The organism is Allobosea sp. GW823-FHT02B03 (assembly GCF_058797755.1).
This window is the reverse complement of sequence record NZ_JBXAJY010000003.1, coordinates 283,207-338,841: the sequence shown is the minus strand read 5'-3', so window position 1 is coordinate 338,841 and position 55,635 is coordinate 283,207. Positions and strand designations below refer to the sequence as shown.

Here is a 55,635-nt window from a genome sequence, read left to right as displayed (position 1 = left end):
GGGCTCGTGCTGGCGGCGCCACTCGCGATCACGGCGTCGGTGACCTGGTGGTTCGTCAATCTGGTCGATGGCTGGGTAAAGCCGCTGGTTCCGGCGCAGTTCTGGCCGGACACCTATCTGCGCTTTCCGCTGCCCGGGTTCGGCGTGGTCTTCGCCCTGGTGGGGCTGACGCTGCTCGGCTTTTTCGCCGCCAATCTGGTGGGGCGCACGCTGATCGGCGCCGGTGAGGCGCTACTCAATCGGATGCCCGTGGTGCGTGGGCTCTACAAGGGCGTGAAGCAGGTCTTCGAGACGATCTTCTCCCAGTCCGGCACCTCGTTCCGCAAGGTCGGCATGGTCCAGTTCCCGCAGCCTGGCATGTGGTCGATCGTCTTCATCGCGCAGGAGGCCGCGCCCGAGATCGCCGGCAAGCTGCCGGACGGCGACGAGCAGATCGGCGTCTTCCTGCCCTGCACGCCGAACCCGACCACCGGCTTCTTCTTCTATCTGCCCCGGCGGGAGGTGGTCGAGGTTGCGATCTCGGTCGAGGAAGGCGCCAAGTTGATCATGTCCGCCGGAATGATCCAGCCCGGCGACGCCCTGGGACGCAACGGCGCGAACGGAAATGGGGCGCGGCTCAGCCCTTGAGGGCGAGCCAGATCTCGACGACGCCGTTGCCGGTCGCCCCGTTGAAGCGCTCGTCCATCCGCTCCAGGGTCGCTCCGAGGGCGGGCTCGCGTCCCGATTTCGGCAGCCATTCGCGCCAGATGAATTCAAACGCTTGTTTGATGCCGGTGATGTGGCCGTCGTATTCGAAGACCGCGTAGTGCTGCTCGGGAACGCGCAGCCGCTCGAACTCCTGCGGCAGGTCGCTGAAGCTCGAGACTTCGACGCCGGCGAGATAGTCGAAGGCGCCCTGGTCGTCGCAGCTATGGCTGACGCCATAGGCGGCATGCCCGATCTGCCCGGGGATATGGCCGAAATGCGGGACGACCTTCTGCCAGAGCAGCGGGATGCCCGCGGTATTGTCGACCGAGAAATGGCCGCCGAACCCGGCAAAAAGCAGGGGCTTGCCGGTGACGAAGCGCGGCTCGGCCAGGGTCGTCGGTGAGATGTCGTGCATGGAAAGCGGCTCCACGAGGGTGAGGGCGGATAGATCGCGCCGAGCCCGCAGATCCTCCGGCGTGACGCCGAATTGCTCGCGAAAGGCGCGGGTGAAGGCCTCGTGAGAGCCATAACCCCAGTCCAGTGCGACCTGCAGGATATCGGGCGCACCCTCGGCCAGCCGGCGTGCCGCCTCCGACAATCGCCGCTCGCGGACATACCGCATCACCGAGCGCCCGGTCGCGACGCCGAAGGCGCGACTGAGATGGAAGCGGGAGACGCCGCTCGCCTCGGCGATCTCGTCGAGCGAGAGCGGCGCGGTGAAGCGGCTTTCGATGCACCAGAGGGCTTTCTTGATCGGGTCCATGGCTCACTCACGAAACGCCGCCACGATGGCGCGGCGATGGCGCCGGCGCTTGATCGGGATTGCTGCCGAAACTCTGCGCCGGCCTCCAGGAGCCGGGCGGCAATAATTGCGTCTATCGTGTCGCCTTGACGGTATCCAGGAAGGCGCGCAGCGCCGGCGGCACGGCGCGGTGACCGGGGTAGTAGATCGCGATCCTTTCGGGAGCGGGTGTCCAGGCTGTCAGAATGCGGCGAAGATGCCCTGCGGCCAGCGCCGCCTCGGCGGCAGGGCTCGCGACATAGGCGATACCGAGGCCCTTGATGGCGGCCTCGACCATAAGCTCCTCGTCGTCGAGGGTGACAGGGCCGCTGGTCTCGATGGTCAGCGCCTGTCCGGCCCGCTCGAACTCCCAGCGATAGAGCTTGCCGCTGGGAACGCGGTGGCCGATGCAGCGATGGCGCTCCAGCTCGTCGGGCGTCCCGGGCTCGCCGAAGCGGTGGAGATAGGCCGGTGAAGCGACGCAGACGAAGCTGACGGGTCCATCGAATGGCACGGTGATCATGTCTTTCGGAATGGAGTCGACCAGCCGCACGCCGGCATCGAAGCCGGCAGCGACGATATCGATCAGCTTTCCCTCGACGACGAGGTCGACGACCACATCAGGGAAGCGCTCGGTCATCAGCGGGAGCACCTTGCGGACGAGCAGCGCGGCCCCAAGTCGCGGCGCGTTGATCCGGACGTTCCCCGCCACCTTGCCGCGGAAGCTGGCGATGCTGCCGAGGGCATCGTCCAAGGTGGCGAGGGCCGGCTGAAGGCGCGCGAGCAGTTCGAAGCCGGCCTCGGTCGGCGAGACACTGCGTGTGGTGCGGTTGAGCAAGCGCACGCCCATACGCTCCTCGAGGGAACGCATCGCATGGCTCAAGGTCGACGGCGCCATGCCGAGTTCATCGGCGGCATGGCGGAAACTGCGGCGTGTCGCGACGGCCACGAAGGCCGCGAGGTCGTTGAGGGAGGGGCGGACCATTGCTGGCGATTCTGCATCAGCTCGTGCCGATTTCAACGGATAATCCGAACAGCACTCGCGCCCTATCTCCGGTCTGCACGAACGACGCTGGGCGACCCCGCCGGCGTTTCAAGACCGAGAAAGGAGCCGACATGGCCAAGCGCGATGCCATTTTCCCCGCCGATCGACATGCCCTCTACGATGTCCATCAGTATTCGGCCGCCATCCGGCATGGCGACCTGCTCTTCGTCTCGGGACAGGTCGGCAGCCGCGAGGACGGTTCCCCTGAACCTGTGTTCGAGGACCAGGTCCGGCGCGCCTTCGCCAATCTGCGCGCCGTGCTCGCGGCGGCGGGTGCGAGTTTCGACGATGTGATCGACGTGATTTCCTTTCATACCGACCCGCAGGCGCAGTTCGACAGGATGATGGCCATCCGGGCCGAGGAAATCGGCGATCCACCCTATCCGACCTGGACCGCAGTCGGCGTGACCTGGCTCGCCGGGTTCGACTTCGAGCTCAAGGTGGTCGCCCGCATTCCACCCAAAGCTGCCGAAAGCGCGGCGGTCGCACACGGCTGAGCGCGGCCTCAGCCCGCGCGGAGCAACCTGATCGCGACGTCGCGCTCGAACAGATAGAGCAGGGTCCTGATCGCCTGGCCGCGCGGCGTCTCCAGATTGGGATCGCGCTCGATCAGCAGCCGGGCATCGTCGCGGGCGGCGGCGAGCAGGTCGCCATCGACCTCGGGGTGGGCGATGCGCCAGTCTGGCGAGCCCGACTGCTTGGTGCCGAGCACCTCGCCTTCGCCGCGCAGGCGAAGATCCTCCTCGGCGATGCGGAAGCCGTCCTCGGTCTCGCGCATGATCGTGAGCCTCGCTTCGGCCACCGGCCCGAGCGGGCCCTTGTAGAGCAGGAGGCAGGTCGAGGCAGCCGAGCCGCGCCCGATCCGGCCGCGGAGCTGATGGAGCTGGGCGAGGCCGAAGCGCTCGGCATGCTCGATCACCATGACCGAGGCGTTGGGCACGTCGACGCCGACCTCGATCACCGTGGTCGAGACCAGCAGGCGCGTTTCGCCGGCGACGAAGGCCGCCATCGCCGCATCCTTGTCGCGGCCCGGCATCTGGCCGTGCAGCAGGCCGACCTTGGCGCCGAACTCTTCCTGCAGCGCCTCGAAGCGCTGCTGCGCCGCCGCGACGTCGAGCGTGTCGGATTCCTGGACCAGCGGGCAGACCCAGTAGACCTGCGCGCCGGCCGCGATGGCGCGCCCGACTGCGCCGACGACCTCGTCATAGCGCTCGGAGGAAATCGCCTTGGTGGCGATCGGCTTTCGGCCCGCCGGCTTCTCCGAGAGGATCGAGACATCCATGTCGCCGAACCAGGTCAGGGCGAGCGTGCGCGGGATCGGAGTCGCCGTCATCACGAGGACGTCGACCGCTTCGCCCTTGGCACCGAGCAGCAGGCGCTGATGCACGCCGAAACGGTGCTGCTCGTCGACCACTGCGAGCGCGAGATCATGGAAATCGACGCCTTCCTGGAACAGAGCGTGCGTGCCGACGACGATGTCGATCTCGCCGCTGGCGAGCCCCACCAGGACCTGGCGGCGTCCCGCACCCTTTTCGCGGCCGGTCAGCAGCGCAAGCTTCAAACCGGCCTTCTCGGCGAGCGGCGCCAGGCGCTCGGCGTGCTGGCGAGCAAGGATTTCGGTCGGCGCCATCAGCACCGACTGCCGCTTCGCTTCTGCCGCCGCGGCCATCGCCATCAGCGCGACCACCGTTTTGCCGGAGCCGACATCGCCCTGCAGCAGGCGCAGCATCCGCTCCGGCTTCTCCATGTCGTCATGGATGTCGGCGACCGCCTTGCGCTGACCGTCGGTGAGCTTGAAGGGCAAGGCGGCTTCGATGGCCCGGCGCAAGGCACCGTCGCCCGTCGTGACGCGGCCGGCCATCTTCTTCTGCTGGCGCCGGACCAGGGCGAGCGCGATCTGGCTCGCCAGCAATTCGTCATAGCCGACGCGCCGGCGCGCGACCGTATCGCCCTCGACGGCCTTGAGGTCCGGCGGGTGGTGCAGCTCCTGCATGGCCGGCCGGAAGGCGGGGAATCCGGCCTTCGCCAGAAAGCCCTCATCCTGCCATTCCGGCAGATCGGGGCAGCGCTCGGTCGCACCGGCGACGATCCTTGCCATGATCCGCCCGCCGACGCCCTCGGTCAGGCGGTAGACCGGCTCGATCGAGGGCAGGTTTGCGGCGAGCTTGGGATCGAGCACCCGGTCGGGATGCACCATCTGGCGCATGCCGTCCCAAAGCTCGAGCTTGCCGGAGATCAGCCGATAGGCGCCGACCGGCAGGGTCTGGAGCAGATGGCGGACATCGGCATGGAAGAAGACCAGCGTCACGTCGCCGGTCTCGTCCTCGACGAGGATGCGATAGGGCGCCTTGGCCTTGGTCGGCGGGGGCGGGCGGTGCTCGCTCACCCGCGCGGCGAAGGTCGCGATCTCGCCGATCGGCGCTTCCGCGATGCTCTCGCTCGGGCGGCGGTCTACGGCGCCGCTCGGCAGGTGGAAGAGGAGGTCGATGACGCGGGCGTCGTGGGTCTCGTCGCCGAGGAACTTGTCGAGCAGCTTGCCGAGTTTCGGGCCGACGCCGGCAAGCGTCGTGGCGGGGGCAAACAGCGGATCGAGGATCGAGGGACGCAAAGGGGCCGCTCACAGCATGTCAGGAGTGCGAGGATCGCGGCGCGGGCACCGCTGACTTCGTCGGATTCCCTCGCTATATAGCCCGCGAAGGCTGGCTCGGCGACGGGCCGGTCCGTTCCGCATTCGCCAGCGTGAGGAAAACGATGAGTGGCTCGACCCGCAGCAGCGCCGATCTCGACCCGCGCCGGCGCAAGATCCTGTTTCGCGCCTGGCATCGTGGCATGCGCGAGACCGATTTGATCATGGGCCGCTTCGCCGATGCCGAGATCGGCGGGCTGAGCGAGGCCGAGCTCGACGAGTTCGAGCGCCTGATCGAAGTGCTCGACCGTGATCTGCTCAGCTGGATCACCGGCGAGGCTGAGGTTCCGGAGAACTATGACAGCGCGCTGTTCCGCCGGCTGAAGCAGTTCCACCAGCACGACAAGCCGATCCATGTCTAGCCTTCCGCCCAAGGCTGTCATCCCGGGCGCAGCGAAGCGAAGACCCGGGATCCATGCCTGAACCGATCCGGAATGGATCCCGGATCGGCGCCGCCTGCGGCGGCTTGTCCGGGATGACCCGGAGATTTTCATTCCGTTAGACTTGCCAAGATTGGCTACTGCATGAGCATTCCCCCGCCTGCCCAGATCGCCAAGCCGCAGCTCGAGCGCATCCTCGATGCGCTGCGCCGCGGCGACAAGCCGATGCTCTCCGCCGTGCCGGACGGTTTCGACGCCGTCGTGCTCGCCGACCTGACGCGCGCCCGCGCCAAGAAGGCGGAAGGGCCGGCGATGCTTGTCTTCGTCGCCCGCGACGGCCAGCGCCTGCAGGTGATCGAGAATGCGCTGCAGTTCGTCGCGCCCGATCTCGAGGTGATGAGCTTCCCGGCCTGGGACTGCCAGCCCTATGATCGTGTCTCGCCGGCGCCCTCGATCGTCGCGCATCGGATGACGACATTGTCGCGCCTCGCCCGGACCAAGTCGGGCGACCGGCCGCGGCTGCTGCTGACCACCGTCAATGCAGCGCTTCAGCGCGTGCCGGCCTTCGGCAAGGTAGCGTCCGAGAGCTTCTCGGCCGCGCCGGGCAACATGGTCGACACCGAGGAGCTGGCGCGCTGGCTCGACGTCAACGGCTACCTGCGCACATCGACCGTGCGCGAGACCGGCGAGTTCGCCGTGCGCGGCGGCATCGTCGACCTCTACCCGCCGGGCATGCCGGCGCCGATCCGGCTCGACTTCTTCGGCGATACCCTGGAATCGATCCGCACCTTCGATCCGGAGACGCAGCGCACCACCGGGCAATTGCGCGGGCTCGACCTCGTGCCGATGTCCGAGGCGCAGATGACGAGCGACTCGATCCGTCGCTTCCGCCAGTCCTATATCGCGACCTTCGGCACGCCCGGGCGCGACGACACACTCTACGAAGCGGTGAGCGAGGGCAGGCGCCCGGCGGGCCTCGAGCACTGGCTGCCGCTGCTGGCGGAGAAGCTCGACACGCTCTTCACCTATCTGCCCGATGTTCCGATCGTGCTCGACCATCACGCCGATGACGCGGTCGGCGAGCGTATCAGCCTGATCAAGGACTACTACGACGCCCGCAAGAGCGCGCTCGACCAGCCGTCGCCGGGCTCGATCCCCTACAAGCCGCTGCTGCCGGAGGCGCTCTATCTCTCGCCGAACGAGTGGCGCGGAATCATCGGCGAGGCCGGCGTCGCTTCGCTGACGCCGTTCCAGCTGCCCGAGAGCGAGGGCAAGCTCGTCGTCGATCTCGGCGGCAAGCAGGGCCGCAGCTTCGCCGCCGAACGCGCGGACAATTCCGGCAGCGTCTTTGACGCGGCCGTCGCCCATGTGAAGGCGCTGGAGGCCGACGGGCGGCGCGTCATCCTCGCCGGCTGGTCGGAGGGCTCGCGCGAGCGTCTCGCCCATGTCCTCGCCGATCACGGCCTGAAGTCCGTGCAGATGACAGGCTCGCTGCGCGCTGCCTTCGACCTGAAGCCCGGTACCACCGCGCTGGCGGTCTGGGGCTTCGAGACCGGCTTCGAGGCCGGCAAGCTCGCGGTCATCGGCGAGCAGGACATTCTCGGCGACCGGCTGGTGCGTCCGCGTCGCAAGGCCCGCCGTCCGCAGGATTTCATCAACGAGCTCTCCTCGCTGACGCCCGGCGACATCGTCGTCCATGTCGACCACGGCATCGGCCGCTTCGTCGGCCTGCAGACGATCACCGCGGCCGGTGCTCCGCATGACTGCCTCGAAATCCACTATGCCGGCGACGCCAAACTTTTCCTGCCGGCCGAGAATATCGAGCTCCTTTCGCGCTACGGCTCGGAGGACACCGAGGTCGTGCTCGACCGGCTCGGCGGTGGCGGCTGGCAGGCCCGCAAGGCCAAGCTGAAGCAGCGCATCCGCGAGATGGCGGGCAAGCTGATCCAGATCGCGGCCGCTCGCGCGCTCAAGGAAGCGCCACGCCTCGTCCCGCAAGACGGGCTCTATGACGAGTTCTGCGCCCGCTTCCCCTATGAGGAGACCGAGGACCAGCAGAATACCATCGACGCCGTGCTCGACGATCTCGCCGCCGGGCGGCCGATGGATCGGCTGGTCTGCGGCGATGTCGGCTTCGGCAAGACGGAGGTCGCGCTTCGGGCTGCCTTCACCGCCGCGCTCGCCGGCAAGCAGGTCGCGGTCGTGGTGCCGACGACGCTGCTCGCGCGCCAGCACTACCGAAATTTCGCCGAGCGCTTCGCCGGACTCCCGGTGAAGGTCGGTCAGGCCTCGCGCTTCGTCTCGGCGCCCGATCTCAAGGCGGTGAAGCAGGGCATCAGCGACGGGACCATGGACATCGCCGTGGGCACGCATGCGCTGCTCGGCAAGGGCGTCGACTTCAAGGATCTCGGCCTCGTCATCGTCGACGAAGAGCAGCATTTCGGCGTCGCCCATAAGGAGCGGCTGAAAGAGATGCGCGCCGAGGTTCATATGCTGACGCTGACCGCGACGCCGATCCCGCGCACGCTCCAGCTCGCCATGACCGGGGTGCGCGAGCTCTCGATCATTGCGACGCCGCCGGTCGACCGGCTGGCGGTGCGCACCTTCGTCACGCCTTTCGATCCGCTGATCGTGCGCGAGGCGCTGCTGCGCGAGCGCTATCGCGGCGGGCGCTCCTTCTATGTCGTGCCGCGCATCGAGGACATCGCCGACGTCAAGGACTTCCTCGACAAGCAGGTGCCCGAGTGCAAGGTCGGCATCGCCCATGGCCAGATGGCGGCGGGTACGCTGGAAGACGTGATGACGGCCTTCTACGAGGGCCAGTACGACATCCTGCTCTCGACCACGATCGTCGAATCCGGGCTCGACATCCCGACGGCCAACACGCTGATCGTCCACCGCGCCGACATGTTCGGCCTGGCGCAGCTCTATCAGCTGCGCGGGCGCGTCGGCCGCTCGAAGATCCGCGCCTATGCGCTGTTCACCGTGCCGGCCAACCGCAAGCTGACGGACCAGGCCGACCGACGCCTTAAAGTTCTGCAGTCGCTCGATACGCTGGGCGCCGGTTTCCAGCTCGCCAGCCACGACCTCGACATCCGCGGCGCCGGCAACCTGCTCGGCGACGAGCAGTCCGGCCATATCAAGGAGGTCGGCTACGAGCTCTACCAGCAAATGCTGGAGGAGGCGGTGGCGGCGCTCAAGGCCGGTGTCGAGATCGAGAGCGACGCGCACTGGTCGCCGTCGATCCAGATCGGCGCGCCGGTGATGATCCCGGAGCACTATATCGGCGATCTCACGCTGAGACTGACGCTCTACAAGCGCCTCTCAACCATGGACGAGGACGGCGAGCTGCAATCCTTCGGCGCCGAGCTCGTCGACCGCTTCGGCCCGCTGCCGGAAGAGGTGCAGCAGCTGCTCGAGATCGTCGCGATCAAGGCGCTGTGCAAGCGCGCCAATGTCGAGAAGGTGGAGGCTGGGCCGAAGGGCATCATCGTCGCCTTCCGCGACAACGAGTTCGCCAATCCGGAAGGGCTCGTCTCCTATGTCGCCAAGCAGGGCACCCTGGCCAAGGTCCGGCCGGACATGCGCGTCGTCTTCATCGACGATTTCGAGACGGCCGAGCAGCGCCTGAAGGGTACGCGCCGGTTGCTCACCGATCTCGCGCGCATCGCCGAGCGGAAGAAGGCGGCTTAAGGGCCGGCTGAGCGCATTCTCGGGTCAAGCCGAGAATGACGGCCTCCTGGCTCAACCCGGATTGCGCCGCCTGATCTCGACGCGCTCCGGCTCGTGCGCAATCACGTCGACGATGGCGAGATCCGGCCGGTCGAGCTGTGGCAGGCCCTCGTCCTCCCCGGCGCGCCGCACCACGACCAGGCTGGAGAGCGCCTTGTGTCCGCCGAGCCGCGAGCGTGCCAGTGCAGGCTCCATCGTGGCCGGCACCACCAGATGGACCATCCGCCCGCCTTCCAGGCAGGCGCGCAGATCGTCCAGCACGAAAAGGCCGAGCGGCAGCAATTCGACGCCGGTGAGCAGGGAGATACCAGGGCCGGTCGCGAGTGCGGCCAGGTCGGCGCCGACCAATGTGGTGATGACCCGCGACGAGGCGAGGGGCTTCAGCACGCGGGAGATCTCCAGCGCCTTGGCGAGGACCTCCTTCTCACCGATCGCGAACGGGCCGGCGAAACTCCTGCCGTCGACGACGCTGATCGCCGAACGAGCCACGACAGGCACGGCGGGCTGCGAGGCGCCGTGGCCGAGAAGCTGGTCGAGTGCGGCAACGCCATCGGGCACATCGGCGCCGAAGCCGCCGATGAAGCGCATGCCGAACGCCCGCGCCGCGACATCGCGCAGCAGCATGAGCGGCCTGAGGGCGCCGATGCGGGCGACGCCGATCGCCATCACCGCGCCGGAGCGCTCGATCATGCCGAGCAGCTCGGTCTCCCCGGCATGGGGAGGCAGCGGCAGCGGCGAGAGGCCGGCCCTCAGGCAGGCCAGGATAGAGATCAGCGCTTCAGGCCCGAGGGGGGCCAGGATGGCGACGCGCGCTCCGGGCTGCGGTCGCGCCAGCGTGAGCAGACCTGCGAGCCGGTCGACCCGACCGTCCAGCTCCGCGAAGCCGAAGGCCCCGGGGGCCGCTCCGCTCCAGTCGCGCCGCCCCGGCGGGTCGCGGAAGGCCGGTTCACGGCCGCGATTGGCGGCTAGGGCCTTGAGCAGACCGTCGAAATCCAGTCCCTCGACCAGCGCAGCGATGGAGATCTCGTCCTGCTCGGGCCGCATGCGCCGGTCTCAATTCGCCGGCGCTGGCGCGGAAGGCGCCCGGGCCAGGACCTCGTTGGAGAGGAAATAGGCCGGCCGGCGCTGTGGCAGCACCACCTCGCGCGAGCGCGCCATCCAGGTCTCGGGGAGATAATAGAGCGGCACGGCGTAGAAGCCGGAGAGCAGCAGGCGGTCGAGCGTGCGGACCGAGGCGACGAAATCCTCACGCGATTCGGCTGCAAGGAGTGTCTTCAGCGTCGCATCGACTGCCGGGGAGCGCACGCCGGCATAGTTCAGCGCGCCCTTACGGTCGGCATTGGTCGATTGCCAGCGCCCGACCTGTTCGTTGCCCGGTGAGGCCGAGGCCGCCCAGGTCCACTGGATCATGTCGAAATCGAAGGCGGACAGACGGCGCCAGTACTGGACGTCGTCGATCAGGCGGACCGAGACGGCGATGCCGAGCCGGGAGAGCGAGGCGGCATAGTTCAGGGCGAGACGCTCCTGCGGCCGGTTGGTCACGGTGATCTCGAAGGCGAAAGGCGTGCCGTCGCTGCCCTTGCGCAACTGGCCGTCGCGCAGCTCGTAGCCGGCCGCCTCGAGCAGGTCGAGCGCACGCCTCGCCTGCTCGCGGTCGCGCCCGGAGCCGTCCGTCGCCGAGGGGGTCCAGGTTCCGGCGAGGATGTCGTCGCGCACGGCGCCGGGGAAGGCCGCAAGCAGCGCCTTCTCCCGCTCATTGGCGGGCACGCCGAGCGCCGAGAGTTCGGAATCTGCGAAGAAGCTGCCGGCGCGCCGGTAGACCCCATAGAACAGGTTGCGATTGGCCCATTCGAAGTCGAAGAGCATCGCCAGTGCCTCGCGCACCCTGATATCGGCGAAGATTGGCCGGCGCGTGTTGAAGACGAAGCCGGTCATGCCCTTCGGCGCCTGGAAGCGCAGCGTATCGCGCACGATCCGGCCGTCGCGCACCGCCGGGACATCATAACCGGTCATCCAGCGCGTCGGGTCCGATTCGACCCGGACGTCATAAAGTCCTGCCTTGAAAGCCTCGAACAAGGCGTTGGAGTCGCGATAGAAATCGTATCGAATCTCGTCGGCGTTGAAGAGGCCGCGGGTCAGCGGATGATCCTCCGCCCAGAAGTCGTTGCGGCGCTTCAGCACCAGCATCTCGCCCGGCTTGACCTCCTCGACCCGGTAGGGACCGGAGCCGAGCGCCGGCTTGAAGCTGGTGTCGCCGAACTTTTCCGCATCTGTTGCGTGCTTGGCGAAGATCGGCATGGCGCCGATCACCAGCGGCAATTCGCGGTTGGAGCCGTCGCCGAGCTCGAAGACGACCGTGCTGGGCGAGGGCGCCTCGGCCTTGGTAATGCGAGCAAGACTGGAGCGGTGGAACGGCTTGCCCTTGGTCTTCAGCATCTCATAGGTGAAGATCACGTCGGCGGAGGTCACCGGCTGCCCGTCAGAGAAGCGGGCGCGCGGATCGATCTCGAAGACCAGACGGGTCCGTTCCGGGTTGAGTTCGACCCGGCTGGCGAGCAGGCCATAGGCGGTGAAGGGCTCGTCCGCGGAGCGGAACAGCAGGCTCTGCTGGACATAGCGTGGCACCGCATCGGGCGCGACGCCGAGCACCACCAGCGGGTTCAGGCTGTCGAAGGTGCCTTGCTGGCCGAAGATGATTCGCCCGCCCTTCGGGGCCGCCGGATCGGCATAGGGCAGATGCGTGAACCCCTTCGGCAGGGCCGGCTCGCCATGCATCGCGATGGCGTGGTCGCTACCCTGCGCGGCCGCCTGCGGCGCGCCCGCGAACAGGCCAAGGCATGCTGCACCCCCGAGCACGAGCCCGAGAACGCAACGCCGGCGTGCGGATGCGACAAGATTCCGAAGCATGAAAGGCCCTGATTCCCTGCCGGACCATACCATGCGGCCCAAGCCGGAGATGATAGCCAAAACACCGGGGTGCAAACTTACGTTTGGTCGCCTCTTTCGGGCTGGAAACCGAGGGAAGAACTCGCTAAACGCAAGCCGAGGCGTCATTCAAACGCCTTAATCGCGCCTGATGTGCTCATGCCAACCCCGGCTCCGGCACCATGCCGGTTGAGCTTTCGGTATTGCGCGCGGCCTCCATGTGCCGCTTAGCCAGTTTGCATGTTCGAGGAACTTCAGATGTCCGCTTCGTCTTGCCTGCCCCTGCACAAGGGCGCCACCGCGAAGAGCACGATCCGCGGCCTCGCGCTCGTACTGGGCGCGGCCGTCGCTCTCGCGCCTTTCTCCGCCATGTCCCAGGCGCAGCGTCCTGCCGCCAAGCCGGCGGCGCCGGCCCAGCAGCCGGCGCAGCAGCCCGCTCAGGGCCAGGGCGCCCAGAACGGCCCGACCGTCGTTCAGGTGAAGCCCGAGCCGTCGCAGACGAACTGGACGAAGGTCTGCGGCAAGGATCCGGCGGCCAACAAGGAAATCTGCTACACGACCCGCGACTTCGTCTCGGATCAGGGCCAGCCGGTGCTCGCCGTCGCCGTCTATGACGTCAAGGGCGACCCGAACAAGATCGTGCGCTTCCTGATGCCGCTCGGCCTGCTGCTGCAGCCCGGCATCCGCTTCGGCGTCGACACCGCCCAGCCGACCCCCGGCCGCTTCGCGATCTGCTTCCCGAACGGCTGCTTCGCCGAGGCGCAGATCAAGGACGACTTCATCAACCAGATGAAGAAGGGCACGAACCTGAACATCAGCGTCCAGAACCAGGGCGCGCGCGAGGTTTCCTTCTCGATCCCGCTGACCGACTTCGCCAAGGGCTTCGACGGCGCGCCGATCGATCCGAAGGTGCTCGAGGATCAGCAGAAGCAGCTCCAGGACGAGCTGGCCAAGCGCCAGGACGAGCTCCGCAAGCGCCTCGGCGGCAGCGGCGCCAGCGCGGCTCCGGGCACCCCCGGTGCGCCGGCGGCTCCGGGCACGATGCCCGCTCCGGGCGCGGCGCCGGCTCCTGCGCCGAAGCCCTGATCGAAAGCCAGACTTCGACAATCGACGCCGGACCGCAAGGTCCGGCGTTTTTTGTTGTTCTGAAGGACGGCGCCGGAACGGCTCAGCCGCGCTCGGCGCGCTCGGCCTGCTTGACCCGCTGCCAGAGCGCCTCGAGCTCGTAGAGAGACGCTTCGGCGGCTTTTCGGCCCTCATCGGCGAGCCTTGCCTCGATCCCGGCGAAGCGGCGCTCGAACTTGGCGCTGGCCGCGGCGAGGCAGGCCTCCGGATCGGCATCGACATGCCGGGCGAGATTGGCGACGACGAAGAGGAGGTCGCCGATTTCTTCGGCGATGGCAGCCTTGTCGCCGCCTTCGAGAGCCTCCTCGATCTCGCTCGTCTCCTCGCGGATCTTGTCGAGCACGAGCCTGGCATCCTTCCAGTCGAAGCCGACGGTCGACGCCCTGGCTTGCAGCTTCCAGGCGCGCGTCAGGGCGGGCAGGGCGGTCGGCACCCCCGCGAGTACGCCCTCCTCGGTGGATGGGGCCGGCAGCCCCGCCGCAAGATGCGCAGCCGCCTTGTCGGCCCGCTCCTGCGCCTTGATCTGGCCCCACAGCGCCTTGACCTCGGCCGGCGAGAGATCGCGCGCATCGCCGAAGACGTGCGGATGACGGCGGATCAGCTTGCTGGTGATCGCCTCTACGACGTCCGGAAAGGCGAAGGCGCCGGCTTCCTCGGCCATCCGCGCATGGAAAACCACCTGCAACAGAAGATCGCCCAGCTCGTCCTTGAGGTCGACGAGATCACCGCGGGCGATGGCGTCGGCGACCTCATAGGCCTCTTCGACGGTGTAGGGGGCGATGGAGGCGAAATCCTGCTCCAGATCCCAGGGGCAGCCGGTTCCGGGCGTGCGCAGAGCCGCCATGATCTCGATCAGGCGGGCGATGTCGCGATCGGGCTTCAACGCTGCAATTCTCCTTGGGGTGCGCTACCGTCCTCCCATGATTCAAGTGACCCCGTCCATTGCGATTGACGAAAGCCTGATCGAGGAGAGCTTCGTGCGTGCCTCGGGGCCGGGCGGACAGAACGTCAACAAGGTCTCGTCGGCGGTCCAGTTGCGCTTCAACGCTGCGGCGGCCGATCTGCCGGATCATCTGCGCGAGAAGCTGCCGCGGGTCGCCGGAAAGCGCATGACGCAGGACGGCACCATCATCGTGGTGGCGCAGCGCTTTCGCGACCAGCAGCGCAATCGGCAGGATGCGCTGGAGCGCCTGCTCGCGATCCTGCGCGAGGCGGCCGAGCGCCAGAAGGCCCGCCGGCCGACCAGGGCGACCTATGGCTCGCAGCAGCGAAGGCTCGCATCGAAGGCGAAGCGCAGCCGCGACAAGAGCCTGCGTTCAGGCAAGCCCGGGGATGACTGAGGCAGGGACCGGCGCGAGCCGGGCACGAAGCGCAGGGCAGGGCCGGGCGCCGCGACCGATCACGCCCGGCTACCTGCAGCGGGCGGCGATGCACTATCTCCAGCGCTATGCGGCGTCGTCGAGCCAGCTCCAGCGGGTGCTCGAGCGCAAGGTCGAGCGCAGCTGCCGCCATCATGGCGGTGAATCCAGCGAATTTTCCGGGATGGTCGCGGATGCGGTCGCGGCCTGCGTCAGGAGCGGCCTCGTCGATGACCGGCGCTTCGCCGAGGCGAGGGCGCTGAGCCTTCGGCGCAAGGGCCGCTCGGCGCGGGCCGTCTCGGCCGGCCTGGCGGCCAAGGGCGTGCCACGCGAGATCGCCGCGGCGGCCCTGCCCGACAGCGACGAGGATGAGCTTGCCGCGGCTCGCATCGCCGCAAGGCGCAAGCGGCTCGGGCCCTGGAGCAGGCCAGGGCAGGAGCAGGACCGCCAGAAGCAGCTTGCCGCACTGGCGCGCGCCGGGTTCAGCATGAAAATCGCCCGCGCCGTGATCGACGGCGCGGGCGAGATATAGAGCCGGAGCGGTCTCGTCTTGGAGGCGCTCAGTCCGGCTTGACGTTGGCGTCGGCGACGACCTTGCCCCAGCGTTCGACCTCGGACTTGACGAAGGCGCCGAAGGCCGCGCCGTAGAGATCCGGGGTTTCCGAGCCGTTCCGCTTCCAGGCGTCGCTGACCATCGGCGTCGCGAGCGCCTTCTTCACCTCGGCGGTCATCTTCTCGACGACCTCCGGCGGCGTGTTCTTGGGCGCCCACATCGCATACCAGGTCGAGACCTCGTAGCCGGGCAGGCCGGCCTCGGCCGCGGTCGGCACGTCGGGGAAGGCGGCGGTGCGCTTCGGCGCGGCGACGGCGAGCGCCTTGAGCTTGCCGCCGGAGATCTGTGCCGCCGAGGAGCCGAGCCCGTCGAAGGCGAGATCGACCTGGCCGGCGACCAGATCCTGCATCAGCGGGCCGGCGCCGCGATAGGGCACATGGGTGAAGTTGGCCTTGGACATCAGCTTGAACAGCTCACCGGCGAGGTGATGGGTCGTGCCGTTGCCGGCCGAGCCGTAGTTGAGCTTGTCCGGGTTCTTCCGGCCGTATTCGATCAACTCAGCCAGCGTCTTGGCCTCGACCTTGCCGGGATGGACGACCACGACCTGCGGCGGCTGCGCGATGATGCCGATCGGGATGAAGTCGGTCTGGATATTGTAGTCGAGCTTGGGATAGAGCGCCGGCGCGATCGCGTGATGGGCCGCGCCGATGAAGAAGGTGTAGCCGTCGCCCGCCGCCTTGGAGGCCGCCGAGGCGCCGACCGTGCCGCCGGCCCCGCCGCGATTGTCGATCAGGATGCGCTGGCCGAGCTGCTGCTCGAGTTGCGCCGCCAGCGGTCTGGCGAAGGCGTCCGTGCCGCCGCCAGCCGGGAAGGGCACGATGAAGGTGACCGGCTTCTGCGGCCAGGCCTGGGCCTGCACCGGCGCCGAGGGCGCGAACTGGACAAGGGCGGCGAGCGCGATGGCGCCGAGCCAACCGGATTTGAGCATTCTGATCCTCCCCATGAGAACGCGGAAGAGGCTCTTTCCGGCCTCGTACCCGCCTGCCGCCCGGCAATGGCGGCCGGACGTTCCCGAGGATTAGGACATCACTGCTGACGAATGGCAAGAGAGCGCCGTCGCGGTTCCGCGGCCGTCGGCCTCACGCAAAAATCGGCGGGTTTAGATCAACGGAGGCGGCTCATAGCAGGTGATCGGGGGAAGCTCGCCCTCATGGCGCACGATCTCGACGAGGCAGGAATGAGCGATCGTCGCCTGCCCGAGCCGCGAAGAGCCGCGGTCCTGCGTTAGCACGTTAGGATTTCCGTGCTTGTCGAGCGATCCGACGCGGCCTGGTTCCAGCGGATCGTACCAGGCGCCGGTCGCCATCTGCACCACGCCTGGCATCACGGCATCTGAGACGACGATGCCGGCGAGGCAGGCCCCGCGCTCGTTGAAGACGCGGACGATGTCGCCATCGCCTAGACCGCGCGCGCGGGCGTCCTCGGGATGGATGCGCAGCGGCTCGCGCCCATCGATCTTGGTCGAGCGGGACAGCGCGCCATTGTCGTACTGGCTGTGCAGCTTGCTCGCCGGCTGGTTGGAGATCAGGTGCAGCGGGAACCTTTCAGCGAGCGCTGCGCCGAGCCATTCGCGCGGCACGAGCCAGCTCGGATGGCCCGGGCAGTCATCGTAGCCAAAGCCGGCGATCCGCTCGGAGAAAAGCTCGATACGGCCGGACGGAGTCTTCAGCGGATGCGCCTGCGGATCGGCGGCGAACTCGGCGAGCAGCGGCGTCTGCTCCTGTGGCTCGGGCAGGGTGACGATGCCGGTCTTCCAGAAGCTCTCGAAATCCGGCAGCTCCATGCCGTATTCGGCGACGCGCTGGCGCGCCACCGTGTAGAAATGCCGGATCCAGCCCTCCTCGTCGCGGCCTTCGGTGAAGGTTTCGCGCGCGCCGAGCAGGCCGGCGAGATCCGCGAAGATCTCGTAATCACTGCGCGATTCACCGATCGGCTCGCTGATCGGGTGGCAGGCCGCGATCATCCGGTCGCGTGACGAGCTCGCAATGTCGTTGCGCTCCATCGCGGTGCTGGCCGGCAGCACGATGTCGGCGTGGCGGGCCGTCGCATTCCACCAGGATTCGTGGACGATCACCGTCTCCGGCCGGCGCCAGGCCGCGATCAGCCGGTTGATGTCCTGATGATGGTGGAACGGGTTGCCGCCGGCCCAATAGATCAGCCGGATGTCGGGGTAGTGCCGCTTCTCGCCGTTGAAGTCATAGGGCTCGCCCGGATGCAGCAGCGCATCGGCGATGCGCGCCACGGGGATCGAGTCGGAGATCGCATTGCTGCCTTGCGGCAGGGTCGGCCAGGAGAACGGGTAGACCGGATTGCCGACGCCATTGGCGGAGGCGTAGCCGAAGCCGAATCCGCCGCCGGGCAGGCCGATCTGGCCGATCATCGCGGCGAGCGCGATCGCCATCCAATAGGGCTGCTCGCCATGCTCGGCCCGCTGCAGCGACCACGACATCATGATCATGGTGCGCTGGCGTGCCATCTCGCGGGCCAGGGTGCGGATCGTCTCGGCCGGAACGCCGGAAATCGCCTGCGCCCAGTCCGGGGTCTTCGGCACGCCATCGATCGCGCCGGTGACATAGCCGGCAAAGCGATCAAAGCCGGTGGTGCAGCGTGCAAGGAACTCGCGGTCGTGCAGACCTTCCTCGATCAGCGTATGGGCCAGTGCGAGCATCAGCGCGACGTCGGTGTTGGGCCGCGGTGCGATCCATCTGGCATCGAGCTCCGCCATCGCGTCGTCGCGGATCGGGCTGATGCAGACGAAGGAAGCTCCCCGGTCGCGGCAGGCGGTCATGCCCTCTCGCAGCAGGTGCCGGCTGATGCCGCCGGAGCCGACCTGCGCGTTCTTGTGCGGGGTGCCGCCGAACATCACGATCAGCTCGGCATGGCCGGCGAGCTGGTCCCAGGTGGTATGCCCGGCGTCGAGGCCGCGCTTGTCGCCGAGCACATGCGGCAGGATCGCGTCAGCCGCGGCGAAGCTGTAGTTGGAGATCGAGCGGACATAGCCGCCGACCGCGTTCAGGAAGCGATGCACCTGGCTCTGCGCATGGTGGAAGCGCCCGGCGCTGGACCAGCCATAGGAGCCGCCGAAGATCGCGCCATTGCCGTGGCTCTCGCGCACCCGTGCGATCTCGCGCGCCACGAGGTCGAGCGCCTGCGGCCAGTCGATCTCGACGAAAGGTTCGCCGCCGCGCCCGGAGCCGCCGGCGGCCGCGCCCTTTTCGAGGAAGGAAGCGCGCACCGCCGGCCGCCTGATCCGGCAGCCGTCGTCGAGCGCTCCAATCATCGACAGGCCGAGCGGGGAGGGGTCGGGATCGTGCTCGTAGGGTTCGAGCGCGACGGCCGCCCCGTCCTTCATCCGCGCGCGGTACACGCCCCAATGCGTCGCGACGGTCGGCTCGTCGGGCGTGATCAACATGAGCTGTTCCGTTCCTGGTCAGGAAGCTGTGGCAGGCGCGCCGAGCTTGCCCGGATTCATGATCGCGTGCGGATCGAGCGCCAGCTTCAGTGACTGCATCACCTCGACGCCATTGCCGTGCTCGCGCTGCAGATATTTCAGCTTGCCGAGCCCGACACCATGTTCGCCGCTCGCCGTTCCCCCGGATTCCAGGGCGCGCATGACGACGTCCTCGGCCAGCCGCTTGGCTTCGGCGAGTTCCTCGGGAGCGTCGGGCATGACGAGGTAGGAGACGTGGAAGTTGCCGTCGCCGACATGTCCGTTGATCTTGAACTTCAGGAAGGAGGCGTCGCCATCGGCCCGTGCTGCGGTCATGTTGTCCGCCAGTGCCGAGATCGGCACGCAGGCGTCGGTCACGAACATCGCCGCTCCCGGGCGCATGGCGCGCGTCGCCGGGTTGGAATCGTGTCGGGCCTTCCAGAGGCGTTCGCGCTCCTCGCGCTGCGTCGCCCATTGAAAGCCGCGTCCGCCATTCTCAGCCGCGATGGCCTCGACGATCTCCGCCTGCTCGCGGATGCCGGCCTCCGTACCGTGGAATTCGAGAAACAGGGTCGGCGCGACCGTGAGGCTCATCTTGGAGTAATGGTTCGAGGCCGCGATCGCGATGTCGTCGAGGAACTCGATGCGGGCGATCGGCACGCCGCTCTGGATCGTGGCGATGCAGGTATCGACGGCGCCCTTCAGGCTGTCGAACGGGCAGACGGCCGCCGAGATGGCGGCCGGCATCGGGTGGAGCCGAAGCGTGATCTCGGTCAGCACGCCGAGAGTGCCCTCCGCGCCGACGAAGAGCTTGGTCAGGTCGTAGCCCATCGAGGATTTGCGTGCGCGGCTGCCGGTGCGCAGCAATTCGCCGTTCGGCAGCACCACCTCGAGCGCCAGCACGTTCTCGCGCATCGTGCCGTAGCGCACCGCATTGGTGCCGCTGGCGCGGGTCGAGGCCATGCCGCCGATCGAGGCATCGGCACCGGGATCGACAGGGAAAGTGAGCCCGGTCGCGCGCAGATGCTCGTTGAGAGCCTTGCGCGTCACGCCGGGCTCGACCACCACGTCGAAATCGCTCTCATGCACGGCGAGGACACGGTTCATCCGCGACAGGTCGAGACTGATGCCGCCGGCGGTGGCCAGGATCTGACCTTCCATCGAGCTGCCGACACCATAGGGGATGATCGGCACACGCGCCGCCGCGCAGGCGACGACGACGCGCTGAACCTCGGCGGTCGACTCGGCGAAAACCACCGCGTCCGGCAGCATGGTCGGCAGATAGGAAAGATCCTCGCCATGGTGCCGGCGGACCGCCTCGGCGGTCGAGATGCGCTCGCCGAAATGGGCGCGTAGGGTTTCGACGACGGCGGCCGTATCGCCATAGCTCATGATCGTAATCCATCTGTCTGCAGGCCCGCCCCCAGCATGCGCGTGGCAGCGGGGGCGGCGCCGGTCGGCAAGCCGCTCACTCGAGCGAGGCGTCGATCGGCACGCGGTAGCCGTTGACCAGGCGGTTGGTCTCGTTGGCCATGCCGACCACCGCCATCACCTCGCCGAACATCGCGTCGGTCATTCCGGCCTTGCGGGCGGCCGCGGTGTGGCTGGCGATGCAGTAGCCGCAGCCATTGCTGGTGCTGACCGCGAGATAGATCATTTCCTTGACCAGCGGGTCGAGCGCGCCCGGAGCCATGACCTCCTTCACGCTCTCCCAGGTCCGGCGCAGACCAACCGGATCATGCGCCAGGTACTTCCAGAAGTTGTTGACGTCCTTGAGGTTCCGCGAGGTCTTGATGTCGTCATAGACCGCGCGGACCGCCGGCGGCGCGTCGGCATACTCGATCGGCTTCAATCGGCTCATCTTGATGTCTCCGGTATGATCGTTCGGGGTTCGGCGAGAGCGCTGCGAACGCCGTCAGATGTTGAGCTCGATGCCCTTCTTGCGGAGCAGCTCGCTCAGGTTGAGCATGTCCCAGGTCGTCTTGCCCTGGAGCAGCTCGCGGCGGAAACGGGCCTCCTTCTCCTCGCGGGTCTTGGAGGCGACGGCGATGGCGGCGATCTCCGCCTTCGGCACGATGCAGACGCCGTCATCGTCGCCGATCACGAGGTCGCCGGGCTCGACCAGCATGCCGCCGGCGACGATCGGCTTGTTCAGCGCGCCGAGGGTTTCCTTGACCGAGCCCTTGATCGAGAGGGCGCGGGCGAAGACCGGGAAGCCGATCTCGGCGATGGTCGCGCCGTCGCGCACGCCGCCGTCGACGACGAGGCCGCCAATGCCTTTGCCCATGGCGCAGCTCGCCATCACGTCGCCGAACAGGCCCTGCTCAGTGAAGCCGGCCGAGGCGCAGACAATGACATCACCCGCTTTCGCCATCTTCAGCGCCGCGTGCAGGGTCAGGTTATCGCCGGGCGGGCAGACGCAGGTGAAGGCCGGCCCCAGCACCTTCATGCCGCGCCGGACGGGCTTGATGCTGGAATCGAGTGCGCCGCGGCGTTCCATGGCTTCGTGCGCCGTGGCCGAGGCGACCGAAGCATAGGCTTCGCGATAGTTGAATTCGGTCATGATCTTTATCCGATGAAGGAGGGTCAGCGGGTGACGTTTGCTACGCCCCAGACGTAGTTCTTCCGGGGGAATTCTTCCCAGTACTGGCGCATGTCCTTGTGCGGGAAATCCTTGTACGGCCGCTTGCGCATGCGCTCGACATCGATGTCGACGCCGAGGCCCGGCGCGGTCGGCAGGTCGATCCAGCCATCCTCGACCTTCAGCCCGGGCGAGCCGATCTCGTCGCAGGCTTCGTTGAGGTTGATGAAGCACTCGGCGATCAGGAAGTTCGGGATCACCGCCGAGAAGTGCACCGTCGCGGCGAGCCCGACGATGGTGCTGTTGTAGTTGTGCGGGCTGATCGCGATCGCATGCGGCTGCGCCATCGCGGCGATGTCGAGCATCTGCTGCAGGCCGCCGACGGCGCAGATGTCGGGGTTGAGGATATCGGCCGCGCGCTTCTCGAAGACCCGGGCGAAATCCTCCTTGGTGTAGAGGGTTTCGCCGGTCACGACGGGCGTCGAGATCGCGCGGCGGACTTCGGCGACGAGGTCGAGATTGTCGGAGAGGCAGGGCTCCTCATAGCAGAAGATGCCGTATTCCTCGAGCCGCTTGGCGACGCGGATGGAATGATGCGGCGCGACGCGGCGGTGCGCGTCGATCAAGAGGTCCATATCGGGGCCGAGCGCCTCGCGCATCGCCTTGACGTTGGCGACCGCATAGTCCTCTTCCTCGCGGGTGATGAAGGTGCGCCACGGCCCGGGGAACGGGTCCCATTTCAGCGCCGTGTAGCCCATCTCCTTGACCTGGAGTGCCCGCTTCACGGTCGACTCGATATCCGTGACGCCGTACCACCAGCCATTGGCGTAGACCCGGACCTTCTCGCGCGAGGCGCCGCCGAGCAGGTTGTAGAGCGGCTGCCCGGCCTTCTTGCCGACGATGTCCCACATCGCCAGCTCGATCGCGCTCCAGGCGCAGAAGAAATCGACCGAGGAACGCCGGATGGCGAAATCGTCGAACATCACTTGCGCGGTATGGCGGATGTTGTGCGGGCTGCGCCCGATCACATAGGGCGCCATGGCGCGGATATAGTCGTCGACGACCTTCTCCTTCTTCACGCCGACATAGGATTCGCCCCAGCCATAGAGCCCGTCATCGGTCTCGATGCGGCAGAACAGCAGATTCTTGCCGCTGCCCGGATGGAAGAAGAAGGTTTCGATACGTGCGATCTTCATCGCCAGCTCCGGAATTGGGCTCAGGGCCGCAGGATGGTCTGGCCGGTGGTGCGCCGGCTCTCGAGGGCCGATTGCGCGGCGGCGGCATCCTTCAGGGCGAAGACCTGGTCGATCTCCGCCGTGACCACGCCGCGGCGCATCGCCTCGAACAGGTTGCTCGACATCGCCTCGAGCCGGGCCCGGTCCTTGATGAAGGGGAAGATCGAGGGCCGCGACAGCGTCGCGCATTTCGGCGCGAGGCCGGCGATGGCGAAGGGCGGCACCGGGCCCGAGGCATTGCCGTAGCTGACGATGTGGCCGAATTCGCCGACCGCCGCGAGCGAGGCCTCGAACGTATCCTTGCCGACGCCGTCATAGACGCAATGGCAGCCGCGCCCGCCGGTCAGCTCCTGCACCCTGGTCGCGACATCCTCGCGGCTGGTGACGATGACATGGTCGGCGCCGGCAGCGCGGGCCTTGGCCGCCTTCTCGTCGCTGGAGGCAGCGCCGATCACGATGCAGCCGAGCGATTTCGCCCAGGCGGCGAGCAGCAGGCCGACACCGCCGGCGACGGCATGGATTAGCACGGCGTCGCCGGCCTTCGCCTGGGTCATGCGGAAGAGCAGCATCTCGGCCGTCATGCCCTTGAGCATCAGCGCTGCGGCCTGATCGTCGGAGATATCGTCCGGCAGCTTGACGAGCGCCGCCGCGTTCATGACGCGCCGCTCGACATAGGCGCCGGGAGCACCGGTGACATAGGCCACGCGGTCGCCGACGCCGAGGCCGGTGACACCGGGACCGACAGCCTCGACCACGCCCGCGGCTTCCATGCCGGGCGTGCAGGGCATCGTGCCCATCTTATAGAGCCCGGTGCGCACATAGATGTCGATGAAGTTCAGCCCGATCGCCGTGTGGCGCAGCAGGACCTCGCTCTGGCCTGGCTTGCCCGGGTCGATGTCGACCCATTCAAGCACGTCCGGTCCGCCGTTCTGCTGCAGGATGATTGCCCCGCTCATGTCCTATCCTTCACTCCAGTCGTCTTGAGCCGGGCTGCCGGCTGCCGGCAGCCCCGAAGATCGCGTGATGTCAGACGGGCGAGGCCTGGCCCTTGCGGGTTAGCAGTTCGCCGAGCTTGTAGACGTCCCAGGGCGTCTCGCCGGAAGCGAAGCGCTGCTTTGCAGCGGCTTCCTTGTCAGCCCGCACCTTGCAGGCTGCGAGCACGGCATCGACCGTCTCGAACGGCACGACGACCAGCCCGTCGGCGTCGCCGATGATCACGTCGCCGGGGCGCACCAGCACGCCGCCGAGGACGATCGGCTCGTTCAGCGAGCCCAGCGTCTCCTTGATCGTGCCCTTGATGCAGATGCCGCCGGCGAAGACTGGAAAGCCGACCTCGCAGATCGTCGCGGAGTCGCGCACGCCGCCATCGGTGACGAGGCCGGCGAGCTTGGCGCCGACCGCGCAGCTCGACATCACGTCGCCGAACATCCCCTGTTCGGTGCAGCCATGCGCGTCGCAGACCAGGACGTCGCCCGGCTTCGCCATCTTGAGCGCGGCATGCAGCGTGAGGTTGTCATTGGGCGGGCATTCGCAGGTGAAGGCCGTGCCGGCGACCGTCATCGCCTCGTCGACCGGCTTGATGCCGGAGGCGAAGGCGCCGCGGCGGCCTTGCGCCTCGAAGACGGTGGCGGAGCCATAGGCGAGCAGGGCCTGGCAGGTCTCGGGCGAAATGCGCGGGGGCAGGGGGGCTGTGGACATGGCGGCTCTCGTCAAAAACGTCAGGATCTGGCGGGGGACGGCGTGGCAGCGAGGGCCGCGTCGAGAATGGTGAGCGCGCCATCGAGCGAGGGCGGCTGATTGCCACCGCTGCCTTCGACGACGCCGCTGGCGGCGCTGCGCTCCATCAATTTGACGATGGCGTCGGTCATCAGCGGGGCGAGGCCGGTCTCGGCGACGGCAGCGCGCGACATCCGCATCTCGTCGGCGCGGCGGCCGGCATGCGGAACATGCGAGCGCACCAGCATCGCGGCCGTATCGAGGGCCGGCCGGGCATCGAGGAAGGCGCAGAAGCTCTGCAGCACCTCTGCCTCGACGCCCATGCGCCGCGCCGCGATCAGGGCCTCGACGTAGAGCGCCTCCAGCCCCTTGGCGAGGACGCTGCGGACGATCTTGATGCCGGCGGCCGCACCGAAGCGCTCGCCGACCGGCGAGATGTCCATGCCATAGGGCGCAAAGCGTTCGACGAATTGGTCCACCTCGGGTCCGGCCGCGACGATCGGCACGCGATGCCGCGAGGTCGGGGCGGAGCCGAGGATTGCGGCATCGACGAAGCGACGCCCGGCGGCGGCGACATAGGCGCCGACCGCCGCCTTGTCGGTCGGCCCGAGCGAGGTCAGGTCGACATAGAGCGCATCGGGGCGAACATGGGCCGCGCAGCTCTGCGCCACCGCCATCGAGGCCGAAGGCTGGACCAGCACGAAGACGGTCTCGGCGCCGGCAAGTCCCTCCGGCCCGTCAAGAAGTGTGACCCCGGCCTGCTCCACGCGCTGGCGGATCCGTGTCCGGAACGGCTCCCGGTCGGCGGCGACATCGAAGGCGGCCATGCCGTCGAAGCCCGCCTCGCGCAGGCCGCTGGCGATCGAGGAGGCAGCCTCGCCGAAGCCGACGAAGGCGAGCCGAAACCTGGGTGCTGCGGCGTTCACCATTTCTCGGGCGCCACGATCGCGGCCGTCTCGGCGGCCGAGGCGCCGGTGCTGATCGCGTCGATCAGCGTCTTCTCCTTGGCAGCGACCTCCTCCGCCCGCGCCAGCACCTCGGCTGCAATCGAAAGCGGCACGACGATGACACCGTCGGAGTCGCCGAGCATCAGGTCGCCCGGCCGGATCTGCACGCCGGCGATCTCGACAATGCCGTTGAATTCCAGGAGCTCGAAACGGTGCTTGCCGGTGCGCGGCGTCGCCCCGCGCGCCCAGACCGGCAGGCCCATGCGGCGCATCGCGTCGGTATCGCGCACGCAGCCATCGACAACGACGCCGGCGAAGCCATGCGAAGCGACGGCGGTGGCCATGATGCCGCCGATATTGGAGGCGGCCGGGCAGGCGCTGCCGTCGATCACCATCACGTCGCCGCGCTGCGACAGCGTCACCGCGTCGAGCGCGCCAAGTCGGGGGGAGGTCTTGTTGGCGATGTTGTAGCCGCTCGTCAGCCGTGCGGCGCCGTGCTTGACCGTCACGGCGGGGCCGACCATGCGCTGGCCCGGCGCGATCGGCGGCAGGGCCGTCGTCGGGATCGCCGAGTCGACGCCGTACTCGTCGAGGATATCCGCGATGGCGGAGGTCAGGTCGGGCAGCTGCCGGAAGCGCGCCACCAGATCCGGCGACGGGCGCTCGAATTCGACCGCACGGATGCGCTCGACCGGGATCGTCCCAAGGAGCCGGCCTTCATAGGCGGCGAGCTGCTTTTCGATGGTGGTTGTCATGCCGCTGAACGCGCCTCGTACCGATTGCTCGATTCAATGGCATGCGCTCCGCATGCCATAAAGCGAATTAAATTCAGTTTCATTGATCGCAAAAACGCATCGTTCTTGTTTACCTCGGCCGGGCGAAGAGAATTCGCTTTGGCAACGGGCTGATTCGCAGGACCAGCCATGCTCGGCAGGATCACATTGGATCGAAAAAGCGACCAAGTTTGACTTAGATGATTGCTTTTTCTATTCGGTCGTCCGACCAGCGAAAGGGGCCAGCCATGTTGACCTTCAAGCAGATCGAAGCCGCCTACTGGATCAGCAAGCTCGGCAGCTTCCATGCCGCGGCGAAAAGGCTCAACACGACCCAGTCGACCGTCTCCAAGCGCATCGCCGAGCTCGAGAAGTATCTCTCGATCGAGATCTTCGACCGCAGCAACAAGACGACGCAGCTCACCATCAAGGGGCGCGAGCTGATCGACGACTTCGTCCAGATGCTCGATCTGCAGCAGAACGTCGTGCGCCGCGTCGGCAGCGACGTTTCCTATGCCGGACGCTTCCGTTTCGGCGTGACCGAGATGGTCGCGCTGACCTGGCTGCCCGCCCTGATCGCCGGCATCAAGCAGCTCTATCCGGACATCATCCTCGAGCCGAAGATCGACCTGACCGTCAACCTGCGGCAGCAGATGGTGACGCACCGGCTCGACATGATCATCTGTCCCGCGCCAAAGACCGACAACAGCTTCCCGACGGTGCCGCTCGACTTCCTGGAATCGGAGTGGATGTGCAGCCCCGCTCTGGTGAGTTCCAAGGGGGTGGTGCCGATCGAGCGCCTGATGGAGCTGCCGCTGCTGACCTATGCCGAGGGCTCGCTGCTGCATCTCAACCTGCTGCAGGCGCTGGCGGCGATCGACATCAAGCCGCAGAACACCATCACCTGCAACAGCATGATCGCGCTGGCGGAAATGGCGAGCGCCGGCCTCGGCATCACCTACCTGCCGACCGGATACTTCTCCACCTATCGGGGGGATGGCTATCTGCGGCCGGTGCGGACGAACCTCGTCCTGCCGCCGCTCGAATACCTCGCGGTTCATCGCAATGACGCCGTCAGCCGCAGGATCGCGCAGCTGGCGCACGAAACCTGCGACTTCGGGATCCCGCGCTGGCGCCGGCCCGGGGAGGCCGCGCCGCAGCGGCAGGCGCCCTGAGCGGGCATGCTCAGCGCACCTTGTACTTGCGCACGGCGTCCTGGAGCGTGGCGCCGGTGCGCATGAAGCCCTGCATCTCCTCCTCGACCGCGACGAGCTCACGCGCCTTGGCGGCGATCGCGCCGGCCTGCGCCGGGTCGATCACCACGACACCGTCGGCATCGCCGACGATGATGTCGCCCGGGCGGATCAGCACGCCCGCGCAGATCACCGGCTCGTTGCGGATCGCGGTCGCGAAGCGGTAGTGACCGGCGCGCGGCGAGGTGCCCTGCGCGAAGATCGTCATGCCGAGCGGCCCCATCTCCTCGAGGTCGCGGATCGCACCGTCGGTGATCAGGCCGAGCGCGCCGACCGCGGCGGCCCGCGTCGCCATGTTGCCACCCCAGTTGGCATGGGTGGCGATCCCCTGCGTCGCGATCACCATGATCGAGCCCGGACCGCAGCCGTCGATCACTTCCTGGATCGCCAGCGAGAATTCCGGCTTGATCTCCTGCTGGCCGCCATTGGAGGGCAGGGGGACCCGCCCGATCGTCCGGGCCCGGCCGAGGATACGCTTGCCGACGAGCAGGCGGACGGTCGGGCCGAGCGCGGTATCCTTGAGCCCGAGCGCGAGCATCGCATCGGACAGGGTCGAAACCTGGAAAAGCTCGAATTGCGACAGTTCGGGATCGTGGGCGGGCGTTGCTGACGATGTGGCAATCGACATGGCAGTCTCCTGGACAGCGGGCCCGGCGAGCTTCGGCGCGGGCGTTCGGCGAAATGATTGGGGCGCGGCCCCGGCTATTGCGGCCGGAGGCCTGCGGTCTCGGCTGCCGCCTTCCATTTGATCAGCTCGGAGCCGACGCGCTTGCGCAGCGCATCGGGCGTGTCCGGCGCGGGCAGGAAGCCGATCTCGTAGAGACGCGTGCGCAACGCGGGGTTTGCCACGGCGTCGCTGAAGGCCTTGCCGAGCTTCTCGACGATCGGCTTCGGGGTTCCGGCCGGCGCGAAGATGCCGCTCCAGGAATAGGCTTCTACGGGTGTGCCAGCCTCGGCCATGGTCGGCAGATCCGGTGCATTCGAGGCGCGTGTCGCCGAGGCGATCGCCAGCCGCCGCAGGCTGCCATCGGCGACATAGGGCTCGGTGGCGGCGAAGGTGTCGAACATGAAGGTCAGCCGGCCGCCGAGCAGTTCGGTGATCGCCGGCGCTGAGCCGCGGAACGGCACATGCGCGGCCTCGACCCCGGCCGCCGTCTTGAACAGCTCGCCGGCCAGATGGAGCGGCCCACCGACGCCGGAGGAGCCGTAATTGATCTTGCCCGAATTGGCCTTGAGATAGGCGATCAGCTCGGCGACGGTCTTGGCCGGTACGTCGCGGTTCACCACCAGCACGAGCGGCACCTCGGCCAGCATGGCTACGGGCTCGAAGCTCGTCTGCGCGTCGAAGCCCAGCGACTTGTAGAGCGCTTGGTTCATGCCATGGGTCGCGGCCGTTCCCAGCAGCAGCGTGTAGCCGTCCGGCGCGGCCCGGGCGACGGCACTCGCCGCGATGTTACCGGCGCCGCCGACGCGGTTGTCGATCACCAGCGATTGCTTGATCGCCTCCGAAACGCCCGGCGAGATCAGGCGCATGAAGATGTCCTGGCCACCGCCGGCCGCGAAGGGCACGAGAATGGTGACGGGGCGGGCAGGGTAGTCCTGCGCCAGTGCCGGCGAATGCCCCAGTGCCGCGCAGGCGGCAGCGGCCATGCCGCCGAGGAAGGTTCTGCGGTCCACGATATCGGTCCTTTTCGAGCGGTGGACGGGGGCGGCATCGAGTGCCGCCGCCGGATCAGTTCTGCATGCCCCAGCGCCGGATCGTGGCCGCCTCGATGCTCCGGAAGACGACCCCCTCGACGATCAGTCCGATGACGATCACCGTGAAGAGCCCGGCGAAGACATGCGCGGTTTCGAGCGCGTTGCGGTTCTGGAAGATGTACCAGCCGAGACCGGCCGAGCTGCCCGAGACGCCGAAGACCAGTTCGGCGGCGATCAGCGTGCGCCAGGCGAAGGCCCAGCCGATCTTGAGTCCGGCCAGGATCGAGGGAAACGCCGCCGGGATCAGGATGGAGAGCACCATGCGCAGGCCGCCCAGCCCGTAGTTCCGGCCGACCATGCGCTGCGTCTGGCTCACCGAAAGGAAGCCGGTGAAGGCATTGAGCGAGACCGCCCACAAGACCGAATGAACGATCACGAAGATCAGGCTCTCCAGGCCGAGGCCGAACCAGAGCAGGGCCAGCGGCAGGATCGCGATCGCCGGCAGCGGGTTGAACATCGCCGTCAGTGTCGCCAGCAGGTCGGTGCCGATCCGTGTCGAGATCGCGATGGTCGTGAGCACGGCGGCGAGCAGCACGGCCGTGCCGTAGCCGATCAGCAGCACTCGGACCGAATTGCCGACCGCCGAAAGCAGGACGCCGCTCGACATGTCGGTCGTCCAGGCGACCAGCGTGTCGCTGAGCGAAGGGAACATCAGCGGGTTGTCGGCGAACCGCGCATAGACCTCCCAGAGGATGCCGAGCGCGATCAGCACCAGGCCGCGCCGCAGTGGCGTGTGCGCCATGGCGCGCTGCCAGAGCCCGACATCGCGGACGATCTCGCCGATCGCCGCGGCGTCGAGCGTCTGGTGCTCGATGCTCGGGCGCGCCGGCAATTCCTTGAAGCGCGTGCGGCCGCGCATGGTGTGGATCGCCTCAGCCATCGACCTGCCTATCCATGTGCGATCTTCTCCTCGCCGAAGAGCATGCCGTTGATCTTGCGATTGAAGGCCATGAACTCCTCGCTGCCGGCGTCCTCCTGCTTGAAGGGCGTGGCATCGAGTTCGGCGCGGATCTGGCCGGGGTGAGGGGTCATCACTACGATCCGGCTGCCGATCACGATCGCCTCCTGAATCGAGTGCGTGACGAAGACCAAGGTGAAGCGGATGTCGTTCCAGAGCTCGAGCAGCTCGTCCTGCATGCGACGGCGCGTCAGGGCGTCGAGCGCCGCGAACGGTTCGTCCATCAGCAGGATCTCCGGCTCCATGGCGAGCGCCCGCGCAATCGCGACGCGCTGCTTCATGCCGCCCGACAGCGTGTGCGGGTGGCTGTCGGCGAATTTGGCGAGCCCGACCTTCTCGACCGCGCGCATGGCCCGGTCTCGCCATTCCGAGCGCGGAAAGCGCCCGGTCTTGCGCATCGGGAACATCACGTTGCCGAGCACTGTCTGCCAGGGCAGGAGCTGGTCGAACTCCTGGAAGACCATCATCCGGTCGGCCCCCGGCCCGGTGATGCGCTTGCCCGCGAGGCTGATCTCGCCCTCGACCGGCGACAGGAAGCCGCCAATGCCCTTGAGCAGGGTGGATTTCCCGCAGCCGGACGGGCCGAGCAGGATGAAACGGTCCTGCCGCTGCACGTCGAAGGAGACGCGGTAGGTCGCCGTGACGATCTGGCGGCGGGTCTGGTATTGCAGCGTCACGTCGCGGACGCTGAGCAGGGGCGTCGCCGCCTGCTGAGCCTGCGCCTCCAGCGGCTCGCGCATCATTGCCAAAGCCATCGCACTAGCTACCGGAGCCCTGGTTGACGGGCGGGAAGAACACATCTTGCCATTTGGCCGGCGCGGTCTTCAGCTGCCCGAGCTTCACCATGAAGTTCGCGGTGTCGATGATGCCGTTCGGCTCGGTCGTGTATTCGTGCTTGTTGTTCTCGATGACCTTGAGCATCTCCTCGGCCGAGAGCTTGCTCGGCTCAGCGGCGGTGTAGATCTTGGCGGTTTCGGCGACCTCGCTCTGGATGAAGCGGCCGGCCTCGTCGAGCGCCGCGACCACCGCGGAAGACAGCTCCTTGTTCTCCTCGACGAACTTCCTGAGCACGCCGACCACGCCATTGGTCATGTTCGGCGGATTGTACTCGGTCGTGCGGCCGATGACGTGGACGTTCGGCTGCTGCGCCAGGAACTCGGCGAAGGGCGACAGCGCGAAATAGACCTGGACCGTATTGCCAGTGGTCAGCGCCGCAACCGCGTCCGGGTGGGGCAGGGAGACGATCTGCTTGTCGAAGCGCAGCGCCTGGCCCGGGCCGAAGATCTGCTCGGCGGCACGGCGCAGGATCAGCGCCTGCGAGCTCGTGGGGCCCGGGGTCGCGATCTTGTCGGTCGGCCGAATGTCCTTCAGCGACTTGATCGCCGGGTCGTTGGCGAAGATCGTGTAGACGCCCTTCCAGTAGGCGCTGAGGCCGCCCAGGTCGTAGGCGCGGCGGGTCTTCTCATGGGCGATCAGAAGGCCGAGCGTGCCGAGCGCGCCGACCTGGATGTTGCCGCTGATCAGGCCCTCGGTGATCGCGGTCGGGCCGCTGAGGCGCACGATGTTGATCTTGGGATCCCGGATGCCGGCCTTCTCGGCCGCCTTGGTGAACAGGCCCTGCCGTTCTGCGACGATAAAATTCAGATAGGGCAGGCCATATTGGATCGCAAAAGTGATCGGTTTGGACTGGGCCCAGACGGCCGGAGCGGGAAGGGTGAACGAGGCTGCGGCACCGGCCAGCAGCTTCCGGCGATTCATGATCATGCGTTTCGATCCCCACTGAATGTCGGTCTGAGCCGACTACTTTGATGGGGCTTGACCCCTGCGGACAGCCTAAAACCGACACGCATGAAGTAAAGAGAACAATGTTCAGCTGCTGCGATCGCCTTTTGGAATTATCTTCTCGCGTGGAAGGCGGCGGGAGTTGGTTGAACTTCGACGATAGAAGTCGGCGATGTCCGATTTTCCCGCACCGTGGACGATTCTCGATTCGCAACGAAAGAGGCCGGCTGCCGCGCCCCCCGCTCGAACGGGCTTTCGAGCCGCGCGGCCGAGGCTGCGAGCTGCTCCCGCTGCTGCGGCCGCTGCGGCAAGCTCAGCGGTGCTGGACAGAGGTCTGCGCGTATTCTGTCCGCAGGGTGGACATGATCAGTTCGTCCCGGTGGACGCCGCCGAAGAACGCCGATCCTCGCGCGACACCTTCCGGAACGAAGCCGGCTGCCGCGTAGGCGCGCCGGGCACGCAGGCTCTCCGGAAAGACGCCGAGCCAGAGACGGTGCGCCTGCGTGTCCAGGAAGACCTTTTCGATGACGGCTCGCAGCAGTGCTCGGCCGATGCCGTTGCCGGGCTTGGAGACGGCGATGCGCTTCAGCAGCGTGACGCGTTCGGGAGAGGCCCAGTCCCGCAGAATGACGAAGCCGGCAGGCTGGTCGCCGAGCAGCCCGAGGAAATAGGCGTGGCGGCCGTCACCGAGCGCCGAAAGGTGCTTCTGCTCATCCCAGCGGCCGACGACGGCGTCATAGCCATCCAGGCGTTCGGTCGCCATGACGTAGGCCAGATCGGAAGCGGTGGCACGAGCCAGACGAAGATGGGCCATGCCCGATGATCGAGACGCCTTGGCGGCGCCGTCAACGAGACGGCTGCAGGCTCGCAACGGCAGCGGCCTCACACCCGCCAGAACACTGGCAGGCCGCAGCTGACAGGGAAGATGGCGTCAGCTCCAACCGGACGATCAGCCTGCGTGCGGCCCAGATGGCAACTTCGCACGGCTTCGGCAACTCCGACAGCCAGACGGGAGGCAGTCGATAAGGGGAGCTCGATCAGCCTGGAAACGTACCTCGCTTCGATTCGCATAAGACATATTATGGAACTTAAATCGATAGTCCGGGGACGCGGCCAAAGGTGGACACGCAAGCTCACGCTGCCTCAGAGAGCCAGCACCATCCCGTCATAGGCCGGTTCGACATTTCGCGGCAAACGCTTGGAAAGAACCGCATAATCGAGATCGACATGCAGGTTGGTCAGCACGGTGCGGCGCGGCTTCAGCAACGTGATCGCGTCGAGCGCCTGCTCAAGATTGAAATGGCTGGGATGCGGCGCCTCGCGCAGGCAGTCGAGGATCAGCAGGTCGAGCCCGGTCATGGCCACCTGGGCTTCCGGCGGGATCGCGCTGACATCCGGCGCATAGCCGACGCCGCCGAAGCGAAAACCGAGCGCGTCATAACCCGGGCCGTGCTCGAGCCGGAACGGCAAGGCCTCGATCGCGCCGCCGGGCCCGTCGACTGCGTGAAGCTCGCCGGCGGCTAGCGGGCACAGATCGAGGATCGGCGGATAGAGGCTGCCGGGCGGCGTCTCGAACAGATAGCTGAAGCGTGAGCGGAGCGTCGCGCCGGTCACGGCGTCGGCATGGACCGGAATGCGCTTGCGCATATGCAGGACGAGCGCCCTGAGATCGTCGATGCCATGGGTGTGGTCGGCATGGTCATGGCTGAACAGCACGGCGTCGAGCCGCTTCACCTCCGCGCCGATCAGCTGCTCGCGCAGATCCGGCGTGGTGTCGACCAGCACGCTCGTCGTGCCTCCGGCGCCTTCGCGCTCGACCAGCACCGAACAGCGCCGCCGGCGGTTCCTGGGATTGGCGGGGTCACAGGCGCCCCAGCCGGAGCCCGGCCGCGGCACGCCGCCCGAGGAGCCGCAGCCGAGGATCGTGACCTTCAGGCTCATGCAGCCACCGCCTCGGCTCAACCGACCTGCGCCGGGCGCGCGGCGTGGTCCATCTTCCAGTAGCAGCGGCGCGCATTCTCGCTCGTGATGCGCGCGATCTCGTCGAAGGAAACGCCCTTTACGTCGGCCAAAACCTTTGCCGTTTCAACAACATAGGAGGGTTCGTTACGCTTTCCGCGATAGGGCGTCGGCGCAAGGTACGGCGCGTCGGTCTCAACAAGCAGGCGCTCCGCCGGGATCTCGCGGGCGATGGCTCGCAGGGCCTCGGAGGTCTTGAAGGTCAGGATGCCGGAGAACGAGACATAGAGGCCGAGCTCGACGCCGGTCCGGGCCAGCATCTCGCCGGCGGTGAAGCAGTGCAGGATGGCGGGGAAGGCGCCCTTCCCCATCTCCTCGCGCAGGATCGCCGCCATGTCCGCGTCGGCCTCGCGCGAATGGATGACGAGCGGCAGCTGCGTCTGGCGCGCAGCGTCGATATGGGTCAGCAATCCCTGCGCCTGCGCCTCGCGCGGGCTCTTGTCGTAATGATAGTCGAGGCCGGCCTCGCCGATGGCGACGCAGCGCGGATGCCGCGACAGCTCCACCAGCTCAGCGGCGGTGACGTCGAGTTCCTCATGCGCGCCATGTGGATGCGTGCCGACCGTGCACCAGACGGAAGCGAAACGCTCGGCCAGCGCGGCGTAGGTCGCAAAGCGCGCGACCCGCGTCGAGATCGTCACCATGCGGCTGACGCCCGCAGCTTCCGCCCGTGCGACATAGGCCTCGATATCCTCGGCGAAATCGGGGAAATCGAGATGGCAATGCGTATCGATCAGCATCAGGAGGCCGCGGCCTCCTCGGGCTCGACATAGCGCGGGAAGACCGCGCTCGGGGCCGGCAAGACGGTGCCGGCGGCGAGCCGGCCAGCCTCGCCGAGCGCGGCGAAATTGCGCGCGCCAGCATCGACCGCCAGCAGGTCGAGCAGCTTCGCCATGGCCTGCGGCATCACCGGCTGGGTGAGGATCGCCACCTGGCGGATCGTCTCGATGGTGACGTAGAGCACGGTGTCGCGCCGCGCCGGATCGCTCTTGGAGAGCTTCCACGGCTCGTTGTTGGCGAAATAGCGATTGGCCTCGGCGACCACGGCCCAGATGTCGGCCAGCACGACGTGCAAGGCGAAATCCTGCATGGCGCCGCGCGTCTTCGCCAGCAGCCCGTCGGCCTGCGCCAGCATGGCGAGGTCGGCCTCGGTCAGCGCGCCGGCCGGCGGTACCTTGCCTTCGCAGTTCTTGGCGATCATCGACAGCGAGCGCTGCGCCAGATTGCCGAGATCATTGGCGAGGTCGGCATTGATGCGGCCGACGATCGCTTCGTGGCTGTAGTTGCCGTCCTGGCCGAAGGAGACCTCGCGCAGGAAGAAATAGCGCAGCTGGTCGACGCCATAGGCATTCGCCAACCCGAACGGGTCGACGACATTGCCGAGCGACTTCGACATCTTGGTGCCCTTGTTCAGCAGGAAACCGTGGCCGAAGACGCGCTTCGGCAGCGGCAGCCCCGCCGACATCAGGAAGGCCGGCCAGTACACCGTGTGGAAGCGCACGATGTCCTTGCCGATGATGTGGACATCGGCCGGCCAGTAATGCCAGCGCGGATCGTTCTCGTTCGGGAAACCGCAGCCGGTGACGTAGTTGTTGAGCGCGTCGACCCAGACATACATCACATGCTTCGGATCGCCGGGAACCGGCAGGCCCCAGTCGAAGGTGGTGCGGCTGATCGAGAGATCCTCGAGCCCGCCCTGGACGAAGGAAACGACCTCGTTGCGGCGCGTCTCGGGCGAGACGAAGTCCGGCACGTCGCGATAGAGCGCGAGCAGCTTGTCCTGATAGGCCTTGAGGCGGAAGAAGTAGCTCTCCTCCTCGACCCATTCGACCGGCGTGCCCTGCCCGCCCAGGCGCGTGCCATCGGGCTGGAGGGTCGTCTCTTCCTCGCCATAGAAGGCCTCGTCCCGGACCGAGTACCAGCCGGAATATTTGGCGAGGTAGATGTCGCCATTGGCCTCCATCCGGCGCCAGAGTTCCTGCGTCGAGGGCAGGTGGTCGGCATCGGTGGTGCGGATGAAGCGATCGAAGGAGCAGCCGAGCTGCTGCTCCATCTCCCTGAAGCGCGTGGCGAAGCCGTCGACGAAGTCCTGCGGCGAGAGTCCGTTCTGCGCGGCGGTACGCTGCACCTTCTGGCCGTGCTCGTCGGTGCCGGTCATGGCGAAGACGTCGTAGCCGTCGAGGCGCTTGAAGCGGGCGATCGCATCCGCGGCCACCATCTCATAGGCGTGGCCGATATGCGGCGGGCCGTTCGTGTAGTGGATCGCGGTCGTCAGGTAGAACTTCGGGGCCGAGGCCATGGTCTGTCCGGTGCTGTCTCGTTTCAGGCTGCGCGCGACCGCGCTACCGCCTCCGACAGATCGTGAAACAGCGACATGACGAGGGGGCGGCGGTCGAGATTGTAGGTTTCCACCTCCCGGGCCGCGCGCGCAAGTCTCTCCCATACCTCCGCCAGGGGTGCAAGCCGGGCCGGGCCGGCGGCGGCATGCGCATGGAGATGGCCACTGAGCCAGCCCTGCACGGTTTCGATCATCACCGCGAACTCGGCCTCGCCAGCCTTGCCCGCGACTTCCTCGCCAAGCGCCAGCAGGGCCGGAAGGTCGACACCCGGCAGAGCGTCGAGCCGCGCCCTCACCGCTTCGACCAGCGCCAGCGTTTCCGGGTCCACATAGCTGAGCGCCCGCTTCACCGAGCCCTCGGAAAGCGCTGCGGCGCGCTGCAGTGCCGAGCCGTCATAGGGCAGGCCCATGCGCTCGAGCGCGATCCGTCCCGCCGCTGCGACATCGCCCTCGGACAGAGGCTCGAAGCTGAGCAGCCGGCAGCGCGAGCGGATCGTCGGCAGGATCCGGCCGGGCGCATGAGCAACGATCAGGAAGAGCGTGCGTGCCGGCGGCTCCTCGAGCAGCTTCAGCAGGGCGTTGCCGGCCGAGCGGTCGAGTTCCTCGCTGGAATCGACGATGCAGACGCGCCAGCCGCCCTCCCCGGCGCTGGAGCCGAAGCGCTCCAGCACCCGGCGGACCAGATCGACCGGGATGTTGCTGGTGAAGCTCTTGCCATCGGGCTTCGGGATCCGGCGCAACAGATGCAGGTCGGGATGCGACTGCGCCATGATCTTGCGCGTCGCGCCATCATCGGCGGGGATGGCGAGATCGCTCGCGTTGCGGGCGCGTCGCATCGGATCGCCCTCCGCTAGCAGGAAGCGCGCGGCGCGATAGGCGAAGCTCGCCTTGCCGATGCCTTCGGGACCGCCGAGCAGCCAGGCATGGTGCAGGCGCCCGGAACTCAGGGCTGCGAGAAAAGCCTGCTCCTGGCGTTCATGGCCGATCAGCGCCAGCGTCTCGCGCGGATGCGGCGCATTCGGCAGGCGGTCGGGTTCGTTGCTCGATTCGATCATGCGGGCGCAATCTGAGGCAGCGGCAGCCGGCTGACCAGCGCGGTCCAGGCCTGCTCGGCGAGCTGTTCCGGCGTCTGGCTGGCATCGAGCACGACGCAGCGCGCAGGCTCGGCTGCGGCGATGTCGAGATAGGCCTGGCGCAGCCGGCGGTGGAAGGCGAGCGTCTCGCCCTCGAAGCGATCGACCTGCTCGCCGGGTTGGCGGCGCCGGGCGGCGCGCGCCAGCCCGGTTTCCGGCGCGAGGTCGAGAACGAAAGTCAGTTCGGGCATCAGTCCGGCGATCGCCACGGCCTCGAGCGCTGCGAGCTTGCCAGCGGCGATCTCTCCGAGCGTGCCCTGGTAGACCCTCGTCGAGTCGATGAAGCGGTCGCAGATCACCCAGTCGCCGCGCTCCAGCGCCGGCCTGATGCGGCTGTCGACATGGTCGATGCGGGCGGCCGAGAACATCAGCGCCTCGGCAAAGGCGCCATAGGGCTTGATCTTGCCGGCGAGCAGCGAATTGCGGATACGCTCGGCCTTGGGCGAGCCGCCGGGCTCGCGTGTCAGTTCGACGCCAAGTCCGAGCGTCTCTAGCCGGCTTGCGAGGGCCTTCGCCAAGGTCGACTTGCCGGCCCCCTCCCCGCCTTCCAGCGTGATGAAGCGCCCGAGTGCCGGCGCGGCCGCCTTGGGGTCCTGCTCTGCCATCGCTACGCTCAGCTCCGTCCGAGCGCTTTGCGGATCCAGCCGGTCGAGACCTCGAACAGGGCATCGAGCGCGCGCTGCTGCAGGCTGCCGACCTTCACCGCCTCCGCCGTGTAGAGCGGGATATCGAGCGTCTTGACCTCGCCGCGCGTGACGAGGAGCCGCGCCACCTGGGCGCCCTCCTCCACCGGTGCCTGCAATGGTCCGCGATAGACGATGCGGGCATTGAGCCGCTCGCTGCTGCCGCGCGGCACCAGCAGATTGACCGGCCCCCTGGCCTTCAGCGCCACCCTGCCCTTCTCGCCGCCATAGACGCTGGCCTCGCCGACGGTCTCGCCAGCGCCGAAGACCGTGCGCTGCTCGAAGGAGCGGAAGCCCCATTCCAGCAGCTTGCGCCCTTCGCTCGCCCGGTCACGGGCGTTCTTCAAGCCGGCAACGACGACGATCAGGCGCTGGTCCTTCTGCACCGCCGAGCCGACCAGCCCGTAGCCGGAATCGTCGACATTGCCGGTCTTCAGGCCGTCGGCACCGATATCCATCGCCAGCAGCGGGTTGCGGTTCTGCTGCCTGATCTTGTTCCAGGTGAATTCGCGCTGGCCGAAGATTTTGTAGAGTTCCGGATAAGTCTTGATCACATGGTCGGAGAGGCGCGCGAGCTCGCGGGCCGTGACCTTCTGCTCGGGATCGGCCATGCCGGTGGCGTTGCGGAACACGGATTTGGTCAGGCCGAGAGCCCGCACGCGCTCCGTCATCAATTTCGCAAAGTTCGCCTCGTCGCCCGAGACCGCCTCGGCCAGTGCGATCGCGGCGTCGTTGCCGGATTGCACGATCAGGCCTTGCAGAATGTCGCCGAGCTTCACCCGACTGTGAACCAGGGCGAACATGGTCGAGCCGCCCGACACGCCCCCGCCCTTACGCCAGGCGTTCTCCGAGATCGAGATCTCGGTATCGAGGGTCATCTTGCCCTGCTCGATCTCCTGGAAGGCAACGAGCGCCGTCGCAATCTTCGCCAGGCTCGCCGGAACCATCAGCTCGTCAGCGGCCTTCTCATAGAGAACGGCGCCGCTGCCGGAATCGAGCAGCACGGCATAAGGCGCGGCCGACTGGAAGCTCTGGGCACCGGCGACAGGAATGGCAGCGAGCAGGAAGGCCACGGCGCCAAGGGAGCGCCCGCCCCGCGCCAGAAAACGGCCGAACATGAGCATCGAACGACCTCGCGCCATCTCTCGATCAGATGATGGCGCCGTGCGGGCGGTCAAGCCCGGCGCGGATCAATTCCGCGCAAGCGGCTGGAGAATCTGCGGCTTGACGCCGGAAGCCAGCGGGTGGCCGGAAGCGAAGCGCGCGGACGGCGCCTTTTCCGGGGCAGCGAAGAGGCTGGCGACGCTGGTCCGCGGGACCGAGGACGCCGAGGTCATCACGGCCGGCCGCAGCACCGGGACCGGCTTGCTGGCGTTGGCGATGGTATCGAGATCGAACGGACGCTCGGGCGGCAGCCGGACGCCGCGCATCGGGACGCCGTCCCCCCCGGTGCTGACAGTCGTGACCTGGATCGGGCTCTGGAGCGGCGCGCGCTGCGGCTGCTCGGCATAGGCCTGGACCACGGGCTGCGAAACCGGCGCCGCCCGGACTGGAACCGGACCCGGCTGCGGGCGTTGATCCTCGGTATCGGAACCCAGATCGATCTGCGTATTGCCGGCGACGAGGCTGCGCGAGCTCTGGCCGGGGATCGAGGCCGGCTGGCCGTCGGTACGAAGGGAGGCGAGCAGCAGCCGGTCGTCGGAGCCGCCGAGCGAGGCTTGGCCGAGATACTCGACCTTGACGCGCGCCGTGCCGAGATGGCGGAACGCAAGCGCCTCGGCCGTGCGCTGCGACACGTCCATGACGCGGCCGCCATGGAACGGTCCGCGATCGTTGACGCGTACGATAATGGAGCGATTGTTGACCACGTTGGTCACGCGGGCATAGGCCGGAAGCGGCATGGTCGGGTGCGCGGCGCTGATGCCGTGACGGTCATAGACCTCGCCATTGGCGGTGCGGCGGCCGTGGAAGGCTTCGCCATACCAAGACGCGGTGCCGACCAACGTATGACCGACCTGCTTGTCGAAGGGTGTATAGCGCTTCCCGGCGACGGTGTAGCTGCGACCGATCAGCTGGCGTCCGCCGCCCTTCGGGACGGGCTGCCCCTCCTCGACGACGCGGGCGCTGGCCGGGCCATATTTCGACGACGGGAACGCGCCGATCTCCTTCGACTTGCCGCGGCGAGCGACACCGTCATTGGCGCAGTTTGCAAGGAAGACGCCGGCCACAACGACGCAGCCGAGGCGGGCTGCGGTCTTGAGGGGGGAGCAGGAGCGGGAGTCGTCGCGGGCGTCATTGGCGCTGGATACCACCGGTGCCGAAGAGCTTGCGCGTCCGATCATGCCCAAATTCCTGCGGTTCGCCAAAAAAACAGCACTGCACTCGCCGCGTGAACGCAGCGATATGCCAGCTTTCGGCCGATTCAATTAAGGGATCGTTAAGGCGGTGAGGCGCGGCGGCGACACCGTTAACAAAAGCCCAGCTGCCCCCTTTGGGCGGGCACAAAGGTGTCGGAAATGCGGCAACTGTCAACCTCTCTCCATCTCTCCGCCATTTTTTGGGCCGGCGTGGCGTCGATGCAACGGAGCCTTCTAAGAGGTTCCTGCGCGGACGACCGAGACCAAGAGGCCGCACAAGGCATTGAAAAGTATGTCCGTTCTAGCCGGCTCCCAAATCGGGGCGTCCCCTTTCTGTGGCGCTGGGGCGCGAGGCGCTTGCAAAACGCCGCGACCGGCGGCAATGACGGTCACACCGGAAGGGTGGCCGAGTGGTTTAAGGCAGCGGTCTTGAAAACCGCCGTAGGTGAAAGCCTACCGTGGGTTCGAATCCCACCCCTTCCGCCAGCACCGGCGGCAAGCTTCCGGCCGCGACCGGAGGCCGCCTTGTCTGTCGAAATCGCCCTCGCCGATTATCCGCTGCACACCCGCGACAAGCTGCGTTATGGCGACACGGACCGGCAGGGACATATCAACAATGCCGTGTTCTCGACCCTGTTCGAAACCGGCCGCGTCGAGCTGATCTACGATCCCGACCATCCGCTGGCGGAGCCCGGAACCGCCTTCGTCATCGCCAGGCTGGAGGTGGATTTCCGGGCGGAGCTGCTCTGGCCCGGCGAGGTCGAGAGCGGCATGCGCGTCGCTTCAGTCGGCCGCAGCTCGGTTCGGCTCGAACAGGCGATCTTTCAGGCCGGACGCTGCGCTGCGAGCGCGGTGACGGTCATCGTCCTGGTGGACGAGGCGACACGCAAGTCGACGCCGTTCTCCGATGCGGTTCGCGAACGGCTGCTCGGATTGATGCCGTCCAAATCGGGATAGGATTAATGCCAGGCGTCGGGCCCATGGCGTTCAGGATGCAGCCCGACATAACTTATGGTTGCATGCCGTAACGTCGTCGGTGAAAGTAGTCGCAAGGCCTCGCCAAGCGGCCTGATTCTGCCGCCGGGGCTGCCGCAGGCCATGCATCAGACCGTTGCCAACCCGGCGCCACCGGCCGATCGGGTTTCGTTCTCGGGCGAACGCTCGACCTTCCGCAAACTGGTGACGCGCGGCGCCCTGCTGGAACTCGTCACCTTCGGCTTCTACAGGTTCTGGCTGGCGACCGATATCCGGCGCCATAGCCGGGGTGATCGCGCATGAGATCGGCCATGCCGAGCATCGCGACGGATTGCGCAGCGTCATCCGAACTGGTGGCACCTCATTCCTGTTCGGCTTGCTCTTCGGCGATATCACCGGCAGCGGGGCCGTGATCTTCGCCTCGCGCATGCTGCTCGACGCCTCGCATTCGCGCGATGCCGAAACGGCGGCCGACAATTATGCGATCAGGGCGATGACGCAGCTCGGCCGATCGCCGGCACCGCTCGGCGAGCTCCTGGTCCGCATCTCCGGCAAGGATGGCGGCACGACGATCATCGACAGCCATCCGGTCAGCAGCGAGCGCCTGGAGCGGATGCGGCGGGCGGTTCCTGCGAATGCAGGGCCGCCGATCCTCACCGATGCCGAATGGCAGGCACTCCGGCGAATCTGCGCGACCGGGTGACCTATCCGCTCTCCTCCGGCCAGCCGACCAGCTCGGTCGGTGTCCAGCGCGCCTTGCGGCGTTCGCGCCGCTCCTCCAGCGCCTCGCCACTGAAGTCGCGCGGCTCGGCAGATCTGGTGAAGCGCGCACGCCCGTCGAGCACATCGATATTGATCGTGGTCCAGGCCTTGCCGCCCTCGGTCATCAGCATGGCGATGTAGACGCCGCATCGGTGGCAGAGGACCACCTCGGAAGCATCGAGACCAAAGCGATAGCGCTGGAGCTGGCTGGGCTGACGCAAGATGAGGCGTGCCTGCGCCTTGGGGTCCGAAACCGTCCGGGCATTGTGCTTTCGGCAAAAGGAGCACTGGCAGGCGCCAATGATCTCCTCCTCGGGCGGACGCGGGAGCGACAATTCGAGCGCGATCGCTCCGCAATGACACCCGCCGTCCAAGCGATGCATCATGCCGGTGTTCCCTTCGCGCGCTGTCACATCACCGCAATCATAGGCTGCAACAGAACCTATCAAAACAACTGATTTGATGCCGCATCGAATCAAGGGAACGGAATCGCTCCCGCCGCGTTCGGAGCCAAAATGCGGGAGGACATCATGAGCAGCCTTGTTACGGTCTCGGCGCTGTTTCTGGCCGGCGGCCTTTCAACCGTGACCATGGGGGGCGTGCCCCTGCAGGGCATTCTCAACGAGCTCTTCTGGGCCGGCCTCGCCATTTCGGCCTTCATCACCACGGCGGGGCTCGAAGCTTCGAGCTGAAGGGCGGCCTTCGGGCGCTTTCGCAGGTTTCATCTGCCGAACCGGGTCGGCCCGACTGCCGTCGGGCTCGATGGAGCCGGTGCATTGCGCCGCGTTCCCGTTATGGTTGTGGCGGGCTCCGAGGAGGGCCGCCGCCATGGCGAGTGAAGCGCATGTGCTTTTCGATGCGGCCTTGCCAGCTGTCGGGAGCATCAACGCTGAGTTGAAGCGCCTCGGTTTCCCCGTCAGGCTTCGATACCGAGCCGGCTGTCTCGACGCGCATGCTGGATTCCTGCCGGCGATGCTGCGGCGGCAGGAATCCGGCTGCGAGTGCGATGTCCGCAGCTGTCCCGACGCTGCCAGCGACCTCGAGCCGCCAGAGACTGGCAGATCATTCTCACGCCGTGTCAGCCTGCGTTGGGCAAGCGATAAGGATGAAGCCATAGTCGGCCTCTGCGTCGCGGCGGCCTTGGCCAGGCTGACGCAGGGCATCGTGCTCGAAGACGGATCAGGCAAGTGGCAGGACGCCGGCAAAGCCGTCGACTATGCCAGGCAGCATCTCAAGGCGATGGCTGTCAGGGGCGGTCCAGTTGAGCCGGGAACGCGCCCGGCGGACATCCGGCGCTATCTGAAAGGCCTCCTGGCCGAACGGGACGACCTTGTCCTTGTCGGTCGGCACCTCCTCATCCGGCCTGTCCGCCACGTTTTGCGCGGCGCATTGTTCGATCGCACAGGGGAACGGACTCGCTTCCGGATCTGGCCGTACCTCCAACCGCTTTACGGACATCCGCATTCCACCGGGTGCCTGGGAACGATCCACGGAGCTCTCTGGGACGTTACGGCCGCCCATTTCATGCCATTGCTGCAGGATGCGCTGCTTCATGACGTGTTCGCCGATGTCGGGTCCATCACCACGCTGGAAGGGCTGGCCAGCCGTTTGAAGGCCGATCGGGAAAAGGTGTCTTCGTGCGTCGTCGCCTTGTTGTTGGCCGGGCGGCCCCAAACGGCCAGTGCAATCATCGACGGTCTGGAGGCAAGGGACGCTATCTGGGGGCACTGGCTCGCCGAGGAGCGGCAACTCCTCGATCGTGACGTTAAGGCGGTCTGCGCCGAATTCCGCGAGCAGGAGGAACGAACAGTCCAGGCGCTCAAGATCGCGTCGATCTGGGAGCCCTCTCCCGTCCCCGCCGAGTTGCCGGAGCATCAACGCGAGAGTGTGGCGGAGCCGCAATTCCAGGCGGGCAGCTGGCCTGCGACACCGGGCGGCCTGTTGGCGCCGCTGCCCGACCAGCCGGGCGAACTCAAGTTCAGCAAGGAGTACATCCTTCGCCGCGGCTTTCCCCTTCTGCTGAACCCCATGACGACCGCGGCCGGGCAGCGGGCCTACCGAGCCTATGAGCGACTGATCGCGGCGCAGCGCCTGCACGACGGGATGCTCCTGCTCAGCATCGTGGACCCGCAGCGTGCGCATCAGAGCTGGATCGATCAGACGTCGCCGGGCGCTGATCCGATCGGGTATCATTCGCGTTTCCTGCTCTACGGCATAGAGCGCCTCGCCGAGGTTTCGCTCCACCGTCGATCGTTGTCGGAGGAACCGCTCTCGATCAGTTCGATCGATATCCGGAGCCGCGATCGCCGCTGGGAGATCTGGCGCTGCAACTTCAGACATGATCAAGCCGTTGCGACAGTGTTCGATGCCCGAGGTGCGTCCCTAGGTGGGGTCACCTCTGACTTGCCGCCGGACCTTCTGGCCGCACTTGTGCTCGACCATCCCGTCCCTGGTGCGCCGGACGACATCCTGCGCCGCACGCGAAGCCTCCTCGACGGCATGGGCTATGGCGAACTCGATCTCGATCTTCCCTTGGAAGGATCCTGATCTTTACGCCGCCCTTATGCCCCTCCCTGCCCTTCCCGCTCGAACGCTTACCCGGCCCGCCCCCACATCTCCGGTCTGAAACACAGGCTGGAGACCGATATGGCCGACATCTTTTTCTTCGCGCTTGGGACCGGAGCCTTCGCGCTTTTCGGCCTCTATGCGGCGCTGCTGCGCAAGGTCTGACGACCATGGCGCTCACCATCCTCTACGCCGCCGCGGCCCTCGGGCTCGCGGTCTACATGGTCGCCGCGCTGCTGCGCCCCGACCGCTTCTGAACTTCGAGAACAAAGGAGACCTCGCATGGAATGGCGGGGCTGGGCCGAGATCGTCTTTACGATCGCGTTGACTGTGGCCGTGGGCTGGCCACTCGGCATCTACATGGCGCGCGTCTGGGCGGGCGAACGAACCTGGTTCGACCCCGTGCTACGCCCGGTCGAGGCCGGGCTCTATGCCGCGCTAGGCATCGATCGAGGCAAGGGCCAAGGCTGGCTCGGCTATGCCGGGGCGGTGCTCGCCTTCAGCGCGGCCGGCTTCGTGCTGCTCTATGCGCTCCTGCGGCTGCAGGGGCAGTTGCCGTTGAACCCGCAGGGCTTCGACGGCCTGTCGCCGCATCTCGCCTTCAACACCGCCGTCAGCTTCGTCACCAACACGAACTGGCAGTCCTATGGCGGCGAGACGACGATGAGCAGCCTCAGCCAGATGCTGGGCCTGACCGTTCAGAACTTCGTCTCGGGCGCCGTCGGTCTCTCGGTCGCCGCCGCCGTGGCTCGCGCCTTTGCCGCCGATCGCGGCGAAACGCTCGGCAACTTCTGGGTCGATCTGACCCGCAGCACGCTCTACGTGCTGCTGCCGGTCTCGATCGTTACTGCGCTCGCACTCGTCGCCGCCGGCGTGCCGCAGAGCCTGCTTGCCAACGTCACGGCCAAGACGCTCGAAGGCGCTGACCAGATCATCGCGCTCTTTCCTGTCGCCAGCCAGGAAGCGATCAAGCAATGGGGCACCAATGGCGGGGGCCTGTTCAACGTCAACTCGGCGCACCCGCTCGAGAATCCGACGCCACTGACCAATCTGATCGAAGTCGTCTCCCTGAACGCGATCGCCTTCGCTACCGTCGTTGCTTTCGGGCGCGTCGCCGGCGCCCGCAAGGAGGCGCGTGCGCTGATCGCGGCGATGGTGATCCTCCTCAGCCTAGGTGCTGCGGCGATCTATGCCTCGGAGACGCTGACGCCGCAGCCGGCCATGGTCGCGGCGGGCATCACCGACGCGCCGGCCAACATGGAAGGCAAAGAGGTGCGCTTCGGCGCCGCTGCTTCCTCCGTATGGGCAGCCCAGACCACGGGCACCGCGAACGGCTCGGTGAACGCGATGCACGGCTCGTTCATGCCGCTCGGCGGCGGCGTCGCGATGTTCCTGATGCAGCTTGGCGAGATCGTCCCCGGCGGTGCCGGCTCCGGTCTCTACGGCATGGTGGTGATGGCGCTGCTCTCGGTCTTCGTCGCCGGGCTGATGGTCGGGCGCACCCCGGAATATCTCGGCAAGAAGGTCGAGGCGCGCGAGATCAAGTTCGCCATGCTGGCGGTGCTGATCCTGCCGCTCGCCATTCTCGGTTTCTCGGCCATCGCTGCCGTGCTGCCGGTCGCGCTTGAAGGCCTGCTCAACAAGGGACCGCGCGGGCTCACGGAGATCCTCTACGCCTACTCGTCGGCGACCGGGAACAACGGCTCGGCCTATGCTGGACTGACCGCCAACGCACCCTGGTGGAACACCACGCTGGGCATCGCCATGTTGCTCGGCCGTTTCGCCTACATGGTCCCGGTGATCGCCCTGGCGGGTGCCATCGCCGCCAAGCCGAAGCTGAAGCCGACCGCCGGCACGCTGCCGAGCGACAGCCCGCTCTTCGTCGGCCTGCTGATCGGCATCATCCTGATCCTGGGCGGCCTCCAGTTTTTCCCCGCGCTCGCGCTCGGGCCGATCGTCGAGCACTTCCAGGTGCTTGCGGCCGCTCGCTGAGCCAACGAAAGAACGCATTCATGAGTGTTTCCCTCGCCAGGTCCGGCGCCTTCGACCAGGGCGTCATCGTGACGGCCCTGAAGAGCGCCTTCATCAAGCTCGACCCGCGTGCGCTCGCCGGAAATCCGGTGATCCTCGCCACCGAGGTCGTCGCCATGCTGGCCACGGTCTCGGCCGTGGTCGCCGTCGCCGGCGGACAGCCCGCCGGCTTCGCCATCCAGATCGCGCTCTGGCTCTGGCTCACCGTGCTCTTCGCCAATTTCGCCGAGGCGATCGCCGAGGGGCGCGGCAAGGCGGCCGCGGATTCGCTGCGCGCCACCCGCGTCACCACCAAGGCCAAGCTGATCATCGACGCCTCGCGCAATGCGATCATCCCGACGCCGGCGCACGAGCTCGCGCCCGACGATATCGTCCTGGTCGAAGCCGGCGACGTCATCCCCGCCGATGGCGAGATCGTCGAGGGCGTCGCCTCGGTCAACGAGGCCGCCATCACCGGCGAATCCGCGCCGGTCATCCGCGAGAGCGGCGGCGACCGCTCGGCCGTCACCGGCGGCACCACCGTCGTCTCCGACTGGATCAAGGTCCGGGTCACCTCGCGGCCCGGCTCCTCCTTCCTCGACCGGATGATCGCGATGGTCGAGGGCGCGGACCGGCGCAAGACGCCGAACGAGTTGGCGCTCGCCGTGCTGCTCGCCGGCCTGACCCTGGTCTTCCTGATCGCGGTGGTGACGCTGACCGGTCTCGGCGCCTTCTCGGGCGTCTCGCTCGACCCGATGGTGCTCGGCGCGCTCTTCGTCACGCTGATCCCGACCACGATCGGCGGCCTGCTCAGCGCCGTCGGCATCGCCGGCATGGACCGGCTCTTGAAGGTCAACGTGCTCGCCACTTCCGGCCGTGCCGTCGAGGCCGCCGGCGACGTCGACACGCTGCTGCTCGACAAGACCGGCACCATCACCTTCGGCAACCGCATGGCGGTCGAGGTCATTCCCGCTCCGGGCATGCGCCCGGAGGCGGCCCTGCGCGCCGCGCTGATGGCCTCGCTCGCCGACGAGACGCCGGAAGGCCGCTCGATCGTCGACCTCGCCCGCAGCCTCGGCGTGACCGCCGAGATTCCGCAAGGGGCCAACGCCATCGCATTCAGTGCCACGACCCGTCAGTCCGGCCTCGATTCCGACGGCAAATCATGGCGCAAGGGAGCGGTCGATGCGGTGATTAGAACGCTCGACCTCAGCGAAGCACAGGTGCCGGCGGAGCTGCGCCAGGCGGTCGACGCCATTGCCCGCTCCGGCGGCACGCCGCTCGCCGTCAGCGAGAACGGCGCGCTCGCCGGCGTCATCCATCTCAAGGACGTGGTGAAGCCGGGCGTCAAGGAACGCTTCGCCGATCTGCGCCGGATGGGCGTGCGCACCGTGATGATCACCGGCGACAACCCGGTGACCGCCGCGGCGATCGCCTCTGAAGCCGGCGTCGACGACTTCCTCGCCGAGGCCACCCCCGAGGACAAGCTGCGGATCATCCGCGCCGAGCAGGCTAAGGGCCGCCTCGTCGCGATGTGCGGCGACGGCGCCAACGACGCCCCGGCGCTCGCCCAGGCCGATGTCGGCGTCGCCATGCAGACCGGTGCCCAGGCCGCGCGCGAGGCCGGCAACATGGTCGACCTCGACAGCGACCCCACCAAGGTCCTGGAGATCGTCGAAGTCGGCAAGCAATTGCTCATCACCCGCGGCGCGCTCACGACCTTCTCGATCGCCAATGACGTGGCAAAGTACTTCGCCATCATCCCGGCGCTGTTCGTCGTCTCCCTGCCGGCGCTGGGGGCGCTCAACGTCATGGGGCTGTCGAGCCCGCAGAGCGCCATCCTCTCGGCCGTGATCTTCAACGCGCTGGTCATCGTCGCGCTGATCCCGCTGGCGCTGCGTGGCGTGCGCTACCGGGCGATCGGGGCGGCCAAGCTGCTCTCGCGCAACCTCACCCTCTACGGCATCGGCGGGCTGATCGCGCCCTTCGTCGGCATCAAGCTGATCGACATGCTGGTTTCGGCCCTCGGTCTGGCCTGAGCCGCGGCAAAGGACATCGACATCATGATCTCGCATCTGCGCCCCGCCATCGTCGCGATGGTCTTCTTCACCCTGCTGCTCGGCCTCGCCTATCCGCTCGGCGTGACCGGCCTCGCCCAGGCGCTGTTTCCGGCCCAGGCCGGCGGCTCGCTGATCCGCAATGCGGACGGCGTCGTCGTCGGCTCGCAATGGATAGGCCAGAACTTCAAGGGCGAGGCCTATCTGCGTCCCCGCCCCTCCGCCGCCGGCAAGGAGGGCTATGACGCCTCCTCGTCCTCGGGTTCGAATCTCGGCCCGCTGAACGAGGACCTCGCCGCCCGCATCAAGGCCGAGGCCGAGACGCTGCGGGCCGAGGCGGCGGGGCCGATCCCGGTCGACGCGGTCACGACTTCAGCCTCCGGGCTCGATCCGCATATCTCCCCGGCCTATGCGGCCCGGCAGGCCGCGCGCATCGCCGCCGCCCGCAAGGCCCAGCCGGCGGAGGTGCTGGCGCTGATCTCGGCCAACACCGAGGGCTCGACCTTCGGCTTGCTCGGCGAGCCGCGCGTCAACGTGCTCGCCGTCAATCTGGCGCTCGACGCGCGCTGGCCCCAGCCGCAGCGATAGAAGGCTGCTCTTGCGGCCGGTAGCGGTCTACAAGCATTGGTCGTCCCGGGCTGGCGAGGCTTCGTCGCCAGCCCGGGACGACCCGGAAAGACGATCGAGAATGTCCTAGGCAAATGGCCAGCGACGAATCCCAGTTCCGCGAGGCAGGCCGGCCCGATCCGGACGCCCTGCTGTCGTCGGCCGGCCGTGGCAAGCGCGGCCGGCTGAAGATCTTTCTCGGCATGGCGCCCGGCGTCGGCAAGACATACGAGATGCTGACGCAGGGGCGCCGGGCCCAGGCCGAACATGGCGAGGTGCTGGTCGGCGTCGTCGAAACCCATGGCCGGCGCGAGACCGAAGCGCTGCTCGACGGGCTCGAGGTGATGGCCCGCAGGCCGATCGAGCATCGCGGCCGCATCCTGATGGAGTTCGATCTCGACGCCGCGCTCGCCTGCAAGCCGCGGCTGCTGCTCGTCGACGAATACGCCCATTCTAACGCGCCCGGCAGCCGCCATCCAAAGCGCTGGCAGGATGTCGAGGAGCTGCTCCAGGCCGGCATCGACATCTGGACGACGCTCAATGTCCAGCATCTCGAAAGTCTGGTCGAAGTCATCTGGAAGATCACCGGCGTGCGCCAGCGTGAGACGGTGCCCGACAGCGCGCTCAGTCGCGCCGACGAGATCGAGCTGATCGACATCACGCCGACCGAGCTGCGCCAGCGCATGGACGAGGGCAAGGTCTACCTGCCGGAGACCGCGCGGCTCGCCGCTAGCAACTTTTTCAAGCCCGAGAACCTGACCGCCCTGCGCGAGCTCGCCTTGCGCCGAGCGGCGCAGACCGTCGACGACCAGCTCAGCCAGGCGATGAAGCGCGCCGGCGTCGAGGGGCCCTGGGCGGCCGGCGAGCGCATTCTCGTCCTGATCGGCCCCGACGCCATGGCCGGGCCGCTGGTCCGCGCCGGAAGGCGGCTCTCCGACATGATGATGGACGCGCCCTGGACGGTCGCGCATGTCGAACGGCCGAACCGTGCCGACGGCGATCCCAGCCGCAGCGCACCGCTGGTCGAGGCCCTGAAGCTCGCCGAGCAGCTTGGCGGGGCGACCGTCGTCCTCAATGGCGACGACCTTGTCGGCGCCGTCCTCGACTATGCCCGGCGCAACAACGTCACCCAGATCGTCGTCGGCAAGTCGCATCGGCGCGGCTGGCGGGCGTGGTTGCGCCGTTCGCTCGCCCCGGAACTGCTGAAGGCGCAGAACGGCGCCGCGCTCCACATCATCACCGAGACGGTTGCGACCACAGCCACGGCCCCGGCCTTCGCGGGCCCGAAGCCGAGTTTCCAGTGGCGCGGCCATGTTGGCGCCGTCGCCATGGTCTGCGCCGCGATCGGCCTCGCCGAGCTGCTCGACCAGCACGTCGAGAACGCCAACCTCGCCATGCTGTTCATGGTCAGCGCCCTCGGCTCCGGCCTTGCCTTCGGTCTCTGGCCGGCGGTCACGGCCGCCGCCCTCGCCGCCTTCGCCTATAACTTCTTCTTCCTGCAGCCGCGCCTGACCGTCTGGATCGGCCATCCGGCCGACCTTCTGACCTTTCTCGTCTTCTTCGCCGTCGCCATGACGACGGGCAGCCTGACCGGGCGCGTCCGCGACCAAGCGACCGCGACGGCAAGGCGCGCCTCGGCCATCACCGCTCTGCTCGCCGCCAGCCGCCGCCTCTCGGGCGCCGCCCGCAAGGAGGACGCCGCGGCGATCCTCGCCGAGCAGGTCTCGGCGGCGACCTCCGGCAAGGTTGTCGTCCTGCTGCCGGCCGAAGGCGGCGAGATCGCCGCTATCGCCGGGGCCCCGGAGCTGGAGCCGCTCTCGACCGCCGACATGACGGCTGCGCGCTGGACCTGGAATCGCGGCGAGCCGGCCGGCGCCGGTACCGGGACCTTGCCCAATGCCGGCTGGACCTTCCGCGCGCTGCAGGGCGTGCGCCTGCGCTCCGGCGTCGTCGGCTTCGAGCCCAGTGCCCTGGCGACCGCGGAGAACGAGCGCTTCGCTCTGGCCCTGCTCGACCAGGGCGCGATCGCGATCGAGCGCGCCGAACTCGCTGCCGCCGCGGTCGATGCCGAGGCTCTGCGTCGCAGCGACCGCTTGCGGGCCGCGCTGCTCAACTCGGTCAGTCATGACCTGCGCACGCCGCTGGCGACCGTGCTCGGCTCGGCGACCACGCTGATCGACTATGGCGAGGGCATGAAGCCGGTCGTCCGCGACGATCTCCTGCTCTCGATCCGCGAGGAAGCAGAGCGGCTCAACCGCTATGTCGGCGATCTCCTCGACATGACCAAGCTGGAAGGTGGCGCCCTGCTGGCGCGGCGCGACTGGATCGATGTCCGCGACGTCATTGCGGCGGCGCTGGCGCGCGTCTCGCGCCGGCTCGGCCAGCGCCGGGCACTACGCGATTTCCCGGCCGAGCTCTCGATGGTCCGGGCCGACCCCGTCCTGCTCGAACAGGTGCTGGTCAACATCCTCGAAAACGCCATCGCCTACAGCGAGGACGGTGCACTGATCGAAACGGCGGCTTATGAAGATCGCGGCAATGTCGTGATTTCGATCGAGGACGAGGGGCGCGGCATTCCGACCGCCGAGCTCGAGCGCGTTTTCGAGAAGTTTCGCCGGCTCGAGGAAGCGATCGATCGCGGCGGCGAGCGCGGCAAGGGCGCCGGCCTCGGCCTCGCCATCGCCAAAGGCTTCGTCGAGGCCATGGGCGGGCGCATCGCCGCCGCCAGCCCGATCCGCGAGCGGGCCGACGGCTCGAAGGGCGGCACCCGCATCCTGATCAGCCTGCGCAAGGACATCGCGGGCGGAGAACCCAACGCATGACCGCCTTTCGCCCCCGTATCCTCGTCATCGACGACGAACCGCAGATTCACCGCTTCCTCGGCCCTGCCCTCGATGCCGCCGGCTACGAGCCGATCCGCGCCGACGATGCGACCGCCGGCCTGCGCGAAATCGCCCGCAAGCCGCCCGACGCCGTCGTGCTCGATCTCGGCCTGCCCGACATGGACGGCAAGGAGGCGCTGGCCAAGGCACGCGCCTTCTATGACGGCCCGGTGATCATCCTTTCCGCCCGCGACCGCGAGACCGAGAAGATCGACGCGCTCGACGCCGGCGCCGACGACTATGTCGAGAAGCCCTTCGGCGTCGGCGAATTGCTGGCGCGCCTGCGCGTCGCGCTCCGCCACCGCATCGAGCGGCAGGGCGCTGCGCCGGTGCTTGTCGCCGGGACGGTCGAGATCGACCTGGTCAACCGCCGGGTCAGTCGCGACGGCGCCGCGGTCAAGCTCTCGCCCAAGGAATACGACCTGCTGGCGAGCCTCGCCGGTGGCCATGGCCGGGTCCTCACGCACAAGCAGATCCTGACCGCCGTCTGGGGCCCCGCCCATGAGCACGATGTCCAGTATCTGCGGGTCTTCGTCGGTCAGTTGCGCCAGAAGCTCGAGGATGATCCATCGACACCGAGGCTGATAGAGACTGAACCTGGCGTCGGCTATCGGCTCGGCGGCCTCGCCTGAAGAAAAATCGGTCTACCCGGTTGCTGAGCGATCAGTCCCCGAAAGACGAATTTCCCACATTGGAACGGAAATAAGAAAAATCACACTATCCAACGTGAATTGATGGAGGCCGTTCGCCAGTTTATTTTCAGCGTTCGTAATAGCGAACGTAGCGAGCGCCAGTGCCCCGTCAAAATCCGATCGATCGTGTGCGCTTCGCACCCCGCCAGAGCAGCAGGAGCGCGTGATGGCGGCCGTAGCGAAGCGCCCCGCCCTGCCCGCGATCCTGCTCGCCAACGACCTGCTCGACGGCGATGTCGTCTTTGCCTCCGCCGCAGGCGAAGCGCTGGCCTGGACGCGCGACCCGGCGCTGGCGCTTGTCGCCAGCGATGATCTCGGTGCCGAGCGCCTGGAAGCCTTTGCCGTGGCCGAGTTCGGGGCGCAGCGCGTGGTCGACGCCTATCTCGTCGATGTCGAGACGGACACCGGCCGCCCGGTGCCGCGCCATTACCGCGAGCGGATGAAGACGCTCGGACCGAGCAATCGCCGGGATCTCGGCAAGCAGGCCGGCGAAGGCATTGCGCCTTCCGGCCAGGGAATTTGACGCATGTACCGCTATGACGAATTCGACGAGCGTTTCGTGCGCGAGCGGGTGGCGCAGTTCAGCGACCAGGTCGCACGCCGCCTCGACGGCTCGCTGACCGAGGACGAGTTCAAGCCGCTGCGGCTAAAGAACGGCGTCTACCTCCAGCTCCATGCCTACATGCTGCGGATCGCGATCCCCTACGGCACGCTGTCCTCGCGCCAGCTCCGGCAGCTCGCGCTGATCGGCGAGCGCTTCGACCGTGGCTACGGCCATTTCACGACGCGCACCAACCTGCAATTCAACTGGCCGAAACTGCGCGACGTGCCCGAGATCCTCGGCCTGCTCGCCGATGTCGAGATGCACTGCATCCAGACCTCAGGCAACTGCATCCGCAACGTCACGGCCGACCATTTTGCCGGCATCGCGCGGGACGAAATCGAGGATCCGCGCCCGACCGCCGAACTGATCCGGCAATGGTCGTCGCAGCATCCCGAATTCAGCTACCTGCCGCGCAAGTTCAAGATCGCGGTGACCGGCGCCGAGCAGGACCGGGCGGTGATCAAGGCCCATGATATCGGCCTGCGCATCCGCCGCCATCCCGACACGCATGAGACCTGCTACGAGGTCAGCGTCGGCGGCGGCCTCGGGCGTACGCCGATGATCGGCAAGGTGGTGCGCGACTACCTGCCCAAGGCCGATCTGCTCGCCTATCTCGAGGCGATCATGCGGGTCTACAATCTCGAGGGCCGGCGCGACAACAAGTACAAGGCCAGGGTCAAGATCCTCGTCCACGAAACCGGCCTCGCGGAGTTCACCCGCCGCGTCGAGGCGGAGTTCGCCGAGCTCGACGGCCCCTCGATCAATGCCGATCCCGAAGAGGTCGCGCGCATCGCCGCCTATTTCGCTCCGCCCACCTATCGGGCGCTGCCGGAAAGGAGCACGGCGCTGGAGACCGCCCGGGCCGGCAATCCCGATTTCGACCGCTGGGTCGAGGTCAACACCACCGCCCACAAGCAGCCGGGCTACACTGCCGTGACGGTCTCTCTGAAGAGCGTCGGCGAGGCGCCGGGAGACGCGACCAGCGAACAGATGCGGCTGGTCGCCGATCTCGCCGACGATTTCTCCCTCTCGGAGATCCGCGTCACCCATGCGCAGAACCTCGTTCTGCCGCATGTGAAGCTGTCGGATCTCTTTTCGATCTGGCGGCGCCTCGGCGAAGTCGGGCTCGCGAGCGCCAATATCGGCCTGATCACCGATATCATCGCCTGCCCCGGCCTCGACTATTGCGCGCTCGCGACGGCGCGCTCGATCCCGATCGCCCAGGCGATCGCCCGCCGCTTCGCCGAAGATGCAAAGCAGAAAGAGATCGGCGAGCTCAACATCAAGATTTCCGGCTGCATCAACGCCTGCGGTCATCACCATGTCGGCCATATCGGCATTCTCGGCCTCGAGAAGCGCGGCATCGAATCCTACCAGATCACGCTCGGCGGCGATGCCACCCAGGACGCGGCAATCGGCGAGATTCTCGGCCCCGGTCTTGCTGCCGAGGAGGTGCCGGATGCGATCGAACGGATCGTCGCGGTCTATCTGGAGCAGCGCCGGGCCGGCGAGAGCTTCATCGAGAACGTCCGGCGCCTCGGCCTCGCGCCCTTCAAGGCCGCTTTCCTGGAGCTCGACCGTGCTGCTTGATCGCAACGGAACCGCATCCGACCCGTGGACGCACAGCGATGGCGCTGCCATCGGCAATATCCCGCTCGCCATCGTGCCTTGGGAGGCGTTGCCGGAAGCGTTCGCCAACAGGGCGCCCGGCCAGGAGATCGGCGTCGTCGTTCCCGGCAGTCTCGCCATCGCCGAGATCGAGGCGTTTCTGCCGGAGCTTGCGCTGATCGCTATCGGCTTCCCGGCCTATTCCGACGGGCGCGGCTTCAGCCTTGCGAGGCGGCTGCGGCGCGCCGGTTTCACCGGCAGGCTGCGCGCCAGCGGCCCGCTGATCGTCGACCAGTTCGCCTATGCTCTGTTCTGCGGCTTCGACGAAATCGCGCTGCCGGCTTCCAGCGCCGGGCGCCAGCCGGTCGAGCAATGGCAGCGGGCGCTCAGCCATGTCGGCGCGCGCTATCAGCGCGGCTATGGCGACGGCGGCAACATCCTCGACCAGCGCCGGGCGAAGCGCCTGGCGCAGGCGGCGGGCTGAAAGCCATGAGCAGCGCGGCGCAGCGACGCGAACTGCGGCCGGCGGATCGGCATAGCGACGATCATTGGGAGGAAGCCATGCTGACGAGCGCTCTC

At 67.5% G+C, this 55,635-nt stretch carries 52 protein-coding genes, 1 tRNA gene and 1 pseudogene (2 of these 54 cut by a window edge); 24 read left to right on the top strand and 30 right to left on the bottom strand.

Going from position 1 to position 55,635, the window contains the following annotated elements:
* Positions 1 to 627 carry the 3' portion of a DUF502 domain-containing protein gene (locus tag AC1REK_RS11235; protein ID WP_492267975.1) on the top strand. 96 nt of this gene lie to the left of the window's left edge, so the window shows 627 of its 723 coding nt (coding positions 97–723); its start codon lies beyond the left edge, outside the window; its stop codon occupies positions 625 to 627.
* Here the strand turns inward: AC1REK_RS11235 and AC1REK_RS11230 are convergent.
* Positions 617 to 1,450: an AraC family transcriptional regulator gene (locus tag AC1REK_RS11230; protein WP_492267976.1), complete on the bottom strand. Its 834-nt coding sequence runs from the start codon at positions 1,448 to 1,450 to the stop codon at positions 617 to 619. The genes AC1REK_RS11235 and AC1REK_RS11230 overlap by 11 nt on opposite strands.
* Positions 1,451 to 1,562: 112 nt before the next feature.
* A complete protein-coding gene (locus AC1REK_RS11225) occupies positions 1,563 to 2,453 on the bottom strand; it encodes a LysR family transcriptional regulator (protein ID WP_492267977.1) in 891 nt (296 codons plus the stop codon).
* A gap of 131 nt (positions 2,454 to 2,584) precedes the next feature.
* Between AC1REK_RS11225 and AC1REK_RS11220 the strand changes: the two genes are divergently transcribed.
* Positions 2,585 to 3,010, top strand: a complete 426-nt coding sequence (locus AC1REK_RS11220) for a RidA family protein (RefSeq protein WP_492268210.1) — start codon at positions 2,585 to 2,587, stop codon at positions 3,008 to 3,010.
* 8 nt (positions 3,011 to 3,018) lie between these two features.
* Here AC1REK_RS11220 and recG read toward each other — a convergent pair whose 3' ends face one another.
* On the bottom strand, positions 3,019 to 5,121 hold the full coding sequence (gene recG / locus AC1REK_RS11215; protein ID WP_492267978.1) for an ATP-dependent DNA helicase RecG: 2,103 nt from the start codon (positions 5,119 to 5,121) through the stop codon (positions 3,019 to 3,021).
* A 143-nt stretch (positions 5,122 to 5,264) separates the two neighbouring features.
* On the opposite strand from recG, the gene AC1REK_RS11210 reads away from it, so the two are divergent.
* Both AC1REK_RS11210 and mfd read left to right on the top strand, forming a co-directional pair.
* Entirely contained in the window at positions 5,265 to 5,561 is a 297-nt protein-coding gene (locus AC1REK_RS11210; protein ID WP_492267979.1) for an FAD assembly factor SdhE, read from the top strand.
* Positions 5,562 to 5,723: 162 nt separating this feature from the next.
* Positions 5,724 to 9,272 carry a transcription-repair coupling factor gene (mfd, locus tag AC1REK_RS11205; protein WP_492267980.1) on the top strand — a complete coding sequence of 1,183 codons (3,549 nt, stop codon included), beginning with the start codon at positions 5,724 to 5,726 and terminating at the stop codon, positions 9,270 to 9,272.
* A gap of 51 nt (positions 9,273 to 9,323) precedes the next feature.
* Here the strand turns inward: mfd and AC1REK_RS11200 are convergent, their stop codons facing one another.
* A complete protein-coding gene (locus AC1REK_RS11200) occupies positions 9,324 to 10,355 on the bottom strand; it encodes an AMP-binding protein (RefSeq protein ID WP_492267981.1) in 1,032 nt (343 codons plus the stop codon).
* Positions 10,356 to 10,364: 9 nt separating this feature from the next.
* Positions 10,365 to 12,218, bottom strand: a complete 1,854-nt coding sequence (locus tag AC1REK_RS11195; protein ID WP_492267982.1) for an extracellular solute-binding protein — start codon at positions 12,216 to 12,218, stop codon at positions 10,365 to 10,367.
* A gap of 276 nt (positions 12,219 to 12,494) precedes the next feature.
* Between AC1REK_RS11195 and AC1REK_RS11190 the strand changes: the two genes are divergently transcribed.
* Complete coding sequence (locus AC1REK_RS11190) at positions 12,495 to 13,322, top strand: invasion associated locus B family protein (protein ID WP_316017132.1); 828 nt, start codon at positions 12,495 to 12,497, stop codon at positions 13,320 to 13,322.
* An 82-nt stretch (positions 13,323 to 13,404) separates the two neighbouring features.
* On the opposite strand, the gene mazG is transcribed toward AC1REK_RS11190, so the two are convergent.
* On the bottom strand, positions 13,405 to 14,244 hold the full coding sequence (gene mazG / locus AC1REK_RS11185; protein WP_492267983.1) for a nucleoside triphosphate pyrophosphohydrolase: 840 nt from the start codon (positions 14,242 to 14,244) through the stop codon (positions 13,405 to 13,407).
* A 37-nt stretch (positions 14,245 to 14,281) separates the two neighbouring features.
* Here mazG and arfB point away from each other — a divergent pair, with 37 nt between their 5' ends.
* A complete protein-coding gene (arfB, locus tag AC1REK_RS11180) occupies positions 14,282 to 14,701 on the top strand; it encodes an alternative ribosome rescue aminoacyl-tRNA hydrolase ArfB (RefSeq protein WP_327521426.1) in 420 nt (139 codons plus the stop codon).
* On the top strand, positions 14,694 to 15,251 hold the full coding sequence (locus AC1REK_RS11175) for a regulatory protein RecX (protein ID WP_492267984.1): 558 nt from the start codon (positions 14,694 to 14,696) through the stop codon (positions 15,249 to 15,251). Before arfB ends, AC1REK_RS11175 begins: the two co-directional genes overlap by 8 nt.
* Before the next feature lie 28 nt (positions 15,252 to 15,279).
* Here the strand turns inward: AC1REK_RS11175 and AC1REK_RS11170 are convergent, their stop codons facing one another.
* The 10 genes from AC1REK_RS11170 to AC1REK_RS11125 all read right to left on the bottom strand — a co-directional run bounded on the left by AC1REK_RS11170 (position 15,280) and on the right by AC1REK_RS11125 (position 25,996).
* Complete coding sequence (locus AC1REK_RS11170; RefSeq protein ID WP_492267985.1) at positions 15,280 to 16,260, bottom strand: Bug family tripartite tricarboxylate transporter substrate binding protein; 981 nt, start codon at positions 16,258 to 16,260, stop codon at positions 15,280 to 15,282.
* A gap of 171 nt (positions 16,261 to 16,431) precedes the next feature.
* Positions 16,432 to 18,744 (bottom strand): molybdopterin guanine dinucleotide-containing S/N-oxide reductase, encoded by a 2,313-nt coding sequence (locus tag AC1REK_RS11165; RefSeq protein ID WP_492267986.1) that lies wholly within the window; start codon positions 18,742 to 18,744, stop codon positions 16,432 to 16,434.
* 18 nt (positions 18,745 to 18,762) lie between these two features.
* Positions 18,763 to 20,154 carry an FAD-binding oxidoreductase gene (locus tag AC1REK_RS11160; RefSeq protein WP_492267987.1) on the bottom strand — a complete coding sequence of 464 codons (1,392 nt, stop codon included), beginning with the start codon at positions 20,152 to 20,154 and terminating at the stop codon, positions 18,763 to 18,765.
* 76 nt (positions 20,155 to 20,230) lie between these two features.
* Positions 20,231 to 20,623, bottom strand: coding sequence for a carboxymuconolactone decarboxylase family protein (locus AC1REK_RS11155; RefSeq protein ID WP_291642617.1), 393 nt, complete (start codon positions 20,621 to 20,623; stop codon positions 20,231 to 20,233).
* Positions 20,624 to 20,677: 54 nt separating this feature from the next.
* Positions 20,678 to 21,325 carry a 4-carboxy-4-hydroxy-2-oxoadipate aldolase/oxaloacetate decarboxylase gene (locus AC1REK_RS11150; protein WP_291642615.1) on the bottom strand — a complete coding sequence of 216 codons (648 nt, stop codon included), beginning with the start codon at positions 21,323 to 21,325 and terminating at the stop codon, positions 20,678 to 20,680.
* Between the two features lie 23 nt (positions 21,326 to 21,348).
* Positions 21,349 to 22,539, bottom strand: a complete 1,191-nt coding sequence (locus tag AC1REK_RS11145) for a mandelate racemase/muconate lactonizing enzyme family protein (RefSeq protein ID WP_492267988.1) — start codon at positions 22,537 to 22,539, stop codon at positions 21,349 to 21,351.
* 20 nt (positions 22,540 to 22,559) lie between these two features.
* Positions 22,560 to 23,534, bottom strand: a complete 975-nt coding sequence (locus tag AC1REK_RS11140; protein ID WP_492267989.1) for a quinone oxidoreductase family protein — start codon at positions 23,532 to 23,534, stop codon at positions 22,560 to 22,562.
* 70 nt (positions 23,535 to 23,604) lie between these two features.
* Entirely contained in the window at positions 23,605 to 24,276 is a 672-nt protein-coding gene (locus tag AC1REK_RS11135) for a 4-carboxy-4-hydroxy-2-oxoadipate aldolase/oxaloacetate decarboxylase (protein ID WP_492267990.1), read from the bottom strand.
* Between the two features lie 20 nt (positions 24,277 to 24,296).
* Positions 24,297 to 25,223, bottom strand: coding sequence for an NAD(P)-dependent oxidoreductase (locus AC1REK_RS11130; protein ID WP_492273794.1), 927 nt, complete (start codon positions 25,221 to 25,223; stop codon positions 24,297 to 24,299).
* Positions 25,217 to 25,996, bottom strand: a complete 780-nt coding sequence (locus tag AC1REK_RS11125; RefSeq protein WP_492267992.1) for an RraA family protein — start codon at positions 25,994 to 25,996, stop codon at positions 25,217 to 25,219. Before AC1REK_RS11125 ends, AC1REK_RS11130 begins: the two co-directional genes overlap by 7 nt.
* Before the next feature lie 266 nt (positions 25,997 to 26,262).
* On the opposite strand from AC1REK_RS11125, the gene AC1REK_RS11120 reads away from it, so the two are divergent.
* Entirely contained in the window at positions 26,263 to 27,189 is a 927-nt protein-coding gene (locus tag AC1REK_RS11120) for a LysR family transcriptional regulator (RefSeq protein ID WP_316019321.1), read from the top strand.
* Positions 27,190 to 27,199: 10 nt separating this feature from the next.
* Here the strand turns inward: AC1REK_RS11120 and AC1REK_RS11115 are convergent, their stop codons facing one another.
* From AC1REK_RS11115 to AC1REK_RS11055, 13 genes are all read right to left on the bottom strand, one after another.
* Complete coding sequence (locus AC1REK_RS11115; RefSeq protein ID WP_492267993.1) at positions 27,200 to 27,895, bottom strand: RraA family protein; 696 nt, start codon at positions 27,893 to 27,895, stop codon at positions 27,200 to 27,202.
* Positions 27,896 to 27,969: 74 nt separating this feature from the next.
* The gene (locus tag AC1REK_RS11110; protein WP_492267994.1) at positions 27,970 to 28,944 is read right to left on the bottom strand and encodes a Bug family tripartite tricarboxylate transporter substrate binding protein; all 975 of its coding nucleotides are present in this window, start codon (positions 28,942 to 28,944) and stop codon (positions 27,970 to 27,972) included.
* 55 nt (positions 28,945 to 28,999) lie between these two features.
* Positions 29,000 to 29,905: an ABC transporter permease gene (locus AC1REK_RS11105; protein WP_492267995.1), complete on the bottom strand. Its 906-nt coding sequence runs from the start codon at positions 29,903 to 29,905 to the stop codon at positions 29,000 to 29,002.
* Between the two features lie 8 nt (positions 29,906 to 29,913).
* Positions 29,914 to 30,738, bottom strand: a complete 825-nt coding sequence (locus AC1REK_RS11100) for an ABC transporter ATP-binding protein (RefSeq protein WP_316019317.1) — start codon at positions 30,736 to 30,738, stop codon at positions 29,914 to 29,916.
* A 4-nt stretch (positions 30,739 to 30,742) separates the two neighbouring features.
* Positions 30,743 to 31,747 carry an ABC transporter substrate-binding protein gene (locus AC1REK_RS11095; RefSeq protein ID WP_492267996.1) on the bottom strand — a complete coding sequence of 335 codons (1,005 nt, stop codon included), beginning with the start codon at positions 31,745 to 31,747 and terminating at the stop codon, positions 30,743 to 30,745.
* Between the two features lie 331 nt (positions 31,748 to 32,078).
* A complete protein-coding gene (locus AC1REK_RS11090) occupies positions 32,079 to 32,579 on the bottom strand; it encodes a GNAT family N-acetyltransferase (protein WP_492267997.1) in 501 nt (166 codons plus the stop codon).
* Positions 32,580 to 32,908: 329 nt separating this feature from the next.
* Positions 32,909 to 33,706, bottom strand: coding sequence for an MBL fold metallo-hydrolase (locus AC1REK_RS11085; protein WP_492267998.1), 798 nt, complete (start codon positions 33,704 to 33,706; stop codon positions 32,909 to 32,911).
* A gap of 17 nt (positions 33,707 to 33,723) precedes the next feature.
* A complete protein-coding gene (locus AC1REK_RS11080; protein WP_492267999.1) occupies positions 33,724 to 34,524 on the bottom strand; it encodes a TatD family hydrolase in 801 nt (266 codons plus the stop codon).
* Positions 34,524 to 36,083, bottom strand: coding sequence for a methionine--tRNA ligase (gene metG, locus AC1REK_RS11075; protein ID WP_492268000.1), 1,560 nt, complete (start codon positions 36,081 to 36,083; stop codon positions 34,524 to 34,526). Before metG ends, AC1REK_RS11080 begins: the two co-directional genes overlap by 1 nt.
* A 23-nt stretch (positions 36,084 to 36,106) precedes the next feature.
* Positions 36,107 to 37,177, bottom strand: a complete 1,071-nt coding sequence (locus tag AC1REK_RS11070; protein ID WP_492268001.1) for a DNA polymerase III subunit delta' — start codon at positions 37,175 to 37,177, stop codon at positions 36,107 to 36,109.
* Positions 37,174 to 37,860, bottom strand: coding sequence for a dTMP kinase (gene tmk / locus AC1REK_RS11065; RefSeq protein ID WP_492268002.1), 687 nt, complete (start codon positions 37,858 to 37,860; stop codon positions 37,174 to 37,176). The genes AC1REK_RS11070 and tmk overlap by 4 nt, the downstream gene beginning before the upstream one ends.
* A gap of 8 nt (positions 37,861 to 37,868) precedes the next feature.
* Positions 37,869 to 39,056: a D-alanyl-D-alanine carboxypeptidase family protein gene (locus tag AC1REK_RS11060; protein ID WP_492268211.1), complete on the bottom strand. Its 1,188-nt coding sequence runs from the start codon at positions 39,054 to 39,056 to the stop codon at positions 37,869 to 37,871.
* Positions 39,057 to 39,128: 72 nt separating this feature from the next.
* Positions 39,129 to 40,280 (bottom strand): septal ring lytic transglycosylase RlpA family protein, encoded by a 1,152-nt coding sequence (locus AC1REK_RS11055; protein WP_492268003.1) that lies wholly within the window; start codon positions 40,278 to 40,280, stop codon positions 39,129 to 39,131.
* A 411-nt stretch (positions 40,281 to 40,691) separates the two neighbouring features.
* Here AC1REK_RS11055 and AC1REK_RS11050 point away from each other — a divergent pair.
* The 4 genes and pseudogenes from AC1REK_RS11050 to AC1REK_RS11035 all read left to right on the top strand — a co-directional run bounded on the left by AC1REK_RS11050 (position 40,692) and on the right by AC1REK_RS11035 (position 41,973).
* Positions 40,692 to 40,781: transfer RNA gene (locus AC1REK_RS11050), tRNA-Ser, on the top strand.
* Positions 40,782 to 40,820: 39 nt separating this feature from the next.
* Positions 40,821 to 41,252, top strand: coding sequence for an acyl-CoA thioesterase (locus AC1REK_RS11045; protein ID WP_492268004.1), 432 nt, complete (start codon positions 40,821 to 40,823; stop codon positions 41,250 to 41,252).
* A 141-nt stretch (positions 41,253 to 41,393) separates the two neighbouring features.
* A pseudogene (locus tag AC1REK_RS11040) lies at positions 41,394 to 41,552 on the top strand (DUF898 family protein); the annotation flags it as partial.
* Between the two features lie 7 nt (positions 41,553 to 41,559).
* Positions 41,560 to 41,973, top strand: coding sequence for a M48 family metallopeptidase (locus AC1REK_RS11035; protein WP_492268005.1), 414 nt, complete (start codon positions 41,560 to 41,562; stop codon positions 41,971 to 41,973).
* A 1-nt stretch (position 41,974) separates the two neighbouring features.
* Here the strand turns inward: AC1REK_RS11035 and AC1REK_RS11030 are convergent, their stop codons facing one another.
* The gene (locus tag AC1REK_RS11030; protein ID WP_492273793.1) at positions 41,975 to 42,445 is read right to left on the bottom strand and encodes a GFA family protein; all 471 of its coding nucleotides are present in this window, start codon (positions 42,443 to 42,445) and stop codon (positions 41,975 to 41,977) included.
* A 117-nt stretch (positions 42,446 to 42,562) separates the two neighbouring features.
* On the opposite strand from AC1REK_RS11030, the gene AC1REK_RS11025 reads away from it, so the two are divergent.
* The 12 genes from AC1REK_RS11025 to AC1REK_RS10970 form a co-directional block, all read left to right on the top strand.
* The gene (locus tag AC1REK_RS11025; RefSeq protein ID WP_316019304.1) at positions 42,563 to 42,724 is read left to right on the top strand and encodes a hypothetical protein; all 162 of its coding nucleotides are present in this window, start codon (positions 42,563 to 42,565) and stop codon (positions 42,722 to 42,724) included.
* 136 nt (positions 42,725 to 42,860) lie between these two features.
* A complete protein-coding gene (locus tag AC1REK_RS11020) occupies positions 42,861 to 44,579 on the top strand; it encodes a hypothetical protein (RefSeq protein ID WP_492268007.1) in 1,719 nt (572 codons plus the stop codon).
* A gap of 188 nt (positions 44,580 to 44,767) precedes the next feature.
* Entirely contained in the window at positions 44,768 to 44,854 is an 87-nt protein-coding gene (gene kdpF, locus AC1REK_RS11015) for a K(+)-transporting ATPase subunit F (protein ID WP_083532981.1), read from the top strand.
* A 25-nt stretch (positions 44,855 to 44,879) separates the two neighbouring features.
* A complete protein-coding gene (gene kdpA, locus AC1REK_RS11010; protein WP_492268008.1) occupies positions 44,880 to 46,589 on the top strand; it encodes a potassium-transporting ATPase subunit KdpA in 1,710 nt (569 codons plus the stop codon).
* Between the two features lie 20 nt (positions 46,590 to 46,609).
* Positions 46,610 to 48,646: a potassium-transporting ATPase subunit KdpB gene (gene kdpB, locus AC1REK_RS11005; RefSeq protein WP_492268009.1), complete on the top strand. Its 2,037-nt coding sequence runs from the start codon at positions 46,610 to 46,612 to the stop codon at positions 48,644 to 48,646.
* Between the two features lie 24 nt (positions 48,647 to 48,670).
* Positions 48,671 to 49,252: a potassium-transporting ATPase subunit KdpC gene (gene kdpC / locus AC1REK_RS11000; RefSeq protein WP_492268010.1), complete on the top strand. Its 582-nt coding sequence runs from the start codon at positions 48,671 to 48,673 to the stop codon at positions 49,250 to 49,252.
* A gap of 113 nt (positions 49,253 to 49,365) precedes the next feature.
* Positions 49,366 to 52,092, top strand: coding sequence for a DUF4118 domain-containing protein (locus tag AC1REK_RS10995; protein WP_492268011.1), 2,727 nt, complete (start codon positions 49,366 to 49,368; stop codon positions 52,090 to 52,092).
* The gene (locus AC1REK_RS10990) at positions 52,089 to 52,784 is read left to right on the top strand and encodes a response regulator (protein ID WP_492268012.1); all 696 of its coding nucleotides are present in this window, start codon (positions 52,089 to 52,091) and stop codon (positions 52,782 to 52,784) included. The genes AC1REK_RS10995 and AC1REK_RS10990 overlap by 4 nt, the downstream gene beginning before the upstream one ends.
* Positions 52,785 to 53,010: 226 nt before the next feature.
* A complete protein-coding gene (locus AC1REK_RS10985) occupies positions 53,011 to 53,367 on the top strand; it encodes a DUF2849 domain-containing protein (protein WP_492268013.1) in 357 nt (118 codons plus the stop codon).
* Between the two features lie 3 nt (positions 53,368 to 53,370).
* Positions 53,371 to 55,038: a nitrite/sulfite reductase gene (locus AC1REK_RS10980; protein ID WP_492268014.1), complete on the top strand. Its 1,668-nt coding sequence runs from the start codon at positions 53,371 to 53,373 to the stop codon at positions 55,036 to 55,038.
* Entirely contained in the window at positions 55,028 to 55,540 is a 513-nt protein-coding gene (locus tag AC1REK_RS10975; protein WP_492268015.1) for a DUF934 domain-containing protein, read from the top strand. The genes AC1REK_RS10980 and AC1REK_RS10975 overlap by 11 nt, the downstream gene beginning before the upstream one ends.
* 5 nt (positions 55,541 to 55,545) lie before the next feature.
* On the top strand, positions 55,546 to 55,635 hold the 5' end (the start) of the coding sequence (locus tag AC1REK_RS10970; RefSeq protein ID WP_316019293.1) for a hypothetical protein. The gene runs 150 nt beyond the window's last position; the window shows 90 of its 240 coding nt (coding positions 1–90); its start codon is at positions 55,546 to 55,548; the stop codon falls past the right edge of the window.

What these genes read in the sequence shown, in the direction of transcription:
- AC1REK_RS11230 (WP_492267976.1), bottom strand. Translation starts at nt 1,450, where the DNA reads ATGGACCCGATCAAGAAAGCCCTCTGGTGCATCGAAAGCCGCTTCACC.
- AC1REK_RS11225 (WP_492267977.1), bottom strand. Translation starts at nt 2,453, where the DNA reads ATGGTCCGCCCCTCCCTCAACGACCTCGCGGCCTTCGTGGCCGTCGCG.
- AC1REK_RS11220 (WP_492268210.1), top strand. Translation starts at nt 2,585, where the DNA reads ATGGCCAAGCGCGATGCCATTTTCCCCGCCGATCGACATGCCCTCTAC.
- AC1REK_RS11210 (WP_492267979.1), top strand. Translation starts at nt 5,265, where the DNA reads ATGAGTGGCTCGACCCGCAGCAGCGCCGATCTCGACCCGCGCCGGCGC.
- mfd (WP_492267980.1), top strand. Translation starts at nt 5,724, where the DNA reads ATGAGCATTCCCCCGCCTGCCCAGATCGCCAAGCCGCAGCTCGAGCGC.
- AC1REK_RS11200 (WP_492267981.1), bottom strand. Translation starts at nt 10,355, where the DNA reads ATGCGGCCCGAGCAGGACGAGATCTCCATCGCTGCGCTGGTCGAGGGA.
- AC1REK_RS11195 (WP_492267982.1), bottom strand. Translation starts at nt 12,218, where the DNA reads ATGCTTCGGAATCTTGTCGCATCCGCACGCCGGCGTTGCGTTCTCGGG.
- AC1REK_RS11190 (WP_316017132.1), top strand. Translation starts at nt 12,495, where the DNA reads ATGTCCGCTTCGTCTTGCCTGCCCCTGCACAAGGGCGCCACCGCGAAG.
- arfB (WP_327521426.1), top strand. Translation starts at nt 14,282, where the DNA reads ATGATTCAAGTGACCCCGTCCATTGCGATTGACGAAAGCCTGATCGAG.
- AC1REK_RS11175 (WP_492267984.1), top strand. Translation starts at nt 14,694, where the DNA reads ATGACTGAGGCAGGGACCGGCGCGAGCCGGGCACGAAGCGCAGGGCAG.
- AC1REK_RS11170 (WP_492267985.1), bottom strand. Translation starts at nt 16,260, where the DNA reads ATGCTCAAATCCGGTTGGCTCGGCGCCATCGCGCTCGCCGCCCTTGTC.
- AC1REK_RS11165 (WP_492267986.1), bottom strand. Translation starts at nt 18,744, where the DNA reads ATGTTGATCACGCCCGACGAGCCGACCGTCGCGACGCATTGGGGCGTG.
- AC1REK_RS11160 (WP_492267987.1), bottom strand. Translation starts at nt 20,154, where the DNA reads ATGAGCTATGGCGATACGGCCGCCGTCGTCGAAACCCTACGCGCCCAT.
- AC1REK_RS11155 (WP_291642617.1), bottom strand. Translation starts at nt 20,623, where the DNA reads ATGAGCCGATTGAAGCCGATCGAGTATGCCGACGCGCCGCCGGCGGTC.
- AC1REK_RS11150 (WP_291642615.1), bottom strand. Translation starts at nt 21,325, where the DNA reads ATGACCGAATTCAACTATCGCGAAGCCTATGCTTCGGTCGCCTCGGCC.
- AC1REK_RS11145 (WP_492267988.1), bottom strand. Translation starts at nt 22,539, where the DNA reads ATGAAGATCGCACGTATCGAAACCTTCTTCTTCCATCCGGGCAGCGGC.
- AC1REK_RS11140 (WP_492267989.1), bottom strand. Translation starts at nt 23,534, where the DNA reads ATGAGCGGGGCAATCATCCTGCAGCAGAACGGCGGACCGGACGTGCTT.
- AC1REK_RS11135 (WP_492267990.1), bottom strand. Translation starts at nt 24,276, where the DNA reads ATGTCCACAGCCCCCCTGCCCCCGCGCATTTCGCCCGAGACCTGCCAG.
- AC1REK_RS11130 (WP_492273794.1), bottom strand. Translation starts at nt 25,223, where the DNA reads ATGGTGAACGCCGCAGCACCCAGGTTTCGGCTCGCCTTCGTCGGCTTC.
- AC1REK_RS11125 (WP_492267992.1), bottom strand. Translation starts at nt 25,996, where the DNA reads ATGACAACCACCATCGAAAAGCAGCTCGCCGCCTATGAAGGCCGGCTC.
- AC1REK_RS11120 (WP_316019321.1), top strand. Translation starts at nt 26,263, where the DNA reads ATGTTGACCTTCAAGCAGATCGAAGCCGCCTACTGGATCAGCAAGCTC.
- AC1REK_RS11115 (WP_492267993.1), bottom strand. Translation starts at nt 27,895, where the DNA reads ATGTCGATTGCCACATCGTCAGCAACGCCCGCCCACGATCCCGAACTG.
- AC1REK_RS11105 (WP_492267995.1), bottom strand. Translation starts at nt 29,905, where the DNA reads ATGGCTGAGGCGATCCACACCATGCGCGGCCGCACGCGCTTCAAGGAA.
- AC1REK_RS11100 (WP_316019317.1), bottom strand. Translation starts at nt 30,738, where the DNA reads ATGGCTTTGGCAATGATGCGCGAGCCGCTGGAGGCGCAGGCTCAGCAG.
- AC1REK_RS11095 (WP_492267996.1), bottom strand. Translation starts at nt 31,747, where the DNA reads ATGATCATGAATCGCCGGAAGCTGCTGGCCGGTGCCGCAGCCTCGTTC.
- AC1REK_RS11090 (WP_492267997.1), bottom strand. Translation starts at nt 32,579, where the DNA reads ATGGCCCATCTTCGTCTGGCTCGTGCCACCGCTTCCGATCTGGCCTAC.
- AC1REK_RS11085 (WP_492267998.1), bottom strand. Translation starts at nt 33,706, where the DNA reads ATGAGCCTGAAGGTCACGATCCTCGGCTGCGGCTCCTCGGGCGGCGTG.
- AC1REK_RS11080 (WP_492267999.1), bottom strand. Translation starts at nt 34,524, where the DNA reads ATGCTGATCGATACGCATTGCCATCTCGATTTCCCCGATTTCGCCGAG.
- metG (WP_492268000.1), bottom strand. Translation starts at nt 36,083, where the DNA reads ATGGCCTCGGCCCCGAAGTTCTACCTGACGACCGCGATCCACTACACG.
- AC1REK_RS11070 (WP_492268001.1), bottom strand. Translation starts at nt 37,177, where the DNA reads ATGATCGAATCGAGCAACGAACCCGACCGCCTGCCGAATGCGCCGCAT.
- tmk (WP_492268002.1), bottom strand. Translation starts at nt 37,860, where the DNA reads ATGGCAGAGCAGGACCCCAAGGCGGCCGCGCCGGCACTCGGGCGCTTC.
- AC1REK_RS11060 (WP_492268211.1), bottom strand. Translation starts at nt 39,056, where the DNA reads ATGTTCGGCCGTTTTCTGGCGCGGGGCGGGCGCTCCCTTGGCGCCGTG.
- AC1REK_RS11055 (WP_492268003.1), bottom strand. Translation starts at nt 40,280, where the DNA reads ATGATCGGACGCGCAAGCTCTTCGGCACCGGTGGTATCCAGCGCCAAT.
- AC1REK_RS11025 (WP_316019304.1), top strand. Translation starts at nt 42,563, where the DNA reads ATGAGCAGCCTTGTTACGGTCTCGGCGCTGTTTCTGGCCGGCGGCCTT.
- AC1REK_RS11020 (WP_492268007.1), top strand. Translation starts at nt 42,861, where the DNA reads ATGGCGAGTGAAGCGCATGTGCTTTTCGATGCGGCCTTGCCAGCTGTC.
- kdpF (WP_083532981.1), top strand. Translation starts at nt 44,768, where the DNA reads ATGGCGCTCACCATCCTCTACGCCGCCGCGGCCCTCGGGCTCGCGGTC.
- kdpA (WP_492268008.1), top strand. Translation starts at nt 44,880, where the DNA reads ATGGAATGGCGGGGCTGGGCCGAGATCGTCTTTACGATCGCGTTGACT.
- kdpB (WP_492268009.1), top strand. Translation starts at nt 46,610, where the DNA reads ATGAGTGTTTCCCTCGCCAGGTCCGGCGCCTTCGACCAGGGCGTCATC.
- kdpC (WP_492268010.1), top strand. Translation starts at nt 48,671, where the DNA reads ATGATCTCGCATCTGCGCCCCGCCATCGTCGCGATGGTCTTCTTCACC.
- AC1REK_RS10995 (WP_492268011.1), top strand. Translation starts at nt 49,366, where the DNA reads ATGGCCAGCGACGAATCCCAGTTCCGCGAGGCAGGCCGGCCCGATCCG.
- AC1REK_RS10990 (WP_492268012.1), top strand. Translation starts at nt 52,089, where the DNA reads ATGACCGCCTTTCGCCCCCGTATCCTCGTCATCGACGACGAACCGCAG.
- AC1REK_RS10985 (WP_492268013.1), top strand. Translation starts at nt 53,011, where the DNA reads ATGGCGGCCGTAGCGAAGCGCCCCGCCCTGCCCGCGATCCTGCTCGCC.
- AC1REK_RS10980 (WP_492268014.1), top strand. Translation starts at nt 53,371, where the DNA reads ATGTACCGCTATGACGAATTCGACGAGCGTTTCGTGCGCGAGCGGGTG.